The organism is Ruegeria sp. HKCCD7251 (genome assembly GCF_013031165.1).
Lineage (GTDB): Bacteria > Pseudomonadota > Alphaproteobacteria > Rhodobacterales > Rhodobacteraceae > Ruegeria.
Map to the genome: position 1 here is coordinate 115344 of NZ_WPZC01000008.1, position 48249 is coordinate 163592.

Genomic DNA, 48249 nt, shown 5'->3' on the forward strand with positions numbered 1-48249 from the left:
CTGAATCTGCCGACGGCAGAGCATGAACCAAGACATCCATAGCCAGGTGAAACCCCTCGACAGATGTAACGACATCTCGCTGGTGCAAACCTTTCTTTGGGGCAAGAGCAACGATAGGACGAGTGTTTCCAACTGCCCAGATTGTTGGCTGATCGTTAGCAATACCGGCAACCAGCGATTTCGCTCCTTCAAAACGGAACACGGTCGATTCTCTCGCATCTTTCTGCGGTGCAGCATAGCCTGTTTTGATGTTTACCACAAACTTTCCACGGCGATATGAAACTTTGACGAAATCGCGCGCCCTTGTTGGGTGATCGGGAAAGGAGATTGGGCCTAGGCAATGAAGAAACCCGCGAAACAGCAGCAAATAGGGACTTTTTGAAATATTCAAAAATCTGATTACTATGCCGGCACAAAACATATAACGAGGGCACAATGAACTCACTTACCAGAATAACTCGGGGAATTGGCGTCGCATTCAAAGATGGCAGAGTGAAGGGTATATTGGCCTTCACGGTTGGCATGATCCTTTGGGCTTCGGTTTTTTATCACTTCGTCGAAGGCTGGAGCTGGCTTGATTCCATCTACTTCTCGGTCGTGACCATCTCGACCGTTGGGTTTGGGGATTTTTCGCCGGAAACAGCCGCCGGAAAAATATTCACGATGGCGTATATCATCGTCGGCTTGGGTGTATTCGTTACCGCAGCGACCACAGTGGCAGACACAATTCTTTCACAGGACGACGACGAAAAAGACGGGTAGACAGCCGGAATCCTCTTCATTGAATTCAACGCAATCTCAGCCCGGGCGCCACTCGCGACCCAAATTTTTGAGTTTTCAATCAAGCCGATACAGCACCTCCAGAACTAAAAAAGTGTGCATATCCAATTTTTTGAGTCTAATATTCAGATAAAAAATATTTGGGAGGGATGGAATGGAAAAGACTCAAGACGCCAAGATCGTCGATCTGGCAATTCGCCTGCTGTTCTTAGGACTGTTTCTATATAGCGCGCTGATAATGGTAGCCCCGCTTGCAAGCGTTGTGATCTGGGCGGCAATTCTGTGCGTTGCGCTCTATCCTGTTTTCGACTGGCTCCAAGGCAAATTGGGCGGAAGAAAGTCGCTAGCGGCTACAATCTTGGTTCTGTTGGGTCTGTTGTTGACCCTGGGGCCTGTCGCCACCGCCGTTTCAGGGGCGGCTGAACTTGGCTCCGACTTCGCTGAACAAGCAGACCGCGGAGAACTTAAAATTCCACCTGCTCCCGAAGGCATCAAGGAATTGCCCTTGATCGGAAACAAGCTTGGCGAAGTCTGGACCATGTTTGAGCGAAACCTGGATGGCGCACTTGCCAAATACGGTGCTCAAATCCTTGAAGTCACAAAGTCCCTGTTTGGAAAGGTTCTGGGTATCGGCATTGGCCTTCTGGGACTTGCACTTTCAGTCATCATCATGGGGGCGCTATTCAAGCCGGGGCCGCAAATGGTTGAGGGGCTTCAACGGTTCGCCAACCGTGTCTTTGCCCCACGTGGTGGTGAGTTTGTCACCCTGGCGGGGGCAACGATCCGAAATGTCACCAAAGGAGTTATCGGAGTCGCCGCGATTCAGGCGATTGTTGTGTGGGTACTTTTGGCTGTCTTCGGGATTTCTTCGGCGGCAACTCTGGCCTTCGTGAGCCTTATCCTGTCGATCATTCAGATCGGCCCGGGCCTGGTTCTACTGCCCGTGATCATTTACGCTTGGAGTTCCATGTCAGGCGGCGCTGCATTGATCTTCACCGTTCTCGCCATTCCGGTCAGTATCATGGACAGTTTCCTTCGCCCGGTCTTTATCTCGAAGGGGTTGGAAACCCCGATGCTGGTTATTTTGATCGGCGTTCTGGGTGGCATGATGGCTTATGGCTTGATCGGAATTTTCATGGGGCCCGTCCTGTTTGCGGTTTTCTATGAACTGTTCAAGGTCTGGATCGATGCGTCGCCAGGAACCTCGGATTCGACCGAAGGTGCGGCGGAATGAGGAAAACGATTTGGACAACGCTTGCGGTTATTCTTCTGTTTCTGGTCTGGTATCTGGTCGCTGATCGCCAAACTCCGTTTACCGGCAATGCCAGGGTCAAGGCCGTTGCAACCCAGATTGTTCCTCAGGTCACCGGAACGGTGACCGAGGTTCTGGTGGAAAACGGTCAGGTCGTTTCAGCCGGGGACGTTCTGGTACGCATTGATCGCAGGCCGTATGAAATCGAACGGGCCAAGGCCGAAGCCGATCTGGAAGCGGCCACTCAGGAAGTGGGCGCATCGTCGGCTGAAGTCAGCGCGGCACAGGCAAAATTGGCGCGGGCCCAGAGCGACCTTGATACGATGCGCATTCAGACCGAGCGCGTCTTTGCCTTGGAAAAGAAAGGGCTGATTGCTGTCTCGCGCGCCGACGATGCGCGCGGGCAATTGGCCGAATCCGAAGCCAATCTGGAAAATGCCAAGGCTGATCTGGAAAAAGCAAAGCAACGCCTTGGGGATGAGGGGCTGGAGAACCCTAAAATTCAACGTGCACTTGCTGCTTTGGCCGATGCAGAGCTGAATCTGGAATGGACAGAATTGCGCGCACCTGCAACGGGCGTGATTTCGAACTTGCTTATTGCCCCCGGGACATATGCCCGCTCGGGTCAGGATCTTTTGACGTTCCTTGATGCAACCGATGTCTGGATCGAAGCCTATTTCACCGAAAACAACCTTGGCCGCGCCGTTGTCGGTTCTCCTGTCGAGGTTGTTCTGGACATGCATCCCGGTCAGATCGTGTCAGGCAAGGTCGAAAGCTTTAGCGCGGCTGTTTCCCTAAGCGGCGCTGATGAACCCGGCCAGCTTGCTAGCCCACCCAGTACCAAGGGATTCCTGCGCGAACCCGAACGGTTCCCGGTTCGGATCGTGTTGCCGGGCTATGAGGCCGGAAACGCCGAAGATGACCTTCGGTTCCAGCTCAACGGGCAAGCGGATGTGATCATGTACCTCAGCGACAATGCGCCTCTGAACTTGGTGGGTCGTACTTATATCCGCTTGGTTTCGATCCTGTCTTATGCGTATTGAAGACAAACACGCAGTACTCCGTCTGGCGCTTGGGGTAACGGGCGTTTTCGCCCTAGGTTTGTTTCTTGGATGGCCGCTGGCGGTTGTCGGCGCGGTGTTCACAGCTCTGTTCCTGCAAGCACCCGCAGCTTTGCCATTGGCCGCGTTTGGGAAGCTCTTCGTGTTTTCCATTGGACTGATGTTCATCTCGTTTTCGCTGTCGTCAGTCTTTGCGCCTTATCCGGTTGTTTTCTTGGTCTTAATGGCGATCGGAATCATACTGTCCTTTACGTGGTCTGTTTCCGGGGCCGGGGTATTGCCGGGTGTCATCGCGCTAATGGGAGCGTTGATGATCCCAAATCTTGTTCTTCAATCGCAGGATCTGGCGCTGGTATTGGTGTTCTGGATTCCTATGAACCTGTTCTTTGCGGGTTTTGTATCCACTCTGATGTTCGTACTTATCCCAGCCACCCCACCCGCCGAGGCGCAAAAGAAAGCTGTTGCTGATCAGGATTTTGATCCAAACCGGCGCATTTTCAGAATGTCTCTGGTGACAGTGCCGTTTGCGATTGCTTTCTTCCTTTACGGAGCGTCAGCGCTGCTTGTTCTGTTCTTTGTCGCGCTTCTCAGCCAACAGCTTGCAGCGATGCCTGCGGCCGGGAAAACCGTTGCCAAGGCGATGCTGTCCGCGAACTTGCTGGGCGCGGCAGTTTCAATCATCTGCTATGAGATCAACGTCGTCGCGCCTGTTATTCTGACACCCGTACTGCTGTGCTTTTTCTTCTGCATTGTTCTTGGGGCTCTTGGAAAATCGCAAACTCCATTGGCGGCAGCAGCAGGATCGGCGATCACAACTGCTTTGATCGTCTACGGTGGATCAGTCGCCCCATTTTCGGATGAAGCGGATGTCAAAAGCATCACGCGCGTGCTGCAGGTCGCAAGTGCCGCATTCTTTGTTATCACAGCGTATGTGGTGGTGGATGAATTCTGGCCCGAACGAAAACAGCGCAACGCGCTTGGTTAGAACGGCTGCACGATATCGGGGCAGCATTTTAACGTGCCTTAGCGTTACGACGGTTTAAACAGGCTCCAGATTACCAAGCAATATAGATGTCATATCCGTCACGAAACCGCCGCCATCAATCGTGACACCCACGCCTGTCTCGTAGTCGACATTCGATCTGGTAATACCCGAAAGGTCCGCGTCATCATCCAGAAACACCCATTGAGGCTTGTGCTGGGACGTTTGACCAACGGCTGTTTGCAAAATGGCCAGGGCATCTAGCGCATTGACTGTTCCATCCCATGTTATGTCGGCAGCAATGATGTTTTCCGGTGCTGGAGCTCCCCATGTCGGGTTCAACCCGACGGACATTCGCAAGACCTGCAATGCGTCCAACGCATCAATATCTGAACTCGCCGTGGAATAGGTCTTTACGATATCCAAATCGCCCGAGAACACTCCAGGCGGCAAACCCAAATCAAACCGTCCATCCTCATCCGTGCGCACACTGACCGTGCCGCCGCCATCCAGAGAAAACCTGACTTCAGCCTGTCCCAATGCGGGGTTTTCGGTTTGGGAATTAATGGTGACGGGCCCCAGAACACCGTCCGAGCTTCCGGGGTCTAGACCGCCGAAATCTCCGAAATCGACTGGTATGTGGTCAGGCCCGCCAAAGCCCGCACCAAAGACTTGATCCGCTGACAATCCGCCCCCCGACGCAGAGATCAACTCGACCTTTTCGTTAAGGTAACCGATCCTGGCGCCATGTTGCGTAGAAGTGAACGTCAGTTGTCCCGCTTATGTACCCCCAAAAGACATCGCATTTCTATACGCCGGGCAACCCGTAAAGGTTGAGATTACCGCTTATGATTTCGTTCGATACGGCGCTTTGGACGGAAACATAACCAGGATCGGCGCCAGCACTATTTCCCGGTCTGAACGGGATGACGAAGAAGTCTTCGTTGTTGAAATTAAAACGCGGCAGTCGTTTTTGGATGCAAACGGAGTGTCGATTGAGATCATTCCCGGTATGATTGCAGAAGTTGACATCCTTTCAGGGAAAAAGACCGTTTGGGAATATATTGTTCAGCCCGTGATCAAGATCAGGAATCAGGCTCTGCGCGAGTGAGCAATCCCAAACCAGGCCGATTTTGCGGTGACATACGCAGCAAGACGATTGGTCTTTCTGCGAGTTTCAAGACCATCGCCCGCCGCGCTACAGCCAATCCACATCCCCAAGGAATATGTAGCCGGCACCATAGATTGTCTTGATCAGGCGAGGGTTTTTTGGGTCTTCACCCAACTTTGTACGCAAACGGGAAATTCTGACATCCATCGCCCTGTCAAAACTTTCACCCGCCGCTCCGCCTAACGCTTCTTGCATTTGGGCGCGGCTTATCAGCCTTTTTGGGCTTTCCAGAAACAGCCGCAAAACCTCACCCTCGGCGTGACTGAACGGTGTCTCTTGCCCGGCCTTATTCTCAAGGATGTAGCGGTCGAAATAAGCTGTCCATCCGTTAAACCGTGCTGCGTCCGACTGTGTGATTTGGGACCGTGGCGACCGCAGCCTTGCCCGGACGCGTGCAACGACTTCTGCCGGATCAAAGGGCTTGGTGATATAGTCATCCGCGCCAAGCTCCAGCCCTGTTACTCGGTCCTGCACTTGCGCCCGGCCGGAAATGATTATCACCGCCGCACCCTGTTCCAGCGCAAGCCTGTGAACCAACGCAAGGCCATCGGTATCGGGCAAGGACAAATCCACAAGACAGACATCCGGCGTGACACGCTTCAGCGAAGCCTCAAATTCGCGGGCCCGTGAAAAACTTTGTGTCTTGAACCCCGCATCTTCGAGCGCATCAGTTAAAATCCGGCGGATTTCAGGTTCGTCATCGACGATGGTTACCAAAGGTTGAGTCATCACGCAGCCTCCGCGCGGATCAGGGCGGACAATTGAGCCCTCGTAAAGGGTTTACGCAGAACCGGCGCAAGCGTCAGCGCCTTTCGATGCAAGGGGTCGGAGTAAGGTAAGGACGTCATCAGGATACATGGCAACTTGGCCTTTAACCGATCCAGCAAATCCAACCCGGTGCCTTCCCCTTCAAGACGGATATCAGAAAGCACCAGCACGATATCCTCGATATCTGACGCAAGCGCCAGAGCTTCATCCACCGATGTCGCCTCGATCACCGAAAAACCAAGATCAACCAGCATGTCACGGAACTGACTGCGCAGGTCGTCACTGTCTTCGACCAAAAGAACCATACCTTCCTGAACAGGTGGCGCCGGTCGATAGGGCAATCGCAAAACAACCGAAGCCCCCGACGGAGTATTGCGCAAGTTCAGATCACCACCGGCCAGTTTCACCGTGTCATACACCATCGGCAAACCCAGACCTGACCCTTCGCTGCCCTTGGTGGTAAAAAACGGGTTCAATGCTTTCTTCAAGGCATCGGCAGAGAACCCCGGACCAGTGTCCGACACTGTGACTTCGACCCAAATCGAACCCACTGTATGGGCGCTGATCGTAATCTGACCCGTTTCGCCACACGCATCTCTAGCATTGAGAACAAGATTCAGTAGCGCATCCTGCAGCATTCCGGGATCCAGCATCAAAGCTTCGTCCGGAAGAGTGTTTACCACCGACAAACCGACCCCTCGCGGCAAAGAGGGTGACGCCAGAATGCGCAGGTCTTCCAGCAAACCACGCATATCGGTCGCCTTTGGCTGAGGTGTCCGGCTACCCGTCATATCGGCGATACGGTTGAGCAGTTGCCCACCCCGCCGGGCAGTCTGTTGTGTCGCTGCCACCAATTCGCGCGCAGGTTCCGGCAGATCCATCTTGTCCAACCGGGATTGCATGCCAAGGATGATTGTCAACAGGTTGGAAAAGTCATGCGCCAGCCCGCTTGTCATTTGTGCCGCCATGGCCCGTCTGCGTGTCTGCTGCAGAGCAACCCGCGCCTGTGTCTCTTCGGTAATGTCGACTGACATGACATAGACGCCGCCCACACTGTCTGGCGTAAAGGACACGCGGATACGTCTGGATCCCTGATCTTCGGTGAATTCAAAAACCGAGGTTTCACCCTCATAGGCTTTTTTCAGGTGCGGCTGGACACGCGCGTAAGAGGCCGCGCCCAATGCCCGTTCGATATGCATTCCCAAAATCTCGGATGGGCGTCCGGGCATGACGGAATTAAGCCGTCGGTTGGAATAATCGTACCGCCCCTCGGCATCCAAATGCGCGATATGAGCTGGCATCATCTCGGTCGTCATGCGCGTGCGGGCTTCGATCTCGGTCAACTGACGCTTGGCCTCTTCCAAAGCTGCGTTTGTCGCCGCCAGTTTTCGATTGGTTGCGGACAGCTCTTCAGCGCGGTCCAGAAGCTGACTGGACAGCTCAACCGATCGAGCACGCAGCAATGCCTCAGCCTGTTTAGTATTGGTTATGTCTGTATAAACGGCCACCCAGCCGCCATTTGGCAATGGGGCGCCTTCAACGGAAATAACCTGACCGTTAGAACGTACCCGCTCCAGGTAATGCGGCTCGAATGTCAGGGCCTGAGCGACGCGCGTTTCGACAACTTCCACGACACTGGCGTCATCTCCATACTCGCCGTTTTCAGCAAGGTATTGGATTGTATCGCGAAACAGCGAACCGGGTTCGACAAGGTGATCAGGCAGGTTAAACATGGCCTGGAACGGGCGATTGCTGACAACCAGCCGTAACTGATTGTCATATATAGACAAACCCTGCCCAATCAGGTTAAGGCCCGCGGTTGTCATAGTCTTGATCTGTTCTTCAGTAATGTTCAAATCCGCCCTCCGCACCCCTCATGCGTAACACCGGAATTATCGCAGGTGTAGGGGGGTTCGGCGTGACAGGTTGGGTGAACTTCAAAACCGGTCTTTCGACATAGGCCCATCTGGCGTGATCGAGTGAAGGGACAAAGTATGGTCCATATTTCGCATCCGATGGCGCAACATAAGGCGCGTCAGGCGTGCAAGTTCAGTCCCGTATTCTGGCTTTTCAGCGACGTTCTCCATCTCTCCCTGAGCAGCGTGATCAAACAGCATGGGCGCCACGTCCGCGGCGAATTCAACCAGTGTAAACCGGGCGTCGCGCAGTATTCCAAGGCATGAGTCGCTGTGGCCGGTTCCCAGTTCTCTCTGCCAGATGGTTGGTCTTTCTGGTTGGGAAAAATCCAATTCGCTGAACGTATAGCTGCGCCAATCATCCGGGACCTGCCCGTGCAGGACCGGCATAAGGGATCGCCCGTCCATCGAGTTTGGGATCGTTTGTCCAACCCATTCCAGAATGGTTGGGGTGATATCTATGGACTCGGTTGGTTCTGATACAACCGCGCCTGCCCGAGCCTGATTTCCAGGTAAGCGGATCATCAGAGGCGTGTGGTAGGCCGCATCATAGACAGTCATTTTGCCCCAACTATGTCGGTCCCCCAGCATCTCACCGTGATCGGCGGTGATGACTACCAAAGTGTCGTCGTACTGGCCGCTGTCCTTGAGAAACCGGAGAACACGACCCACGTGATGATCTACCTCGGTGGCCAGCCCCAGGTACACGGCTCTTAGCGTCTGGATGTTCTCGGGTGTCGGGTCGACCTGGTCGAAACCCAAAACAAAATCGGCAGGAGTCTGTTTGGCCATCGTCGGCCCAAAGAAAGGATGCAAAGCACGCTCGCTGTCTGCGTCGGCAAAGCCAACAGGCCGGGGCAAAGCCGTCGGATCATACATGTTGTTATAAGGCGCGGGGGCCACCAGCGGCGGATGTGGTCGGATATAGGTCAAGTGTGCGAACCAACCCTCACCTACGCGCGACGCCATGCTGTTCAGGAATACGTCTGTCAGGAACGCGGTATCACTGTCTTGCGCCGCGTACATGGCTGGGTCATTAAGGCGAGCTTTGCTTGCGTCTGGGGCTACGGGTTTATGGACGTCCCAGTAATCGTCGAATTCATAACCCTTTTGCAAAAGATGGGATCGCCAAGGGTAAGATTCCTCCAACCGCATTTCGACAACTTCTTCGAACCCGGACATCGGGTTTTCATAGGATCGCAAGATCGGGTCATTGGGGTCGTGAACCCTTGGGTCTGCCGTAGTGTCGGTATAGCCGAACAGCAACGGCACGTACCCAGCCTTTCGCACCTCGGTGGCAATGTTTGGTGTGTCATGCCGCAAAGGCGTTCCATTGCGCACTGAACGATGGTTCATCGCGTATTGGCCTGTCAAAATCGACGCTCTGGACGGTCCGCACGGATTCGTCACGGAATAATGGCGGTCAAATGTAACGGCATCCGTCATGAACTCCCGCAGGTTCGGCAAGTCGACATGCGCGGCCAACGCTCCGTTCAGACAATCGGCCCGCAATTGATCTATGATGATGAACAGGACATTTCCCGCGCGCCGCATTCCATTCTCCATGATTCCGTAGACGTGGGTCCGGGCAAACTCTGTCTTGGTTCGCGGTCGCGGGCAACAAGATTGTCGCGCGGAGATCCAAACGCCCCTTGCCCGGCCCTAAGCAAGTTCATGGCCCTGACAAACAAGGCCAAAGGAACCGACGCGAACGCGCTGTTGTTAAGCCACATTCCCCGGATGGCCTGCAAAAATGCATTGCAGCGCAACGCGGTTTCACATCACATACGCCCATGACACAACCAGCGATTCAATCTGACTGGAACGCCGACGGCGTTTACCTCAAGGTATCAGGTGAATTGGTGACGCAGTCACTCAGCAGCGTTGAAAACGCTTTTTCTTCTTTCAAACCTGACGGGACCTCGGTCGTACTGGATTTAACGAATGTGCAGGCCCTGGACACCGGCGGCGCCTGGCTTGTCGCCGACCTTGCGCGCCGTGTTCAGGCAACGGGGGCAGATGTTCAGTTTCAGGGTGTGACACCTGCATATTCCGACCTGATTGACACGGTTTCCAAAAACATCCCCGACGAACCGGGTGCCGCAGCACATCATCGCACCTTTGCCGACTGGGTTGAGAGTATTGGCAAACGCACTGTTGGAGGCTGGAACGACAGCCTGTCGATTCTGGGGTTTCTGGGCCTGACCTTACATCGGCTGTTCAGAACTGTCCTGATGCCGCGCCGGCTGCGCCGTGCCGCATTGGTGTCGCAGATGGAGGAGGTCGGATTCAAGGCGATCCCGATTGTGGCCTTGATGGGTTTTCTGATCGGCGTTGTTCTGGCTTTTCAAGGCGCAACGCAACTCAAGCAGTTTGGCGCCGAAATTTTTGTCGTCGAACTGATCTCAATTTCAGTCCTGCGGGAATTGGGCATTCTGCTGACGGCCATTATTGTGGCGGGTCGGTCTGGATCGGCATTCACGGCCTCGATAGGTTCGATGAAAGTGCAGGAAGAGATTGACGCGATGCGAACCTTGGGGTTGGATCCCATCGAAGTACTGGTGATCCCTCGCGTTGTCGCCCTGCTGATCATGCTGCCGATACTGGGCTTCATAGCTGACATGGCCGCCCTGTTTGGCGGAGGGTTGATGAGCTGGATCGACCTTGATGTCAGCCCGGGCATGTTTGCGACCCGGCTGAAGGAGAACACCGGCATCTGGCACTTTGCCATTGGGATGATCAAAGCGCCATTCTTTGCACTGGTCATCGGAGTCGTCGCCTGTTGGCAGGCAATGCAGGTCAAAGGCTCGGCCCAGAGCGTTGGGCAGCGCACGACCGCTTCGGTCGTTCAATCCATCTTCATGGTCATTGCGCTGGACGCCCTGTTTTCAATCTTTTTCTCTGTCATGGGGGTCTGAAATGGACGGGACACCCCTTGAGAATACCGCAAAGACCGACACAAAACGCGAGGCCGTAATTCGCGTTCGCAATCTGACCAATCAATTCGGCCCGCAAGTTGTACATCAGGATCTAAACCTAGATGTCTGGCGCGGCGAGGTTCTGGGCATCGTCGGAGGCTCTGGCACGGGCAAATCGGTTCTGTTGCGTACAATCGTCGGGCTGAACAAACCGGCAGCCGGCAGCATCGACGTGCTGGGGGTCGACGTTTTGAACGGCCCCGAACAGGAACGACAGCGTATCGAACAACGTTGGGGGGTGGCGTTTCAGGACGGCGCGCTCTTTTCGTCGCTGACTGTCCTTCAAAACGTGATGGCCCCGATGCGAGAACATACAGGGCTGAGCGAAAGCCTGATGACCGCGCTTGGTGGGCTAAAAATCAGTCTGGTAGGGCTGCCGCAATTGAGCTGCGGCAAATTTCCGTCCGAACTGTCGGGGGGGATGCGTAAACGCGCTGCACTTGCGCGGGCGCTCGCGCTGGACCCGGAAATCGTTTTTCTTGATGAACCGACAGCCGGTCTGGATCCGATTGGTGCCGCGGCCTATGACGAGTTGATCGGCGAATTGCAACACGCTCTCGGCTTAACGGTCTTTATGGTCACACATGATCTGGACAGCCTCTATGCCATTTGCGATCGCGTCGCAGTTCTTGCAGAAAAACGCGTGCTTGTTGAAGGCCCGATTGAAGAAATGACCAAAGTCGATCATCCTTGGGTTCAGGAATACTTTACGGGCCCCCGCGCGCGTGCTGCGCAAGAGAAGGGGCAAGACAGGTAGACGTTATGGAAACCCGAGCGAACTATATCCTGATCGGCGCATTTACCCTTGCGGGTATTCTCGGAGCGTTTGGGTTCTTCCTGTGGCTGGCAAAATTCGAAGTGTCGCGCCAATACGCCTACTACGACGTGCTATTCGACAACGTATCGGGCCTGTCGGCGGCCGGCGGGGTCAGTTTCAATGGTCTTCCCGTGGGTCAGGTGATCTCGTTGGATCTGGATGAAGAAGACCCATCCAAAGTGCGGGTCCGCATTGAAATTGACGCAGAAATCCCTGTCACGAACGAAACAATTGCGCAACTTCAGTCGCTGGGAGTCACAGGAGTCAGTTACGTGGAACTAACGGGGGGCTCTCCGACTGCAGAACGTCTTCCGCAAGACAGCCTGATCAAAAGCAAGCGAAGTGCGATTCAATCCTTGTTCGAAGGCGCGCCGCTGCTGCTGGAAAAAGCGATCACACTGCTTGAGGACGTCAACAAGATCGTGGATGAGAAAAACCGCGCGGCCGTATCGGATATTCTGGAAAACGTGGCACAGGCAACGGGCCAGTTGGACAAGACACTTTCAGACTTTGAATCACTTTCCTCGGACCTTGGTGGCGCCGCCAAAGAAATTTCGGCATTCTCGAAACGTCTGGATGAACTCGCCGATACTGCGGAAACCACTCTGACGACGGGAACGGATACGCTCAACAGCGTGAAAACCGCGTCTGAATCGGCAACTGAGACCCTGCAAAGCGCGAAAAACACCATCGAGTCCGCTGACCGGGTCATTCAACAGGACCTCAAACCGTTTCTTGACCGGGCGTCGACCCTGGCTGAAAATCTGACCGGTCTTTCTAACGAAGGCTCTGTGGCGCTGGCGACGGCGACGGAAACATTCCTCAACGCGAACGAGACACTGGGCTCCGTTACGGGTGCGATGGATACCGCTCAGAAAACTCTGACCTCGGCGGAACGCGCATTTGACTCGGCCAATCGCATAATTGACGAGGATGTCGGTCAGGTGATGGCAGATATCCGAAATGCGGCCAATCAGGTGGCTTCGACCGTTACCAACGTCACCGAGCGTTTGGACGAAATCTCAGACGATATCTTAAGTGCGTCACAATCCGCCTCGGAACTTTTAGGAACCATCGACGGAATCGTGCAGGACAACCGGCGTCAACTGTCCGACTTTTTGCGAGTTGGCTTGCCCCAATTCACGCGCTTCATCGAAGAGTCTCAGCGTTTGGTCGTCAGCTTGGATCGGTTGGTGGACAGGGTCGAACGGGACCCCGCTCGCTTCTTACTGGGGACCCAAGCATCGGAGTTTCGCCAATGATCAGGTCATTTCTTACCGCTCTGGCGATCGTTTCGTTGGCCGGTTGCACCGGGCTGGGCACGCTTCAGCAGGCATCCAAGCCAAACGATCTTTATCTTTTGACACCAAAAAGCACCTTTTCCTCGTCCCTGCCGCGCGTCCAAAGGCAGATCGTTGTCGAAGAGCCTTCGGCGACTGCCGCAGTCAACACGGATCAGATCGCAATTCAGCCCACCCCCTTGCAGGTGCAGTACTTATCTAGGGCCCGATGGGTAGATCGCGCGCCGCTGATCGTTCAAACTTTGTTGGTTGAGAGTTTTGAAAACAGCGGCAAAGTGGCCGCCGTCGGCAGATCAACTGTTGGCCTAAGAGCAGACTATGTTGTTGTTCCCGACCTGCGCGAATTCCAAGGTATAGTCGTAAGCGAGACCGACAATTCCTCGACCGTGCGGGTCGAGGTTCGGATGAACATCAAGATCATCGATGAGTTTGAGGACAAGATCATCGCATCTAGCTCGTTCCAGGAAAACGTCGTTGCCGCCAGTGATCAAACTGAAGACTTGGTCACAGCTTTCGATGTCGCCCTGGGCAAGACCATGCGCGACGCGGTCGAGTGGAGTATCCGTAAGATACACACCCACGCCGCAAACAATCCAAGGTCGTTCTAGACGCGATCGAAAATGGGCGCTGTCCGACAGCGCCCGTCCCAGTTCACCGACCCAATGATTGTGCAAGGCGCATCAGCGTAACGGCTTCGGCTCTGTAGCCAAAAGGGTCTTCGCCGCGCGCAGTATTGGCCAGGCGGATTGCATCATCAAAGGTCCAACCCCCAAGATACGCCCCAGCCCTCAGCAATTGTCCAAAGCCAGCAATTGCGTATGAGAACCGCACATCGTCCGTGATCTCTCCCTGCTCAGAAAGAATGGGCTGTTCGATCAAACGGCTTTGTTGCGCACCGGGTTCCTTGTAGCGCATCTTGAAGAACCCAATTTCTTCTGACCCGTTGGAAACAGCTTGCTCGCCATACCGCAACGGGCCGTTCCGGATCGCGTCAGAGCCCACCGGGGTGACTTCGTAGATTGCGGTCACGCTGTGGCCTGCGCCAATATCACCGGCATCTACCTTGTCATTCGAAAAATCCTCACGCCGCAAAGCGCGGGTTTCATACCCGATCAGGCGGTATTCGGCGATTTGCGCGGGGTTGAATTCAACCTGAATTTTCACGTCATTTGCGATCGGGAATAATGCGCCGGTCAACTGATCAACCAGAACCTTCCGCGCCTCACCCAATGTATCTATGTAAACCGCCTGCCCGTTGCCGTTTTGCGCCAATGCCTGCATCGTTGCATCATCCAGATTTCCTCTGCCAAAACCCAAAACGCTGAGATATGTGCCGCTGTCGCGCTTGCGGGCAATAAAATCCTTCAGTGCTTCGGGATCGGACAAACCGACATTGAAATCGCCATCCGTGGCCAAAAGAACGCGCGTAACCTCGCCCTCTGAACCCATGGTTTCAGCAACTTGGTAAGCCTGCTGTAATCCTGCCTGCCCCGCGGTTGATCCACCTGCCTGAAGCTTGTCCAACGCGTTCAGAATTTTAGATTTCTTTGTTGCGCTGGTCGGCGCAAGAACCTGCCCCGCACTGCCTGCATAAGTGACGATCGAGACCTGGTCTTCGGGCCGCAATTCCGCCAGCAACAGACGGAACGATTGCTTCAGCAAAGGCAGCTTGTTTGGATCCTGCATCGAACCCGATGTGTCGATCAGAAAGACCAAATTCAGAGGGGGACGATCAGCAATTTCGGGCAATGCCCCTTGGATACCGATATGAACCAATTGCGTCGCCTCGTTCCAAGGTGTCGGGCTGACGGTAATGGACGGACGAAATGGGGCGTCCCCTTTGGGCACAGGATAGCTATACGGGAAATAATTCACCATTTCTTCGACCCGAACGGCTTCAGGCGGCGGCAGGTGACCATTCAGAAGCGACGAGCGCACAATCGAATAGGAGGCCGTATCGACGTCGATCGAAAACGTGGAAACAGGATCTTCCAACGTAACCTTAAGTGGATTTGTCTCCCCGTTCGAAAACGCTTCGGTGTTCTGTTCAATCCGGGTACTGAGCGAGCGCTCTGCCGGCACAGCGACGATTGCTGGCGCTTCCATCACCGCACCCCTACCGATCCTGATGGTCGACTGGTCTGCTTGCGACAAAGCAGTTTCCTGTCGTTTGCTTGTCGCGACAGGTTCGGATGCTTCATCTAACAAGACTTCTGGTGATTGCGACGGAGCGACTTCTTCGCGATCCAATTCGGCGACAGGTTGCGGTAGGTGGTCTTCAACCCGAAAACTGGGCTGGACGACAGTGTCCCGCGTCTGGGGCAGGATGACGACCAATGCGACAGCGGCGATGGCCGTTGTCGCCGTTAGAACTCCACGGTGAGACAGGGCATTCAACATCAACTTAGCTCCTTCTGACAGGCGGACCAACGGGCCTCGCTTGACAGTGGGACGTTTCGTGGCGCCCGTTCCTTGGGCTGCCACGAAGTTTTCCTGAGCCAAAGCCACATTTGCGGCCCGCCGATTGGCGTCGGGCGTTGGGGTGGCCGCATCCATCATGGATATCAGCTTGTCCAAATCATCTGTCATCGGCCAGCTCCTCATCTCGCATGGCGCGGAGACGTCTTCGGATTTCAGACATCCGCCAGGACACAGTGCTTTCAGAGACACCCAGCACATCAGCGGCCTGAGCATGGGTCAGTTCGTCTTCCAGCGTTAACGCCAAAGTGTCTTGTAACTCCGTCGGCAACGCCCGCATTGCGCGCTGCAACCAGTCGACGGCCTCTGCGGTCTCGGCTGCCTCGGCCCGTCGCATCTGTTCGACATCCCCCCAGCCATCTGCAGCGCGGCTACGGCTGGCACGCTTTCGCCTCGCGTCTTCAGCAGCGTTTACGACCACTCGATAGAGCCAAGTCGTAAATCGCGCATCCCCGCGAAACCCCGTGATCTTGGCTGGTAGTGTCAGGCAGATGTCCTGCGTCAAATCCTCGGCTTGGTCGGCGCGTCCGGACAGGCGAAACGCCAGCCGGAATATCCGGTCGTAATGGCGCTCTAACAGGGCGGCAAACGCGTTCGCGTCACCGTTGGCGGCGGCCATTGCCAGATCCTCATCCGAAGTACTCATGCGCATCACGAATGGTAAGACGGATCACAAAGGTCAATCCTTGGCGGTTCTTGAAAAAATCAGAACCGGGATGCATGTGCCAAGTCCCAATCAGCCTTGAACTCGGCAGGGATCGACTCCGTCAGCAGCGCCCCCTCCTCCAGAAATGTGTAGAGTTCCCCATACGAATGCTCTCGCTCATCTGCGGTTCGGCGTCGAATGTCCGACGGGCGCAATTCTGACACCGTGCTTTTGCCCATGGCGCCCAACAGCTCACGGAAGCTCTCGAGCGTGGCGTCATGATACCTGTACACGCGTTGGCGTTTCTGAGGAACATTCACCGCACGCCCCCGCACCGGATCCTGCGTTGCCACACCGGACGGGCAGCGATTGGTATTACAGTGCAGGGCCTGAATGCATCCGACTGCAAACATCATTGCACGGGCGGCGTTGCACATGTCTGCTCCGAGAGCGAATTTTTCCACCATATCATACCCGGTGGCCACTTTGCCCGAGCAGATAATCCGTATTTTATCTCGCAATCCGACGCCGCGCAGGCAGTTGTTCACGAAGATCAGCGCTTCGTTCAACGGCATCCCCAACCTGTTGGTAAACTCAACAGGGGCTGCGCCCGTACCCCCCTCGGACCCGTCAATCGTGATAAAATCCGGCAGGATTTCAGTTTCCAGCATCGCCTTGCAAATCGCCATGAATTCTGAAGGGCGACCAATGCATAGCTTGAACCCGATAGGCTTGCCATCCGACATGTCCCGCAGGTGCTGAACAAACTCCAACAGCCCGGTCGGTCCGTCAAAGGCAGAATGAATGGGCGGAGAGATTACGTCCTGATGCAGCGGAACGCCGCGAATATCAGCGATTTCCTGATCTACTTTTGCCGCAGGCAATACGCCGCCGTGCGACGGCTTCGCCCCCTGAGACAGCTTGATCTCAATCGCTTTGACAACGGGATTTCGGGCCTTTTCAGCGAATTTGTCTTTGTCGAAAGCACCCTCATGAGTCCGGCACCCAAAATAGCCAGTACCGATCTGCCAGATGATGTCTCCACCTTCGGCCAAGTGATGCGGCGACAACCCCCCTTCACCCGTGTTATGAGCGAACCCACCGTCCTTGGCACCGCCATTCAGTGCCCGAATTGCATTCGCACTAAGCGCCCCGAAACTCATGGCCGAGACATTCAAGCGGGACGCACTATAAGGTTGTTTGCATTGCGGACCGCCCAATGTAACGCGCTCTTCGCTTTCCGGTACGTCTTTGGGGGCCAGAGAATGATTTGCCCGGTGATAACCGACGGTCATGATGTCATATTGGGTGCCGAAGGCCTGAGTATCGACCTGACCTTTCGCCCGTGAATACACCAGACCCCGGATAATTCGGTTGAAGGGTCGACCGCTTTCATTGGTCTCAACAAAATACTGGCGGATTTCAGGGCTTACAAATTCCAACATGTAACGGAAGTGGCCCAGAACAGGGTAATTGTTCAGGACGTTGTGCTTGGTAGTCAGCATGTCGTAAAGCCCGATCACCGCATAAGGCACCAGTATCACCAGCAACCAATAGGCAGGCGGCCAGAAGTAACCCCAGAGCAGAGTTAACGGCAAGCAAACATAGCTGAGGATGTAATAGAGTCTGCGTACAATCATCTTGCTCTCCGATACCGCCATAGTCTTACCCAATCGTTGAGCAGATCCACGTTTGCTTGCAAGAGTTTACGCCGCACTTCACAAAAAAGGGCTTCATTGTGAAGTCGGGTCTTCTGTTGATCAGGTTGTTTGCTGTCTGTATCTGGAAAGACAGGTAAATTTGGGCGGGATCATTGGCTGTAAAAAAGACGCGACCAGCGTTTCGGACTTGGGCCCTTATGTTTTTGGCCGTATTTGTCGGCGGGGCCGCTGGTTCGCTGTTGCGAGAAAGCCTTTCAACGACGATCCCGGGTGCCCCGGTTTTTACCGCGACCTTCGGGATCAATGTCGCGGCGTGTTTCGTTCTGGGTTGGCTTTATTCGATCCGACATCGCGTTCATGCTCATGTCCTGCATTTTGGCGCCGTCGGGTTCTGCGGCGGGTTGTCCACCTTCTCGTCTTTTGTCCAAGAGCTCGAGCGTCTGGCGGAAACCAGCGTCGCGAACGCAGCAACCGCCGCCGGGCTAGAAGTCGTCATCGGTATCACAGCGGCCATCCTTGGCGAATGGATCGGACGGCACACCCTTGACCAGAGGTCAGGTGAATGAGCGACCTGTTCCTTCACGCGATGTTTGGTCTGGGCGGAGGGTTGGGTGCTGTTTTGCGCCATGCAATCGCATTGATAATCCGGCACGATCTTCCAGTTTCAACGCTGATCGTCAATGTGCTGGGAAGCCTAATTTTGGGTTTGTGGATCGGCTATCTTGGGGGTCCCGCCGATATGGGCGAACACGAAAGGCGATTGGTCTTTGGCTTTTGTGGCGGGTTCACGACGTTTTCCAGTTTCGCCTATCAATCACTGGAACTGAGACGAGAGCGCACGATTGCACTGGCCGCAGGCAACATCTTCCTAAGCATCATACTGTGTTGGTCAGCCCTTTGGCTGGGGCTTGTCATCACCCGCTAATGGGCGTGCACAGCGGCCTGCGCCCCCGGCTTGGGAGCCCTGCAGAACAACAGCAATGGTATCGTCGCCAACGCCAACAAACCCAAATTGTTGAATACGGTCAGATAAGAAATCAACTCGGCCTGCCGAGAAACCTCCTGACCGAGAATTGCCGCGCCCTCTGCGCTGTCCGGCGTCAAACCAAGCGGTTCCAGATAGTTTTGCGCAGCAGTACTGTACGGCGTTACGTTTTGGCCCAGCACCGATGTATTGGTCTGCAATCCGCGAACGACCCATGTTCCAACCAAAGAAATTCCAACCGATGATCCAAGCTGTCGTGTGACATTGAACAGACCCGAAGCCTCGTCTTGGCGCGCTTGCGAAATGCTCTCAAACGCCAGAATAGACATGGGGACAAACACAAGACCCATGCCCAACCCGCTTACCGCGCCTGGCCAGGCCAACTGCCAGAACCCCGCGTCCAGATTAAGCGCACCAAGCATGAAATTCCCAATAGCGGTCAAGAGCATACCAAGCCCGGCCAGAACACGTGGATCGAACCGGGATGACAAAACAGCGCCCGTCAAAACCATTGAAGCGCCCGCCGCAATGCCTCGGGGGATGAACAGATGGCCGGACTCGATAACCGGATAGTCCAACAAGTTCTGTACAAAGGTTGGCAATATGGCAATGCCACCAAACAGCGAGATAGCAAATCCTGCGATTACCAGATTGCAAAGGGCAAAGTTTCGGTCTGCAAAAAGGCGAAGGTCGACAACCGGCGTTTTCGAGGACAGGCCGTGAACAAGGAACCCAAGCGCGCCCAGAACCGAAGCAATCAGTGCAATCTGAATGACGCGCGAGGACAGCCAGTCCTTGGTTTCCCCTTGATCCAGAACAAATTGCAAGCCACCGATCCCAATCGCCAACAACGCAAGACCTTTCCAATCGATCCGCACATCTTCGGTTTCGTCGTCAGGCAATTCTCCGGCCAATAGCAACAACGCCATCGCCGCAACCGGCAGATTTACGAAAAACACCATTCGCCACGAGAAATACTCGGTCAATATCGCGCCAATCGTTGGACCAAGTACCGGTGCAACGACAACCCCAAGCCCAAAGACGGCCATGGCCTGTCCTCGTTTCTCGCGCGGGAAGGCATCGAACAAGATGGACTGCGACAAGGGAATTAGGAAAGCCCCGAACATGCCTTGTGCCAACCGGAAGGCCACAATCGTTTCCAAGCTCCAGGACAGCCCACACATGACCGACATGGAGGCAAAACCGATCACAGCCGACAGTATCAATCGCCGCCGTCCTACCCTGCGGGCTACGAACCCAGTCAGGGGCATGACAATAACGGCCGAGACAATATAGCTGGTCAGAATCCACGTTGCCTGATCGGTGGTTGCGCCGAAAGCTGCTTGAATATGAGGCAGCGCGACATTGACGATCGTGCTGTCCAACACCTCGAGAATGGCGCTCAGCACCACGGCGACGACGATCACCCGATTGACGTGGCCTGCGGTCGAAGGTGTCATTCCTCGACCTGATCCGAAGTCGTATCTACCGTGACCTTTGTGCTGCCTCCTGCGCGCAAGGGGGCCTCTGTTGGATCAAGTTTGACCCGCACTGGAAAGCGGCGCGTGACCTTGACCCAGTTACCAGTGGCATTCTCGGAAGGCAGTAATGAAAACGTATCTCCAGATCCGCGGCCAATGGATTCAACTGTCCCGCTAAGTGTCACCCCCGGGAGCATGTCGATTTGAATTGTTACAGGCTGTCCGGACTTGATACGTGACAGAGACGTTTCCTTGAAATTTGCGTCCACCCACCATTCTGAGGATTCAACAATCGAAAACTGAGGCGCGTTTGCGGGCACGGCGGAGCCGGGGCGCAATGTCAGGTTCGCGATCCATCCATCCGCAGTTGCAAAAACTTTGGTCCAGGCAAGATTGGCCTCGTCAATCTCCAACTGTGCCCGAGCGGACAGAACATCGTCCTGTTTGGCCTGCAAACCGCTTTGCAATGCCAACAGACTTGATTGACTGGTTGTCAGCCGGGCAGAGACTTGCGCGAAATCCGATGTCGCCTGATCCAAGGACGCCTGCGCCAGATCGCCGGTCGCAAAAAGGGCCTTGGAACGTTCAAGATTTTTCTTGGATGTTTCCAAGGCCGACTGTGCAGACGCAACCAAAGCTTCGGCTGCAACGATCTGAGTGGCGTAGGATTCCGCCTGTTGTTCGGCGCTGCCAAGATTTGCCCTGGATTGATCCACCGACGCGCTGAACTGGGTGTCGTCAATTGTAAACAGCAAGTCGCCGACCTTGACTGCTTGATTTTCTACGACCGCAACCTCGTCCACCCGCCCCGTGACCTGAGCGGCCACATTCACGATATTGGCCCCCACATAGGCATCCTTGGTTGACGGGTACCGTTCTTGATGGCGCCAGAACAGTAGCAGGCCAACGCCCACTGCAATCAGCATTGCCACCGCCGCGACGGCTTTAAAGGATTTCATTTTGACGGTCTCCGTTTTTGATCGCGGTTTGGTCACATTGGAATGGTATGCATACGGACCGCCAGGTTGCCCATGATCCAGACTGTTCCAACGATGATGATCAGAAGGACCAGCGTTGAAAACAGCACCAGGTCAAGGTCTTCGCGGCTACTGCGCCGACGGTCGATATGAAGAAAATAAACCAGTTGAACGACAAGTTGCGCCAGCCCAAGAAGGCCGATTGCCAGATAGACCCCTTTTGTTTCGATCCCAAAAACATAGGCGATAGAAAAGACGGCTATCGTCAGAAAAAGGGAACCGCCGTAACCAATGACGTAACGCCGCCGCTCGCGCCTGTGCATTTCGCTGCGTCTATCCATAGGTCAGACCTCCGAAATAAACGATCGTAATGATCCCGATCCAGATCAGATCAAGGAAATGCCAAAACAGCGCCAGCCGAACTACGCGCGACATCAGCAAATCTGTCAGTCCCATCAGTCGCAATTGGATGCCCAAAACAATCAGCCACAGACACCCGGCGGCGACGTGCAGACCGTGCAGCGGTACAAGACCATAAAACGCGGACAGAAACCCGCTGCGCTGCGGGATGCCGCCTTTTTCCGCCATGGCGACAAAGTCCCGGATTTCCAGCACCAGAAAGCCGAGCCCCAGAGCCAAGGTCACGCCAAACCACAGCACGATACGCGAACGCGGCAGGTTGTATTTCAGGGCCAACATCGCCAGCCCGACCGTCAGGCTGCTTGTCAGAAGGATCAGGGTTTGCGCAAAGATGCTTCTTAGATCAAACAGCTCATGCGGTCCCGGCCCGCCTGCCTGAGCGTCGATCATGGTGATATATATGGCGAACATCAGCCCGAAATAGACTAGATCGCTCATCAGGAAGACCCAAAAGCCGAAGGTGACAACTTCGCTGGCCTTGTCAGCACCCGGATGCCGACGACCAAGGTTCAGGCCGGGATAACTGTGTGTCGGTGCGCGCTTCATGTGGCGACCTCCAGGTCCGGACCAGCACGCCCCCGATTTTCCGAAGAGATTTCAAAGTCACGATTGATGGGGGCAGAGGCGTGGACAAGATCCAGCCAGGCCTCATGCTCCTGTTGAACCTGCGCGGCTGGAATAACCATTTCGATGTCCGTTTTGAACGTCCACGCAACGAAAGACAACAACATCAGAATGGTGACCAACGCCGCCAACCACCAGATCCACCAAACCAAGGCAAACATCCAAACGCCGCTGAGAACGCAGAGTATGAATCCGATCCGCGTATTACGTGGAAGGGTGATGTCCTCATAGGCTTCGGGAGCCGGGTAAGCCTCGCCCCTTTCCTTTGCGGCGGCAAAGTCATCGCGGTCGGTGACATGCGGAATAATGGCAAAGTTGTAAGGCGGAGGGGGTGCGGGAATTGACCATTCCAGCGTGCTGGCATCCCACGGGTCGCCAACTGGGACGCGGGTTTTCTCGCGGTCCCGAATGCTGACCCACAATTGAACCACCACAGCAAGCAGGGCGGACAAAATAACCAGAGACCCCAAAACGGCCACGATCATATATGGGTGAAAACTCGGGTCTTCCCAACTGAAAGACCGGCGCGGCATTCCCATCAGGCCGACAAAGTACAGGGGCAGGAATGTCAGCATGAAGCCAACTGTCCACAGGACAACCGTGATACGACCCCAGGTTTCGTTCAGGCGGAACCCGAAGGCTTTGGGGAACCAGTAATTGTACCCTGCCAGCAGGCCAAACAGAACCCCGGGCAGCAGGACGTTGTGGAAATGGGCAACCAGAAACAGGGTGTTGTGAACCTGATAATCCACGGTCGGGTTTGCAAGGATCACGCCTGAAAGCCCCCCGATGACAAAGAGCATAAGGAACGCCAAACCATAGAGCATCGGCACCGAAAACCGAATACGGCCCCGGAACAGGGTCGCCATCCAGTCATACACTTTTACCCCGGTGGGGATAGCGATCAGCATGGTCGCAATACCAAAGACCGCATTGATCAGCGCACTTTGACCCATTGTGAAAAAGTGGTGTAGCCAGACGGTGAAGGACAGCACCGCAATGGACATCGTCGCGATGACCAAGGAATTGTAGCCGTAAAGCCGCTTGGCCGAGAATGTCGCGAATACCTCGGAATAAATTCCGTATGCGGGAAGAACCAGCAAATAAACCTCGGGGTGCCCGAACAGCCAGAACAGGTTGGCATAGTTCATCATGTTGCCGCCAAGGTCATTGGTGAAGAAATGAAAATCCAGATACCGGTCGGCGGCCAGCATCAAGGCCGCGACACCCAGCGGCGGCATCGCAAAAACGATCAGGATCGAGCTGCAGATAATCGTCCAGCAATACATCGGCAAACGCATGAATTTCATGCCCGGCGCACGCAGTTTGTAAATCGTCACCGCGAAATTGATCCCGGTCAGCGTCGTCCCGATCCCGGAAACAACGATTGCCCAAATCCAGTAGTCCGGCCCAACTCCGGGATTGAAAGCGGCACCCGTATAGGGCGGGTAAGCCGTCCAGCCCCCGGTCGAGAATTCACCGACAAGCAAAGAAACCATCAGCATCATCCCGGCCGAGACCGTCAGGCCAAGACTGATCTGGTTCATTACAGGAAATGCGACGTCACGCGCACCAATCATCAGGGGAACCAGAAAGTTCGCCAATCCAAAGACAAAGGGCACCGCCACGAAAAAGATCATGATGGTGCCATGCGTGCTGAACAATTCGGCAAAGTGTTCGGCTTCAAGAAACCCGTCGCCGGGACCCGCTGCTTGTTGCGCGCGCATGACCACGCCTTCAAGGACCCCGCGCGCCAGCATCACGATCGCGAAGACAATATACATGATGCCGATTTTCTTGTGGTCTGCGCTTGTCAGCCAATCGCGCCAAAGCGGTCCCCAAAGGCGGAACCATGTCAGGGCGCCGACAACAACCAGAATACCGACGATCACAACACCCGCAGCGGCATTGGCGACGATTTCGTTCGCGTTCGGAGTCTGAATAAGGCCCGCCAGAGGGAACGACTCCCAGCTTAGCCGGCCAAAGAAACCCGTATCCGCAGAACTCATTGCTGCGCCTCCTGCCCGTATTCTGCCGTTCCCGGCTGTTGATCTGCGGGCAACGGTTCTTCGTGGTGGTATCGGTGCAGGATTGTCTGAAACAAATCCGCGCCTTCTGTGGTGAAATACAGCGCATTATCCGGCATATCAGATGTACCCAAAGCGGCCTGCACCTCATCCCGGTCCGTGCGCATGGCCAATGTTCGGTATGTGTCTGCGTTCAGGGGAATCCCGTTGGCCCGAACGGTGTCCACCCAATCGGAGAATGCGTCTGGCTGCATGGCCAGGGTCTGAAACTTCTGCTTGGTGAAGCCCCGGCCATTATATTGTGTATTTTCACCCTGCATGGTCGCCGGGGCGTCAGCCACAACATGCAGTTTGGTTGTCATTCCCGGCATGGCATAGATCTGGCCTGCCAGAGCGGGAATCATGAAAGATTGCATCACGGTGTCCGTGGTCAACGTCATCGCAATCTGCTGTTTGACGGGTATCCCCATCTCGCCGACGCTGGCGATGCCTAGGTCCGGGTAGATAAACAGCCATTTCCAATCCAATCCCACGACCTGCACATTTAAGGCAGGTGTTTCACCAAAGGGCGCGGTGTACGGATCCAAGCGATGGGTGGCTTTCCAAAGATAGAAGGACAATAAGGCCACGATCAGAACCGGAATACCCCACATGACGAATTCAAGAGGGGACGAGAAGTCCCAGTTTGGCCGATACGCGGCGGCACCTTCTTTGCGTCGCCGGTAACGCACGGCAATCAAGGGTACCAGAACCAGAACAGGCAAAACCGCCAGCATGATCAGGACCGTCGCGCGCAGCAGGTGAAGCCTCTGAACCTCGGCGATTGGGCCACGTGGATTCAGGAAACTGTCACTCGCCCAGGCTGCGTGCGAGCAAAGAGCGAAAACTGTGATCGCAATCCCAAGTGTCTGCCACACGTTTGTGAACCTGATAGTGGCCACTCCTGTCTGTCCTTTCCTGCCTTTGTTTACAGGCAACTATCGGCAGACTTCCGAGTTTTCTCAAGGTTTTTCGTAACCGGGGATTGTCCTGCACCCGGTATGATCAACCGCGGAATTACGCGCAGACAATTGCCGTCAGACGTCAGTGTTGACTTGCCGCAATCCTCGGGCGACACCTTATGCACATGCGTTGGCTTATCGTGATATTTGGCCTCTGGTGTCTTCCTACAAACGCAACCGCACTGGACCGCGGAGCGGTCGAGCAGCAATTCCAGACGTGGTTATGGGAAACCGTTTGGCCGCAAGCCAAAGCCAAAGGTGTTTCCCGACGCACAATGGAGCGCGCCTTTAACGGCGTCACTCTTAATTGGAAACTGCCGGATCTGGTCCCTCCGGGTGGGACACAAAAAGTACCTAAACAGCAGAAACAGGCCGAATTCGGCTCACCTGCACGGTATTTCAAGGCCAACACGGTGCAGGGCGCAACATCCGTTGGCCGAAAGATGGCACAGCGCCACTCGACAACCCTCGCCCAGATTGAGGTCAGAACCGGCGTTCCATCACACATCATTCTGGCCATCTGGGGGCGGGAAAGCGGATATGGTCAGGTCCCGATCCGGCACAATGTCTTTGAAGTGCTAGGAACAAAGGGGTTCATGAGTACCAGGTCAGAATACTTCGCGGGCGAGCTCATCTCGGCATTGCAAATCGCCGAAGTAGGGCATGCGCCGCCGGGTGAAATGAAAAGCAGTTGGGCCGGTGCGCTGGGGCAACCACAGTTCATGCCGTCAAGCTTTTTGACCTTTGCGGCGGACGGCAATGGCGACGGACGATCCGATATTTGGACATCGCCCGAGGATACGATGGCATCTATTGCGAACTATCTGGCGCAACATGGCTGGGTGTCCGGTCGCGACTGGGGATTCGAGGTTTCTGTGCCAAAGTCCATATCCTGCGCCCTTGAAGGGCCGGATCAGGGACGCCCAATACAGGACTGGGCAGAGATGGGGGTTTCCAGAGTTTCGGGCAAACCTTTCCCGCAACATGAGCTTTCTGACGAAGGATTCCTGATGATGCCCGCAGGACGAAGTGGCCCGGCCTTTCTGGTGACGCCGAATTTCTATGTTCTGAAGGAATACAACAAAAGCGATCTTTATGCCCTTTTCGTCGGCCATGTCGGGGACCGGATTGAATACGGTGTCGGCAACTTCCATGGTCAGTGGGGCAAAGTGGGTGATCTCTATCGTTCGGACATCGCAGCTATGCAGCGCGCCCTTGAACATAAGGGGCATGACGTTGGCGGTGCGGACGGCCTTGCGGGATTCAAAACCCGTCGTTCGATCGGGCGCTGGCAGGAAGCGACCGGTCAGGTGCCCACCTGTTTCCCTGCTGCACATATGAAAACAACCCTAAGCCGTTAGCGATTCGCGATTTGAGAGGCTGTTTGCTAAAAGGCTTACGCTGCGTCAAGCGTCACCCTGCGCTGCCACCGTTCACGAAAATGTTAAGAACGCATCTAGTTTCATCATAATATTTCCGGCGCCACGCCGTTTCCTTCACAATTCGCATACAACTGCCTAATTTGCGGGCAGAGGCTTTAACCTTTTTTTAAATAATGCCAACGTCGGCTTCAGTGAAAGGCGACTTTTGCAACCACGTTCCCGACTGAAAACCGAAAGACTGCGGCGCAGCCCATTTTGCGAACCAATTCAGCAATTTTCGGACTTGTACCACATGCTTTCGCAGTCGGACAAACAAGGCGGCTCTCTGCCATCTTGTTGGGATGGCCAACAATGCCGCCAAAAAACGGGAGTAAAAATATGAACAAACATATTCGGACAACGCTGGCGGGGCTGCTGACCTCGACCATGATCACCGGCGCGGCACTGGCCGCCGGAACGCACCCTGAAACCGGCGAAGCATTGGCGGATGATCAGACATTCACCTATCGTATTCTGGACGAACACAGCTCGGTCGACCCGCAGGTCGTCGAGGACGTATCGGGTGCCGAGATTGTGCGCGACCTGTTTGAAGGGCTGATGAACCAGGACGAAGACGGTAATCTGGTTCCTGGCGTCGCCACCGAATTCACCACCAACGATACCAAAGACGTCTATACGTTTACCCTTCGCGATGACGCCAAGTGGTCCAACGGCGACCCGGTAACCGCTGGCGACTTTGTCTTCGCATGGAAACGCGCCGTCGATCCAGCGCTGTCGTCGCCCTACGCCTGGTTCATGGAACTGATGTCGATTGAAAACGCGGCTGAAATCATTGCAGGCGATAAACCTGTGGATGAGCTGGGCGTCACCGCCATTGACGACCACACGCTTGAGGTCAAACTGAGCGCCCCTCTGCCTTATTTCGCGCAGATGACCACGCATTCCACGACCTTCCCTGCCCCGCAGAAAGTCATCGAAGAGTTTGGCGACGCGTGGACCAAGCCTGAAAACATCGTCTCGAACGGGGCTTATGTTCTGACCGAACACCTGCCGCAAGAACGCTCGGTTCGTGAGCGTAACGAGATGTACTGGGACAACGACAACACCATCGTCGACAAGGTTGTCGCATTGGTCATCAACGACGAAAACGTCGCCCTGACCCGTTATCTGGCTGGTGAACTGGACCGCACCGAGGTTCCCGCAGGTCAGTTCCCACGCCTGCAGAAAGAGCACCCGGAAGAGGCCATCAGCTTCCCGCGCCTGTGCAACTATTACTACACGTTCAACCTATCCGACGGCGGCCCCGAAGCGTTCAAAGACCCGAATGTCCGCCAAGCGCTGTCGCTGGCGGTAGATCGCAAGATCATCACGGAAAACATCATGGCAGGTGGCCAGCCGCAGGCTTACACCTTTGCCCCTGAGGCGACCGCCGGGTTCACGGTTCCCGAAGTAGAAATGGCCTCGATGTCTCAGCAGGAACGCGACGAATTGGCCAAGGAATTGCTGGCTGCCGCAGGTTACGGTCCTGACAATCCACTGAGCTTTGAGATGGTCTACAACACCTCGGAAGCTCATAAGAAGGTCGCGGTGGCGCTGAGCCAGATGTGGAAGCAGAAGCTGGGTGTAAACGCCGAACTCGCCAACATGGAATGGAAGATCTTCCTGGAAGAGCGCGGCAACCAGAACTTCGATCTGGCCCGTGGCGCTTGGTGTGGCGACTATAACGAAGCCTCAACCTTCCTGGACCTGCTGCAATCGGACTCTGGCTACAACGACGGCAAGTATAACAATGCCAAAGTTGACGAGCTTTTGGCCCAAGCCAAAACGTCGGACGATGCCGCGCCTCTGTATACCGAGGTCGAGCGGATCATCGCACAAGAGACCCCTGTAATCCCGATCTATCACTATGCTGGCGTCTACATGATGGACAGCGACGTCGGGAACTGGCCGGTCAATAACGTAGAGCAGAACTGGTACTCCAAGAACCTCTACAAAATCGCTGAATAATCATCTGTTGATCACGCTTTGCCCCGGAGAGTTCTTTGGGGCAAAGCCAATAATTGGGGGCATGAAATGCTTGCCTATATCGTCCGGCGGTTGCTGATCGCCGTCCCAACGATCCTATTGCTGATCGTTGCAAGTTTCTTTTTGATGCACTTCGCACCCGGTGGACCCTTCACGTCAGAGCGGCCACTGCCGCCGGCGGTTCTGGCCAATATCGAGGCGCGGTACGGGCTGGACCAGCCATTGTGGAAACAGCTTTGGGACTATCTGTACAACATCGTCGTACATTTCGATTTCGGCCCGTCCTTCAAGTTCAAGGACCGCGACGTGAATGACATCATCGCTCAGGGCTTTCCGATTTCGTTGACCTATGGCTCGCTGTCTTTCCTTGTCGCGACGTCCGTGGGTGTCAGCCTTGGGATCGCTGCTGCGATCAAACACAACAGTTGGATCGACTATTTCGCAGTTGGTCTGGGGATAGCGGCACAGGCGCTGCCGAACTTCATCATGGGGCCGATCCTGATACTGACATTCACCCTTTGGCTGGGTTGGTTGCCCGGGGGCGGATGGAACGGCGGGCAATGGCCTTACCTGATCATGCCGGTGATCGCTCTGGCGACCTCTTACATGGGGTCGATCGCCCGGATCACCCGGTCTTCGATGCTGGAAGTTCTGAACTCGAACTTTATCCGCACCGCGCGCGCCAAGGGCTTGCCGACAAGAACCGTCATTTGGCGGCACGCTCTGAAACCCACGCTTCTACCGGTCGTATCCTATCTTGGGCCAGTTTTTGTTTACGTTCTGACCGGTTCGGTCTTTGTCGACATCTACTTTTCAACCGGTGGGTTGGGACAAGCCTATGTGGGGTCCGCCCTATCACGAGACTATGCCGTGCTTCTGGGCGTCACGATCCTGTATGGCGTTCTGACCGTGCTGGTGAACCTGCTGACCGACCTGGCCTATGCCTGGTTCGATCCGAAAATTCGTTACTGAGGGGCCGGCAATGCTTGGAAAATCACAAAAAGCCGCGCATCTGGCCGAGGATATCACCGACTATACGGTCATTCAGGGCCGCTCGCTCTGGCAGGACGCGCGTATGCGGTTTGTCCGGAACAAGGCTGCAATGGCCAGTCTGTTCATTCTGGGTCTGATCGTTCTGTTCACTCTTATCGGGCCTTATTTTGCTGTGTGGAACAACGAAGAAATCGACTGGAATGTCATGGGTGACGTCCGGGGCATGGGGATGCCTTCGGTCGAGACCGGGCATTTCTTTGGCGTCGATGATCTGGGGCGCGACCTGTACAGCCGTGTCATTCAGGCGACCACCACATCGCTTTTGGTGGGGCTGATCGGGGCCGCGACCGCGCTGATCGTAGGAACCTGCTATGGGATTGCGGCTGGGTATATCGGTGGCCGCACCGACGGCATCATGATGCGCTTCGTTGACATCTTGCTGGCGATCCCGGCCACGCTTGTCATCATCCTGCTTCTGGTTGTGGCGGGCCGGTCGTTCTTTATGCTGTTCATCGCCCTAGGCGCGGTGGGGTGGTTGACAATGGCGCGGATCGTTCGCGGGCAGACACTAACCCTGAAAAACCGCGAATTCATTGAGGCCGCACGCGCCGCTGGCGTTAGTGAGTTCACCATCATGTATCGCCACATCCTGCCGAACCTGTTGGGTGTTGTGATTGTCTACGCCTCGTTGCTGGTGCCCGAGATGATCCTGACCGAAAGCTTTATCTCGTTCCTGGGTTTGGGAATTTCGGAACCCTATACCTCACTCGGCCGTCTGATCGCCGAGGGTGCTGGTACTATGGGCTATGGAACCCTCTGGCAATTGATGTTCCCCCTGACATTCTACGTCGCCATCATCATCACGATGTTCTTCATCGGCGATGGCCTGCGTGACGCCTTGGACCCGAAGGATCGCTGATATGAGTCTGTTTTCTGTAAAGGACCTGAGCGTGCAATTCGATACACCGGATGGTGTTGTCGAAGCCGTCAAGGGCATCAGCTTTGACATCAATCCAGGCGAGTGTTTGGGCATCGTTGGCGAAAGCGGATCGGGTAAAAGCCAGACGTTTATGGCTGCGATGGGGCTGCTGCCTCCGGCCGGGCGCGCCAGCGGGTCGGCTTTGCTGAATGGCAAGGAAATCCTGAACCTGCCCGTGAACAAGCTGAACCAGATTCGGGGCGACGACGTTGGCATGATCTTTCAGGATCCGCTGACCGCATTGACTCCGCATTTGCGGATCGGCCAGCAAATGCGCGAAGTGCTACAGGTTCACGAAGGCTTGCAAGGAAACGCAGCCCGTGCCCGGTGTCTTGAATGGCTGGATCGTGTTCGCATCCCCGAGGCAAAGCGACGTCTGGACCAATACCCGCATGAACTGTCGGGCGGCATGCGTCAGCGTGTCATGATCGCAATGTCGATGCTGTGTAGTCCCAAACTGCTGATCGCGGATGAACCGACAACGGCACTGGATGTAACGGTTCAGGCGGACATTTTGGACCTGATGGTCCGCCTGCAGAAGGACGAAGGCACGGCCATCGCCCTGATCACGCATGATATGGGTGTTGTTGCGCGTATGTGCGACCGTATTCAGGTGATGCGTCTGGGACAGTTTGTCGAAGCTGGCGACACGCGTGAAATCTTTCGCGCACCGCAGCACGAATACACACGTACCCTGCTGGAAGCGATGCCGCGCATTGATGCTGGGGACGCACCCAAGGCGCTTGGTAAAACCGAAGAACCTTTGCTTAAGGTCGATGACGTCAAGGTGCACTTCCCAATCCATGTCTCTGGCGGCCTGTTCGGACGCAAGGTACCTTTGAAAGCCGTTGATGGTGTGACCTTCGACATCCGCAAGGGCGAAACCTTGGGAGTCGTAGGTGAGTCGGGCTGCGGCAAGTCGACATTGGCGCGCGCCGTACTACAGCTTATAGAACCCAGCGGCGGTAATGTCAGTTGGCTGGGTCATCCCATCGTTGGACTAAAGCGGGCGGAACTGAACAAATACCGCAAGGATTTGCAGATCGTGTTCCAAGACCCGCTGGCCAGTCTGGATCCCAGAATGACAATCTCAGCTTCGATCGCTGAACCACTTAAGACCTATCGCCCCGACCTGACAGAGCGGGAGCGTAAGAAGATGGTTGCCGAGATGATGGAGAGGGTTGGCCTGAAAGCAAACATGATCAACCGCTATCCGCATGAACTATCCGGCGGCCAAAACCAAAGGGTCGGTATCGCGCGGGCGATGATCAACAAGCCCAAGCTGATCATTTGTGATGAGGCCGTATCCGCGCTGGACGTTTCGATTCAGGCCCAGATTGTCGAATTGTTGCGCGAACTCCAGCAGGAGTTTGGCCTGTCGATGATCTTCATCAGCCACGACTTGTCCGTGGTTCGTGCCGTATCAAACCGGATCATGGTTCTGTATCTCGGCCGGATCGTCGAATTGGGTGATGGTGAGGCCATTTGTTCCGAACCTATTCACCCGTACACCAAGTCCTTGATCTCGGCGGTGCCAATCCCGGACCCGGATGTCGAGCGTAGCCGCCAGAGGCTTAAACTGCCGGGTGAACTTCCTTCACCAATGGATCCGAAAGCGGCGTTGAGGTTCCTGCCCAGCCGTTTGTCTGCAGGGCAGACAGACTATGTGCCTCAATTAAACGAGGTGAAGCCCGATCATTTCGTGGCCGAACACGATCCACTTGAGGCAATCATGGCCAACGCGTAAGCAAAGACGCCCGACACCTGTCTACAGGCTTCGGGCGTTTTTCAATTCCGCCTAGGGATTGAACAAATCAATCAGATAGTAGGCAAACAATATTCCACTATTTGATATTATTGTTTCCTTTTTGGCATAAATACTCAGCTTTCCCGCTGCATGTTGCCGCAGTTCATTTTGACTCCCAATCTTCGTGATGGCACCATTTCCCATGACGCAGCATCCTGCATCAAACGGCGTTGATCATTCTGCGCGCACAGCCTAAGACGAAGCCACGAGAGCAAAGCGATTTTCGGGCAAATTTTTTTTAACTTGAGAGGTAACATGGCACGCAAGGTCACCAAGGCGATTTTTCCAGTTGCGGGTCTGGGTACACGCTTTTTGCCAGCAACTAAATCCGTCCCCAAAGAGATCATGACGCTGGTCGACCGGCCACTGGTTCAATATGCGATCGACGAGGCGCGTGCGGCCGGTATCACCGAGTTTATTTTCGTAACTTCGCGGGGAAAATCCGCGCTAGAAGACTATTTCGACCACAACCACATCCTTGAGCAAGAACTAAAGGCCAAAGGCAAGACAGACCTTCTTGAAACACTCAATGCCACCAACATGGAAAGCGGAGCGATTGCCTATATCCGCCAGCACAAGGCGCTGGGTCTTGGGCACGCCGTGTGGTGCGCGCGCCGCCTGATCGGGGACGAGCCTTTTGCCGTTATGCTGCCAGACGACGTGATCGCCGCCGACAAGCCCTGTTTGCAGCAGATGGTCGAAGCCTACCAAGAAACCGGCGGCAATATGGTTGCGGCCATGGAAGTTCCGCATGAAAAAACCCAATCTTATGGTGTGCTGGATGTTGGTGAGAATATCGGATCCGTCGTGCGCACCCGGGGCATGGTGGAAAAACCCAAACCAGAGGACGCGCCGTCCAACCTGGCCGTGATCGGGCGCTATATCCTGGGACCATCGGTTCTGTATAACCTGAACCAGAAGAAAAAAGGCAGCGGTGGCGAAATCCAGCTTACCGATGCGATCGCCGAAGATATCGGAAACGGTGTTCCGGTTTTTGGCTACAAGTTCGAAGGTCAGCGTTTTGACTGCGGCTCAAAGTCCGGCTTCCTGCAGGCAACGGTCGCATATGCACTGTCTCGCGAAGATCTGCGTGACGACCTGCGTGAATACATTCACGAAGTGATCTCTTCGGACAAGGCGGCTCAGTAACGGCCGCCTAACGTACACGGTTACCTATGTCCAAGCGCCGGGCTGGTGGCAGAAACTGAAACCTGCCCCGTGCCGACCGGGTCCAATCCCCAAGAATTAACGATTCTTTTCTGATGCGTTCGTGCAAGTCGGGAAGGATTCACATCTCTGCACTCACTGTGGCCCGCATTGCGTATGTCATTTCGACAGCCACAGGAGGACCCCGTGTCACAAAACTCACCCCGACTGGACTTGCCATTTATTCAACAGTCGCAAGCGCAGAAACACGTCACGCATAATGAAGCACTCAGGAAACTGGACGTCATCGTACAGTTGAGCGTCGCCTCGGCAGGCGCAATCAATCCTCCGCCCGCACCGGATCAGCGAGAAGTTCACGCTCTGGGGGCGGCGCCTACGGGTGACTGGGCAGGGCAAGCTGGCAAACTGGCCGCGTGGCTGGACAATGCGTGGCATTTCGTAAGCCCCGTATCAGGATGGCGCGCATGGGATGAAAGCCAATCCCGGCTGATCGTCTGGGACGGGTCAGATTGGGTGGATGCCCCTATTGCAACCCAAAACCTGAAAGGGATTGGTATTTCCGCGACATATGACGAGACAAACCGGCTGCCGTTCGGTCTGCCGCGTCGTTGCTCAGCCATGATGGGCTAGGTCATCAGTTGAAGATCAACAAGGCCAACGCGGCCGAAACTGCATCTTTGCTGTTTCAATCGAATTGGACAGGGCACGCAGAAATGGGGCTGTCCGGCAGCACAGGATTTTCCATCAAGGTCTCACCAGACGGAAGCAACTGGACCGACGCACTCAGCTTTGACCCGGCCTCTGCCATTGCAAGCGGTGCAGCCGTTCAAAACAGTTCAGATGATACAACGCCGGGTCGCCTGATGCGCGCAGACTTCGGCTACGGCCCCGGCAACCTGTTGGGCACAGTATCTTCAAATGGCGACGTACCGACCGGAGCGGTCATTGAACGCGGAACAACACCTGACGGGGACTATTTTCGGTTTGCAGACGGCACGCAAATCTGCACCGCGACACTGAACCCGACTTCCTGCACAGCGTCAGACGGTTCTCTGTTTGCCAACGGGACCGACGTCTGGTCGTTTCCGATTGCATTTGCAGCGGGCTCCACTCCAGTTATCAGCGGTAGTGGCAGCACCACCACCCTGTAGGTGCGCTCATAACGCTGCGCTCCTGCTATTGATTTCGTTCATCAATTTCAAGTGTGCTTGCCCATAACTTTGCGCCGTATTTGCGCACAATTTTGCACGATTTGCCCAAAAGTTTGCACGCCCCCATTTCGGTGTCGAATTACATCCTTCCGAAAGTCTTTTTGAGTTCTGCGACTTGTGCTGCATCCAACATCCGGGTTGGCATGTCCCGCAATGCCACGAGCAGCTTGGCTGTTTCTTCTAACTCTTCTGCTGCACAGACCGCCGAGAAGAGGTCCTTTCCCGATACGACTGGTCCGTGATTGGCCAACAGAACAGCACTAAATTTGCCGCCCAGTTTACGGATCAGATCACCTGATTTCGGATCACCCGGCTTGACGTATGGAACCAGTTTGACCCTGCCGACGCGCATCACCACGTATGGCGTAAGCGGTGGAATACAGTCGTCTGGATCGGTGTCTTCCAGACACGACAGTGCGGTGGCCCAGGTCGAATGCAGATGAACCACGGCGCCCGCTTCTGGTCTTGTCTCATAGAAAGCTTGATGCAGAAAGACTTCCTTGGTCGGCTTGTCTCCCGAGACGTGGTTGCCATCCAAATCAATCTTGGCGATGCGCTCGGGGTCGATATCGCCCAAGGTGGAATTTGTTGGCGTCATGAGGATCCCGTCATGTAAACGCGCGGAGACATTGCCCGCAGTGCCAACGGAAAAGCCACGTGCAAACAGTGAGGCACACAGCTCCGACATTTGCTGTCGTAATGCCTTTTCTTCAGGACTCATTTGCCGGCCTCCATCATTCTGAGAGCCTTCGCGAAAAAGTCCGGAGCGCCAAAGTTTCCAGATTTTAGAGCCAGCGCAATGGGTTCAGTTTTTCCGACGCTCAGGACAGGTACGCCCGGGTCGATCTCTGGACCAATTGACATGGCCAGAGACCCCAGTGCCTCAGAGACAGCCTTGGCGACAGCTCCCGACGTCTCTCCTCCCGCCACCACCAATCGCTTGTAGCTCTTCTGAACAAGTTCTCGTGCTGTATCCGCAAAGAGATTGTCCAGCTTTTCCGCCACAGCGTCCTGACCGAATTTGTTTTGGATCGCGCGCACATCATCCGGGCTTCCTGATGAATACGCGAGCGGCGCCTGACCCGGATGCGTTTCAAAGAAATCCAGAAGCGTTTGCGTGGTTACATCCCCGGACATGACACCTGGAACATCAATGACGAACGTCGGATTGGATTCCGCATGAACATCGATCTGCCCGCGTGTCGCACCTGAACAAGACCCTGCAAGGATAGCGGCGGGCCCTGCGATACCAGTGAACGCAATGCCAACACTTTTGGATGAAGCCTCTCTCAGGAAGTTTCTTGGTAGACCCAGCGCTATACCCGATCCCCCAGTAATGAGCTTGGCATCCTTTAGAGCTTCGCCCCAGGCCAACAAATCTTCATCCGAAATCGCATCACCGATCACAAAGCGCCCGTCTGCGTTCCGCAATGCATCAGAAATCGCCTCTGGTCCCTGCTTCACGGTGTCAACTGGCACCGACCCAACCGCTTCTTCGGTCTGATGCTGCAACCAACGCCTAATGTTGGCATCCGTCATCGGAGTAAGGGGGTGATTTTCCATCCCGGACTCGTTCAACAGCCTGCCGAGCACAAAAAGATGACCGTGATAGACCGTGCGTCCCGTTGTAGGAAAGGCCGGGCAGAAAATCACTTTTTGCGCGCCCAGTTCGTTGGCCAGCGCTTCCGCAACGGGGGCGATATTTCCTTCCATCGTGGAATCGAATGTCGAGCAATATTTGAAGATGAACTGCTGGCATCCTTGGTCCACGAGCCACCTCAAGGCACTCAGACTGTCTGCAACCGCTTCCTCGACCGGTGCCGTGCGGCTCTTGAGCGAGATCACACCCGCTTCGATCTCTTCGCTGGCCGGGGTCATCGGAATACCCGGGAACTGAGCCGTTCGTAACCCACCTTCTGGCTCAACGCCCTTCGCCAAGGTGTTCGCAATGTCGCTCGCACCAGTGAAGTCGTCCGCTATGACACCGATTTTCATAGTTCAATGTCCCGCGTCGGCCCTGGATCCAGCCTATGGATATGCGGTGCCGCGCCTACGGGAAATACCTCACGCACAAGTGGATCATGGCCGGGCACGATAAGCCTAGGACGCGAGGCCAACCTCTCGAGTGTCTTGAAGCCGTCCATCATGTCTTGCAAATCGACGACGATAGGAAAAGCTTTGCGCGCCATGAAATTCTCATAATAATGCGAGGCATCAGAGGCGAGTACCATCCACCCGGCTGCCGTTCTTACGCGAACGCATTGCAACCCGCGCGAATGCCCACCGATGCAGTGCACCGTGACCCCATCTGCAATCTCGGCTTCTCCGTCGTAGAACACGACTTTGCCCGAATAGAGACGCTTTACGACCTCGCAGACATGGTCAGCCGTGAAAGGAGCACGCAGGTGATCGTGGCACATGCAGGGACCTGTAGCGAAGGCCATTTCCGCCGACTGCATGTGCAACTTCGCGTTAGGGAACATATGCAGCCCCCCTGCGTGGTCATAATGAAGGTGGGTCACGATGACCTCAGTCACCGCTTCCGGCGCGATGCCTAGTGGCCGCAGAGCTTCGCGAGGGTCCATCGCGATGGGACGACCACGAGCGGCGGCCTCATCGGAGTCGTAGCCAGTATCGACCAGAATGACTTTGTTGCCGCGTTTGAGCACCCAAACGAAATAGTCCATCGCATGGGGAGCATCGTGATTATCATCGATGATGAAACTATCAGCTCGCGTCCGGGCGTTGCGATCCGCGTATTTCACGGCGTGAATTTCCCAATCGTTCATCGGATAACCTCGGAATAATGCTGAACCACCTTGGTGGCGATCATATCAGCCACTGCCGTATCAAAGGACTGAAAATGCGCGCTTTCTAGGTGGGCAGAGAACGCCACGCTGTCATCATAAACCTCATAGAGAAAAACTGTCTCATGATCGTCGCCGAGACATACGTCAAACTGCCGGCATCCGATTTCTTCACGCAAAGAAGTTGAAGCGTTTTCGACCATAAGCGGCAAGAAGATATCTCTGTTACCGGGCTTGAGAGTGAAGGTGACAGTAACCGCAAACATCAGACTGAAATTCCTTTTAGGCGTGAGAACGCGCGTTTCGCGACGGGCAGTTGGCTGAGGATCAGACCAATGTTGAGCACCAGCAGAATGGCCGCACCAGGCCGAGAAAAGAAGACCGAAGGATCCCCATCCGACAGGAACAGCGACCGACGGAAGGTTTCGTCAAACAGGCTGCCCAGAATAACGCCTATCACCAACGGCGCGATTGGGTACTTCATGAGGCTCATGAAATAGGCAACAGCGCCGACGCCAAGCATCAGGTAAAGATCATTGATGCCGCCGCCGACGCTGAAAGACCCGATGGTTGTCAGAACCATAACGACGGGCAAGAAGATGGTCTGCGGGATGGCGAGTATTTTGATAAAGACCCGAGCAGTGAACAGGCCCATTAAGAACATTGTCAGGGAGGCCAGCACTAAAATTGCAACCACGCGCAGAATGATCTCGGGGTCTATCGTCGGACCTGGGATCACGTTGTTGATCTTGAAAGCCCCCATCAAAGCCGCGGCGGGTGGTGAACCGGGAATGCCCAAAACCAAAAGCGGGATCAGCGCCCCCCCAATGCAGGCGTTATTTGCTGTTTCAGAGCACAGCAGACCTTCCAATGACCCTTTTCCAAACTTGTCGCCCTCGGCAGATACGGTCTTGCCGACACCGTAGCTGACCCAACCGGCGACATCTTCACCCACGCCAGGAAGCGCTCCTACCCCGGTCCCGATCACCCCAGACCGGCCAATGGTCGGTAGATAGCGTAGGATGGAGCGTAGGTTCGGAAGGATGCGACCTTTCAGGGCCAGAACTTTCCCGGCCTCAACGTGCCTCAAACCGTCAATGATTTGGGGAATGGCAAAGGCCCCCATCAAAACTGGGACGACCTGAAACCCGCTCATCAGATAGGACCAGCCGAAAGTATAGCGCGGCTCAGACAACAGAGGGTCGAGCCCCACCATGGACATCGCAAGCCCGATCAAACCGGCGATCCATCCCTTAATCACCAGGTCTTCGCTCATTAAAGTGCCAGAAAGCAGAATGCCGAACAGGGCCAGCAATGCTTTCTCCGGGCTTGCGATGTTCTTTGAAACCAAGAGCAGAGCCCACACGAAAATCAAAAGCGTGATGGTCCCGATAACTGTGCCAATGAAGCTGGCCGTCGTGGTCAGCCCTAGTGCTTCGCCCCCTCGACCCGCTTTGGCCAGTGGGTAGCCATCCATGGCCGTCGCCGCGCTGGCTGCCGTGCCCGGAATGTTCAGCAAAATAGACGGGTAAGAGCCGCCGTAAATCGCGCCGACATAGGCCCCGAGCAAAGCGATGAGCGAATAGTCGAGCGGGATTTTGTTGCCGAAGAAACCCGTCAGGATCGTCACAGCCAGGGTTGCCGTAAGGCCGGGCAGTGCGCCGAACGTGATGCCCAGGAACACGGAAGCGATCAGATACAGATAGGTCAGCGGGTCTACTGCCAGGCCCACGAATGCGGTCCCAAACCCAGCCAGTTGCGAAAGGATAAAGTCCATCCGGTCAGTCTTTCCATAGCGGACGAAGCGTCACGTAGTAGTGGTATTCGATTTGCTTGAAGATCAGCCCGCCGCGCGCGGGCACGTTCTGCCGGAAAACAAAGGCCATCGCACAAACGAGGATGAGCGGGGCAAGTATTGCCACCAATGGAACGAACCGCAAAACGCGCTCTGAAGCCGCTTTGGTCAATACCACTAGTGTTAACGCCACCCACAAGGCCAGTGTGAACCAATCATCAGCGTGTGCATTCCAATCCGCCTGAGCAGGAAACACGGCGAACGCAAACAAACCGGCGACGACAACTGCTATACAAGCCACCAAAGCACGCCGCGCATGACCCCCGTAGTAACCGTAAGTCAAAGCCGTGATCAGCAACCCAGAGCACAGAATGAAGTCCACTCTGGGAACCAGCCCGACGACATATGCAAGAAGAATCAGGCCTATGGTTGAAGCTCGATAGGCTTCCGACTTATCCCATCCGACCCCTAAAGCACTGAGCGCGTGTTGGGCTCCTCCTGAACGGATCGAAATCGCCAGCAACACGAAGGACAAGACAAGCAATCCACCGAAGATGAACAGCGGTACAATTGCTGCCGAGTTGTACCAATCAGACCCATTTACACCTGCGCGGTTTCCACCCCAAAGCGGGATGTCCGACGTCTTCCAAAGGAAAAAAGTGGAAATTGCTATCAGACCAATCGATGCCCAGAAATCGCGCGCCCGCATGATCAGTGTATCGTCAGGTTTGTCCATTGCCTGCCTCTTGTCAGAAAGGGCGCGATCAGGCGCGCCCTTGAAAAAGTGATAGGATTATGGCTTCTCGATACCCAGCGATGCCGGATCTACGGTCGCTGCGCCCAGATCTTGCAAGGTATATGCAAAGGTAGCTTCGAGGTTCGCAAACAGCTCTTGAGCTTCTTCGCCGTGTTGACCACCGACATCATAATTGTTTGCAGTGGCCCATTCAGCGACGGTGTCGGAGGCAATCGCTTGCTCGAAGGCATTACCAAGCGCGGCCTTTACGTCGTCCCCGGCTGAACTGTGAACTGCAAACCCGATGGCCTGCTTGAGCGGCAAATACTGATCGAGACCGTCATAAATGCCAAAGGCAGAAGGCACTGTTGCCCCTGCAATCTGCGCATCTTCGGGCGTCAACATCGCAAGCGGTTTAAGTTGACCGCCTTCGATCAACGCGGCCTGTTCAGCTAGAGAAGTCACAACCAACGCAACTTCACCTGCTATCGCTGCTTCCTGCCCTGGCGCTGAGCCTTTGTATGGAACAAACTTGAATTCTGCACCGGATCCTTTTTCGATGGCCAGAAGGTTCAAGTGGTGGATCGAACCTGCGCCGGAAGCCGCAGCCGGAATAGTCCCAGGAGCAGCTTTCGCAGCGTCGACCAGTTCTTCCAGAGTATTGTAAGGGCTGTCTGCCGGAACCGAGATCAGATCAGGTGATCCGCCAACGATGAACGGATACCAAAAATCAAATTTCTTATCCCAACCACCCTGCACGGCAGCGGTGACGTTAGACTCTGACAGACCAACCAATGTGTAGCCATCGTCCGGTTGGTTCATGACGTAGACCATGCCGTTGGAGCCCGCGACCCCACCTGTTTGATTGATCACATTGATCGAAACCGGAAGGTGTTTTTCCATCTCGGCCATGATCATACGGTTGATTGTGTCCGTCCCGCCACCGGCCCCCCAGACCACAGCTGTGGTGATATCACGATAGGGGTAATCCTGCGCAGACGCCGTCCCTGTAATACCGGTCGCCAACACCGCCGCGGCCACCAACCGCCCTAGTTTTCGTTTCATTTCCAAGTCCTCCCAAACAACTTTGCGTTTATTATTGCATTTATTTGCGTATACATTAAAGAATGCGCTGTCAACGGACTGTAGTGGAAGCTGCTATCGCGCTATTAATGCGAAACGGGAAGGAAGCGGGCCAAAATGAAAAAGACTTACGATGTCGCAGTGTTCCACGGGGATGGGATCGGCCCTGAAATTATGGGCCCTACGCTTGAAATTCTGCACCACCTCTCGCTCGGCAACCGCACCTACGAACTGGCGTTTACAGACGCGCCGGCAGGTGCAGGCCACTACGCCAAAACTGGAGAATCGTTTCCGGCTGGATCACTCGAAACTGCAAGCAACGCTGACGCGATTCTGCTGTCTGCAATGGGCTTACCAGATGTTCGATACCCTGACGGAACCGAGATTTCACCGCAAATCGATCTGCGAAAGCAACTGGGACTTTTCGCTGGTGTACGACCAGTAAAGGTAAGCAGTGGACAAATGACCCCCTTGGCGCTGCCTCCCGGAAAAGAGATCGACTTTGTCTTGATACGCGAAAGCACAGAAGGACTGTTCTTCACCCAAGGCGCTGGCGAAGTTACCGAAGACGAAGCACGTGAAACTCTGTTGATCACTCGTGAGGTGTCCGAAAAGCTGTTCCGTTTCGCGTTTGAACTCGCCCAGAACCGCAAAAGAACCGGGCGCGGTCAGGGTCGAGTTACATGTGTCGACAAAGCCAATGTATTCCGCGCCTTTGCATTCTTCAGATCGATGTTTGATGCAGAAGCCGCCCACCATCCCGATTTGCAGGCAGACCATGCTTATGTTGATGCCACCGCACTGTGGATGGTCCAAAAACCTTGGGAGTTCGATGTCATGGTGACCGAGAACATGTTCGGAGACATCCTCTCCGACCTTGGTGCAGGTCTCATGGGCGGTCTTGGACTGGCTCCGTCAGCGGATATCGGATTGAATCACGCTGTGTTCCAACCCTGCCATGGTTCCGCTCCAGACATTGCAGGACAGGGTATTGCCAACCCCTTTGCGATGATCCTGTCCGCAGCAATGATGCTTGAATGGTTGGGGTTGACCCATGATCACCCAGGCCTGTCCAACGACGGCGAACGGTTGCGTGAAGCCGTGGAAAAGGTGACTGCGAACGGACAGAACCTGACGCGTGACCTAGGTGGCACCGCCGGAACGCAGGACGCAGCCTCATCGGTATTGGAAGCATTGCGGGCATGAATACTCAACAAGCCATCAGGGTCGCGTGTGTGGGTGCGGGGTATTTCAGTAGGTTCCACTACGAAAGTTGGTCCCGAATGCCCAGAGCGGATCTGATTGCATCCTGCAACCGTGATATCAACAAGGCGAAGAAAACAGGACTGGCCGCTTACGATGATCTGTCAAAAATGCTGGAGGCGGAAAAACCAGATCTCGTGGACATCATTCTTCCACCTGTGGCGCAGGCCGACGCCATTCGAACTGCGCTGCATTCGGGCATAAAATGGCTGATCTGCCAAAAACCTTTCTGCATGTCTCTGGATGAAGCGGAGAAGATCGTTTCAGAGGCTGAAGCGGTAGGTGCAACCATTGTCGTACATGAGAATTTTCGCTTTCAGCCTTGGTATCGTGCAATCAAGGTGGCGATGACCGAGGGTCGAATTGGAACACCTCTACAAGCGACTTTCCGGCTTCGGCCCGGCGACGGACAGGGACCGCGAGCCTACCTGGACCGGCAGCCGTACTTTCAAAAAATGCCACGTTTCCTAGTTCATGAGACAGCGGTTCACTGGGTAGACACATTCCGATTTTTGTTCGATGCGCCCAGCGCAGTTTATGCGGACTTGCGCCAAGTTAACCCCGTTATCTCGGGCGAGGATGCAGGTTACATCCTGTTTGACCACCCCAAAGGTTTGAAAGCTCTGTTCGATGGCAACAGATGCCTTGACCATAGCGCCAAAAACCCGCGTCAGACCATGGGCGAAGCTCTCATCGAAGGAACGGAAGGATCACTAGTTCTTTACGGCGACGGTTCCGTTGACCTCCGCGCGTTTGGAAAACAGGAGAGACAGCAGATTCTACCTCCAAGCGATCATGATGGATTTGGAGGAGACTGCGTTCACGCCTTGCAAAGTCACGTCATTTCGGGCCTTCTACTGGGCACGCCTTTGGAAAACACGGCCCGAGACTATTTGGATGTGATCCGCATTGAAGAGAATATCTACCTCTCAGCTGCGGAAGGACGAAAAATCAACCTGGAGACACCGTGAAGGATCAGGACGCAAAAACTCTTTCCAATACACAACGCGCTGTTAGGGATTTGCGGCGGATGATCCTGTCTGGCGAACTTGCGGCCGGAACTGACCATCTGGAGTCGGAACTCGCCGAGACCCTTGGCATGTCCCGCACCCCGATACGGGAAGCTGCGCTGATGTTGGAAAGTAAGGGGTTGCTGGAAATGCGACCCCGAAAGGGCGTTCGGATACTGCCTGTTTCATCAGATGATATGCGTGAAATCTACGACATCCTTACGGAACTTGAGAGTCTCGCGGCACAGCGCGCTGCCGAAGCGGGTTATTCAGAAGATGAACTGGCGGTACTCGCTGGATCAATTGCGAAGATGGACCAAGCCATCGAAGCCGAAGACCTTGAAGCGTGGGCAGAGGCAGACGAGTTGTTTCATCAAGAGCTCGTTCGGTTGGGCGGCAACCAACGAGTCGAAGCGATTGTTGCCATGATGAGCGACCAAGTCCGCCGCGCGCGTGCAACGACGTTGTTCATCAGGCCCCTGCCCGTTAAATCCAACGAAGATCACCGGGTTGTTTTTCAAGCGATTAGTGAAGGTCGTCCAGATGCCGCCCGTGAACGCCATCGAGAACACAGGCTGCAAGCACAGGCTATGCTTTGCGGGATACTCGAAAAGCATCGGCTTAACAGCCTCTGATTTTCTCGCATCCGGTCGTTAATCAACTAGAATAGCTGCTTTTTTAGGCACAAAAGACTCTCCGAACACCTGTCTAACACGGCAGTCTATCGTAGAGGCCGGCTGTTCTGATTTACTTTTTTCAGGTCACTCAACCAACCACTGCATCAATGGAGTTGAAATAGTACGATTTCGGATTATATTAGTTCGATATCGTACTACTGGAGACTCAAGATGCCAAATCGAAGACGTTTTCTCAAGATTCTAGGCGGAGGCACAATACTGGCGGCAACGGGCGCGGTTGGGTTCCTAGCGACACGCACACCGCATGACGCGCTGGCTCCGTGGACGCCACAACCATATGACGACCCCCGCAAAGCCGCTTTGTCCTACGCGATTCTCGCCCCTAACCCGCACAACTTGCAACCTTGGCTGGTCGAGTTGGTTGGGCAAGACAAGGTGCGCATCCACCGTGATACAGATCGCGAGCTTCCGGAAACCGATCCTTACCACCGCCAGCTCTATATTGGCCTCGGCGCATTTGTTGAGACGATGGTCCTGGCGGCAGGTGCACAGGGATTTGATACCGAGGTCAAGTTACTGCCTGATGGGGATGACGGACCAATCGCAGAAGCAGTGTTTGTTTCTGGCGGAGCACCCGATCCACTATCAGATCAAATCCTCAAACGGCATTCCAACAAAGAACCGTACACTGAACAGCGGCTGTCCGAGACGGAAGTGTCGGTCCTTGAAAACTATGCCACTTTAATTTCCGATGAGGATCTAGTGGCCCGTGTTCGAGACCTCACGAAACGCGCATTTGAAATCGAAATGCGAACGCCGCAGACCCTGAAAGAATCCGTCGACCGCATGCGGATCGGGAAAGCAGAAATCAACGCCAACCCGGACGGGATTGAGTTACGCGATCCCATGCTGGAAACGCTGCGACTTACTGGCCTATTGGACAATGAGACCCTTATGAATGTTGACCACCCAGGCACTCAGTCTCACATGCGAGGCTACTTCGCTATGCTAGACGCGACGGCGCAATACGCAGTCCTCACGACAGCTACAAACACGCGAAGCGATCAACTCGAAGCCGGACGTCAATTGATGCGTTTCTACCTGAAGACAACCGAAATGGGTCTGGGCGTGCATCCGGTCAGTCAGGCCCTTCAGGAATATCCCGAGATGGCCGATGAATACGATCTTGCGCATGAGCTTCTTGCGTCACCAGGCCACACGGTGCAAATGTTGTTGCGTTTGGGGTATGGGCCTGAACCAATTGCCACGCCCCGTTGGCCTCTGGAGACACGAATTCTGAATGAAGCCTGAAGATGAGACCAACGAAGTCTACCGGTTCTTCACCGAGGTCGGGATCATCAACCAGCTGATCTCGACCAAGCTTGAAGCGTTCTTACCTGGCAGAATGACCGCTACCCAGTTTGGCATATTGGGCCACCTGGTCCGGCGCCCCGAGGGGGAAACGCCACTACAGCTGTCGAACGCTTTTCAAGTGCCCAAGACGTCGATGACGCACATGCTCGCGAGCCTAGAAAATCATGCCCTGATTACCCTTGAAACCAACCCCGATGACAAGCGTTCGAAAATTGCCCGGTCCACGCCGCAAGGCGCGGAGTTTTTGAAAGCTTCTATGGAACGGATGTCTGAAGCCCTGGCTCCAGTTTTGTCCGAACTCGGGCCCGAACCGTTCCATAGGTCTTTACCCAATTTGACGCTCATACGTGAAACGCTAGACAACGAGCGCGACTAGCCGTAACCTGCATCGCCCCAAGCAAGCAGCCAAATTCTCAAAAGATCATACAATCCGCGCCCGGAGGCAGAGGCGGCGATCCTTCAGGCAAGGTGGGTGTGTAGTCAAATGTCACAATCTTCGCGCCACCGTCGAACGCCACGAACAGTTGGTTAGATCCCGGCCTAATGGCGATGCCTTCCGGGTCAGTTCCGAATTCCAACAGGCTTTGCTGGGCGAGCAGTTGGCCATCTGCCGTGAACTCATACAGGCTGTTTGACCCTTCCCAGTCATCAACGATCAACATGTGACCGGTTCGTGGGTCAATTGCGATGCCCTGTGCCTCGCTTAAGGGGGGAGAGAGCTTCATGGTATCCAACCTTGCCGTAAGGACGCCTTCTGAAGTGAACCAGGACAACCGTTCCGGATCATCTTCTACGGTCACGATCTGCCCCTTTGCATTGATCGCGATCCCTTCGGTATCCGCAAATCCACCTTCAAGTTCAAAGGGTGCTCCTAAAGTGACTCCTTCCTTCGTGACATGTTGGAGGCTGCCAAGACCGTCGCCTACCAACAAGTGATCTCCTTCGATAGCAATTGCCTTGATACGGAAGAGATCGCTGGATATGCGGCGCAACTCATCACCTTGCAATGTAACGAGAATGGCCTCGGGCCCCTCGTTGGCAATCCACAAGCCACAAAACGTTGGATCGTAGTCAAGGCTTGCCGGTTGGTTGAGCTCGTAGCGCCCAGTTTCGCGAAGCTCCAATGCCGTGGACGGAGAAGCCCCAGCGCAGATCAGTAAGGCAATGGTTCTTGCAAACACTCAGAATGCTCCCGGAAAGGTATGTTGTTTAAAAAAATACCTGATTATTGCGCCCCTTCAGTGAGAAAGAACAGCTCAATGGGCTGAGCAAGGCCACGTATTTCGTGATCCCCACAGCTAACGAACATGTTCGGTGAAGCACTTGCAACGGCTAACGTCGCCAACACTCTCTGACCAATTGATTTTGTTAAGTTTTCAATTCGGCTTGCGACGTTCACCGCACCACCCAAAACCGTAAAATCAAGCCTGCCGGGGCTGCCGATGTTACCGTAGCTGACCTGCCCAACGTTGATCCCAATTCCAATGTCCAAGGGCGGTTTTTGGAACTCGTCTCGTCTAGTGTTGAGAGCGTTCAAACCACTCAGCACACTCTGCGCTGCAAGAGCCGCCATTCTGCAACGGTCGGCATGGTTTTTTTGAGCTTCGATAGTGAAGATCGACAGGATGCCATCACCCATAAACTTGAGGACGTCTCCACCGTGGTCTTCCACGGCGTTGACCACCAGATCAAAATAGTCGCTGAGCGTGTCGAAGACTTCTTCTTCCGTAGAGGTTTCGGAAAATGCCGTAAAACCTCGCAGATCAGAGAACATAACCACGGCATCCAGAGTTGTTCGCTCACCGCGCTTGATGTTTCCGCTCCAGACTGCCTCGGAAGGCCCATCTCCTAAATAAGTTCGAAGTAGACCTTTAGACGATTTTCGCATCGTCACAGGTTCCAAGGCGCAAGAAAGGGCCGGTAAGACCGCTTCAATCAGCCTTAGATGTTCCGTCGAGAATCCATCCGGCGCCTGTGTAATGAACGTGCAACCATGCAGCGATCCATCACCATAATAAAGCAAAGTAGCGTAGTAGTCGGTGCCGCCTTGCTCTGCAAACTCCAAATAGGATGAATGCTCTGTTTCTGAGTCCAGTTGCTGAAGACTTTTGTGAAGCGGCTTTCTATTCGCCAGAATATACTCAAATGAGCTCCCAACATAACCATCCGTCAACGTCGTCTCATGGGTGACATCGTAGCTGTCGGTGCCGTTGGGCGTCCAAACCACGCCCCAAGCAATAAGCAATGGATTGGCAAAGCGTTGGCCAATGTTTACTCGCCACAGCGGAACTCCGGCTTCGACCAAGGAGGAACAAAAGTGTGACACCACTTTTACAGGATCGCCGGAGCTACGACCTTCTGTAATCATCCATTCGGTTAGTCGGGTGACTTCTTCCATGTACCCAAGTTAGTCGCTTGCAAAGGATGAGCAAAGGCTATTGGATTTGCATTGTCGCATGCTTTTTTGAGTCGCCTGATCTGGCTGGTTCAACGAAGATTGGAGCGTTGCACCCGGGCGACCTTCAGTAGAAACCAATCTCGCTGACATCTACGCTGGCCTCATGATCGTGCCCGAAGGCTACAACCCCAAATGAGGTTATTGCATCCGCATCGGGAATAGCGCGCAACATGGCACCTGAAGCCTTGAAGCCTG

Annotated in this window: 47 protein-coding genes (1 of these 47 cut by a window edge); 24 read left to right on the top strand and 23 right to left on the bottom strand. The window is 54.9% G+C overall.

Going from position 1 to position 48249, the window contains the following annotated elements:
• Positions 1-259 carry the 5' portion of a hypothetical protein gene (locus GOX75_RS17210; protein ID WP_171125143.1) on the bottom strand. Its footprint begins 68 nt before the window's first position, so 259 of the gene's 327 nt are visible here — the first part of the coding sequence; its start codon is at positions 257-259; the stop codon falls past the left edge of the window.
• Between the two features lie 233 nt (positions 260-492).
• On the opposite strand from GOX75_RS17210, the gene GOX75_RS17215 reads away from it, so the two are divergent.
• The 4 genes from GOX75_RS17215 (at position 493) to GOX75_RS17230 (ending at position 4078) form a co-directional block, all read left to right on the top strand.
• Complete coding sequence (locus tag GOX75_RS17215) at positions 493-762, top strand: potassium channel family protein (protein WP_371808189.1); 270 nt, start codon at positions 493-495, stop codon at positions 760-762.
• A gap of 172 nt (positions 763-934) precedes the next feature.
• Positions 935-2014, top strand: a complete 1080-nt coding sequence (locus tag GOX75_RS17220) for an AI-2E family transporter (RefSeq protein WP_171125145.1) — start codon at positions 935-937, stop codon at positions 2012-2014.
• Complete coding sequence (locus GOX75_RS17225; RefSeq protein ID WP_171123361.1) at positions 2011-3075, top strand: HlyD family secretion protein; 1065 nt, start codon at positions 2011-2013, stop codon at positions 3073-3075. The genes GOX75_RS17220 and GOX75_RS17225 overlap by 4 nt, the downstream gene beginning before the upstream one ends.
• Positions 3065-4078 carry a DUF2955 domain-containing protein gene (locus GOX75_RS17230; RefSeq protein WP_171125147.1) on the top strand — a complete coding sequence of 338 codons (1014 nt, stop codon included), beginning with the start codon at positions 3065-3067 and terminating at the stop codon, positions 4076-4078. Before GOX75_RS17225 ends, GOX75_RS17230 begins: the two co-directional genes overlap by 11 nt.
• A gap of 54 nt (positions 4079-4132) precedes the next feature.
• On the opposite strand, the gene GOX75_RS17235 is transcribed toward GOX75_RS17230, so the two are convergent.
• Positions 4133-4762: a dockerin type I domain-containing protein gene (locus tag GOX75_RS17235; RefSeq protein WP_171125149.1), complete on the bottom strand. Its 630-nt coding sequence runs from the start codon at positions 4760-4762 to the stop codon at positions 4133-4135.
• Between the two features lie 73 nt (positions 4763-4835).
• Here GOX75_RS17235 and GOX75_RS17240 point away from each other — a divergent pair, with 73 nt between their 5' ends.
• Entirely contained in the window at positions 4836-5186 is a 351-nt protein-coding gene (locus GOX75_RS17240; RefSeq protein ID WP_171125151.1) for a hypothetical protein, read from the top strand.
• An 87-nt stretch (positions 5187-5273) separates the two neighbouring features.
• Here the strand turns inward: GOX75_RS17240 and GOX75_RS17245 are convergent, their stop codons facing one another.
• The 3 genes from GOX75_RS17245 to GOX75_RS17255 all read right to left on the bottom strand — a co-directional run bounded on the left by GOX75_RS17245 (position 5274) and on the right by GOX75_RS17255 (position 9484).
• Entirely contained in the window at positions 5274-5975 is a 702-nt protein-coding gene (locus GOX75_RS17245; protein WP_171125153.1) for a response regulator transcription factor, read from the bottom strand.
• Positions 5975-7840 (bottom strand): PAS-domain containing protein, encoded by a 1866-nt coding sequence (locus tag GOX75_RS17250; RefSeq protein ID WP_371808192.1) that lies wholly within the window; start codon positions 7838-7840, stop codon positions 5975-5977. Before GOX75_RS17250 ends, GOX75_RS17245 begins: the two co-directional genes overlap by 1 nt.
• A gap of 111 nt (positions 7841-7951) precedes the next feature.
• Positions 7952-9484, bottom strand: a complete 1533-nt coding sequence (locus GOX75_RS17255) for a sulfatase-like hydrolase/transferase (RefSeq protein ID WP_171125157.1) — start codon at positions 9482-9484, stop codon at positions 7952-7954.
• A gap of 239 nt (positions 9485-9723) precedes the next feature.
• Between GOX75_RS17255 and GOX75_RS17260 the strand changes: the two genes are divergently transcribed.
• Genes GOX75_RS17260 through GOX75_RS17275 form a run of 4 tightly spaced genes read left to right on the top strand, consistent with a single transcriptional unit; the run spans position 9724 to position 13634 of the window.
• Positions 9724-10848, top strand: a complete 1125-nt coding sequence (locus tag GOX75_RS17260) for an ABC transporter permease (protein ID WP_171125159.1) — start codon at positions 9724-9726, stop codon at positions 10846-10848.
• Between the two features lies 1 nt (position 10849).
• Entirely contained in the window at positions 10850-11665 is an 816-nt protein-coding gene (locus tag GOX75_RS17265; protein ID WP_171123405.1) for an ABC transporter ATP-binding protein, read from the top strand.
• 5 nt (positions 11666-11670) lie between these two features.
• Positions 11671-12987 (top strand): MlaD family protein, encoded by a 1317-nt coding sequence (locus GOX75_RS17270; protein ID WP_171125162.1) that lies wholly within the window; start codon positions 11671-11673, stop codon positions 12985-12987.
• Positions 12984-13634 (top strand): ABC-type transport auxiliary lipoprotein family protein, encoded by a 651-nt coding sequence (locus tag GOX75_RS17275; RefSeq protein ID WP_171123408.1) that lies wholly within the window; start codon positions 12984-12986, stop codon positions 13632-13634. The genes GOX75_RS17270 and GOX75_RS17275 overlap by 4 nt, the downstream gene beginning before the upstream one ends.
• A 43-nt stretch (positions 13635-13677) precedes the next feature.
• On the opposite strand, the gene GOX75_RS17280 is transcribed toward GOX75_RS17275, so the two are convergent.
• Genes GOX75_RS17280 through GOX75_RS17290 form a run of 3 tightly spaced genes read right to left on the bottom strand, consistent with a single transcriptional unit; the run spans position 13678 to position 17790 of the window.
• Positions 13678-15615: a VWA domain-containing protein gene (locus GOX75_RS17280; protein ID WP_171125164.1), complete on the bottom strand. Its 1938-nt coding sequence runs from the start codon at positions 15613-15615 to the stop codon at positions 13678-13680.
• On the bottom strand, positions 15605-16150 hold the full coding sequence (locus GOX75_RS17285; RefSeq protein WP_171125166.1) for an RNA polymerase sigma factor: 546 nt from the start codon (positions 16148-16150) through the stop codon (positions 15605-15607). The genes GOX75_RS17280 and GOX75_RS17285 overlap by 11 nt, the downstream gene beginning before the upstream one ends.
• Positions 16151-16209: 59 nt before the next feature.
• Complete coding sequence (locus GOX75_RS17290; protein ID WP_171125168.1) at positions 16210-17790, bottom strand: FMN-binding glutamate synthase family protein; 1581 nt, start codon at positions 17788-17790, stop codon at positions 16210-16212.
• Positions 17791-18008: 218 nt separating this feature from the next.
• Here GOX75_RS17290 and GOX75_RS17295 point away from each other — a divergent pair, with 218 nt between their 5' ends.
• Both GOX75_RS17295 and GOX75_RS17300 read left to right on the top strand, forming a co-directional pair.
• Positions 18009-18377, top strand: a complete 369-nt coding sequence (locus tag GOX75_RS17295) for a CrcB family protein (RefSeq protein WP_171125170.1) — start codon at positions 18009-18011, stop codon at positions 18375-18377.
• Positions 18374-18736: a CrcB family protein gene (locus GOX75_RS17300; RefSeq protein WP_171125172.1), complete on the top strand. Its 363-nt coding sequence runs from the start codon at positions 18374-18376 to the stop codon at positions 18734-18736. The genes GOX75_RS17295 and GOX75_RS17300 overlap by 4 nt, the downstream gene beginning before the upstream one ends.
• On the opposite strand, the gene GOX75_RS17305 is transcribed toward GOX75_RS17300, so the two are convergent.
• Genes GOX75_RS17305 through GOX75_RS17330 form a run of 6 tightly spaced genes read right to left on the bottom strand, consistent with a single transcriptional unit; the run spans position 18733 to position 25266 of the window.
• Positions 18733-20256 (bottom strand): DHA2 family efflux MFS transporter permease subunit, encoded by a 1524-nt coding sequence (locus GOX75_RS17305; RefSeq protein ID WP_171125173.1) that lies wholly within the window; start codon positions 20254-20256, stop codon positions 18733-18735. The genes GOX75_RS17300 and GOX75_RS17305 overlap by 4 nt on opposite strands.
• Positions 20253-21236, bottom strand: a complete 984-nt coding sequence (locus GOX75_RS17310) for an HlyD family secretion protein (protein WP_171125175.1) — start codon at positions 21234-21236, stop codon at positions 20253-20255. The genes GOX75_RS17305 and GOX75_RS17310 overlap by 4 nt, the downstream gene beginning before the upstream one ends.
• A 32-nt stretch (positions 21237-21268) precedes the next feature.
• Complete coding sequence (locus tag GOX75_RS17315) at positions 21269-21595, bottom strand: cytochrome o ubiquinol/quinol oxidase subunit IV (protein ID WP_171125178.1); 327 nt, start codon at positions 21593-21595, stop codon at positions 21269-21271.
• Complete coding sequence (locus GOX75_RS17320; RefSeq protein WP_171125180.1) at positions 21588-22220, bottom strand: cytochrome c oxidase subunit 3; 633 nt, start codon at positions 22218-22220, stop codon at positions 21588-21590. Before GOX75_RS17320 ends, GOX75_RS17315 begins: the two co-directional genes overlap by 8 nt.
• Positions 22217-24307, bottom strand: a complete 2091-nt coding sequence (locus GOX75_RS17325; RefSeq protein WP_171125182.1) for a cbb3-type cytochrome c oxidase subunit I — start codon at positions 24305-24307, stop codon at positions 22217-22219. Before GOX75_RS17325 ends, GOX75_RS17320 begins: the two co-directional genes overlap by 4 nt.
• Positions 24304-25266 carry a cytochrome ubiquinol oxidase subunit II gene (locus tag GOX75_RS17330; protein WP_254428835.1) on the bottom strand — a complete coding sequence of 321 codons (963 nt, stop codon included), beginning with the start codon at positions 25264-25266 and terminating at the stop codon, positions 24304-24306. The genes GOX75_RS17325 and GOX75_RS17330 overlap by 4 nt, the downstream gene beginning before the upstream one ends.
• 185 nt (positions 25267-25451) lie before the next feature.
• Between GOX75_RS17330 and GOX75_RS17335 the strand changes: the two genes are divergently transcribed.
• The 8 genes from GOX75_RS17335 (at position 25452) to GOX75_RS20410 (ending at position 34830) form a co-directional block, all read left to right on the top strand.
• Positions 25452-26687, top strand: a complete 1236-nt coding sequence (locus GOX75_RS17335; protein ID WP_254428836.1) for a lytic murein transglycosylase — start codon at positions 25452-25454, stop codon at positions 26685-26687.
• Positions 26688-27086: 399 nt separating this feature from the next.
• Positions 27087-28715: a peptide ABC transporter substrate-binding protein gene (locus GOX75_RS17340; protein ID WP_171123430.1), complete on the top strand. Its 1629-nt coding sequence runs from the start codon at positions 27087-27089 to the stop codon at positions 28713-28715.
• Between the two features lie 66 nt (positions 28716-28781).
• Positions 28782-29705: an oligopeptide ABC transporter permease OppB gene (gene oppB / locus GOX75_RS17345; RefSeq protein ID WP_171123432.1), complete on the top strand. Its 924-nt coding sequence runs from the start codon at positions 28782-28784 to the stop codon at positions 29703-29705.
• Between the two features lie 10 nt (positions 29706-29715).
• On the top strand, positions 29716-30645 hold the full coding sequence (locus GOX75_RS17350) for an ABC transporter permease subunit (RefSeq protein WP_170389022.1): 930 nt from the start codon (positions 29716-29718) through the stop codon (positions 30643-30645).
• A gap of 1 nt (position 30646) precedes the next feature.
• Positions 30647-32452, top strand: a complete 1806-nt coding sequence (locus tag GOX75_RS17355; protein ID WP_171125186.1) for an ABC transporter ATP-binding protein — start codon at positions 30647-30649, stop codon at positions 32450-32452.
• A 315-nt stretch (positions 32453-32767) separates the two neighbouring features.
• Positions 32768-33661 carry a UTP--glucose-1-phosphate uridylyltransferase GalU gene (galU, locus tag GOX75_RS17360; protein WP_171125188.1) on the top strand — a complete coding sequence of 298 codons (894 nt, stop codon included), beginning with the start codon at positions 32768-32770 and terminating at the stop codon, positions 33659-33661.
• Between the two features lie 204 nt (positions 33662-33865).
• A complete protein-coding gene (locus tag GOX75_RS20405; RefSeq protein WP_371808190.1) occupies positions 33866-34309 on the top strand; it encodes a DUF2793 domain-containing protein in 444 nt (147 codons plus the stop codon).
• Positions 34310-34317: 8 nt separating this feature from the next.
• Positions 34318-34830, top strand: a complete 513-nt coding sequence (locus GOX75_RS20410) for a hypothetical protein (protein ID WP_254428838.1) — start codon at positions 34318-34320, stop codon at positions 34828-34830.
• A 139-nt stretch (positions 34831-34969) separates the two neighbouring features.
• Here GOX75_RS20410 and otnC read toward each other — a convergent pair whose 3' ends face one another.
• The 7 genes from otnC to GOX75_RS17400 are packed head-to-tail and all read right to left on the bottom strand — an operon-like array spanning position 34970 to position 41293.
• Positions 34970-35611 carry a 3-oxo-tetronate 4-phosphate decarboxylase gene (gene otnC, locus GOX75_RS17370; protein WP_171125190.1) on the bottom strand — a complete coding sequence of 214 codons (642 nt, stop codon included), beginning with the start codon at positions 35609-35611 and terminating at the stop codon, positions 34970-34972.
• Positions 35608-36885: a 3-oxo-tetronate kinase gene (gene otnK, locus GOX75_RS17375; protein WP_171125192.1), complete on the bottom strand. Its 1278-nt coding sequence runs from the start codon at positions 36883-36885 to the stop codon at positions 35608-35610. Before otnK ends, otnC begins: the two co-directional genes overlap by 4 nt.
• Positions 36882-37679 carry an N-acyl homoserine lactonase family protein gene (locus GOX75_RS17380; protein ID WP_171123441.1) on the bottom strand — a complete coding sequence of 266 codons (798 nt, stop codon included), beginning with the start codon at positions 37677-37679 and terminating at the stop codon, positions 36882-36884. The genes otnK and GOX75_RS17380 overlap by 4 nt, the downstream gene beginning before the upstream one ends.
• Entirely contained in the window at positions 37676-37963 is a 288-nt protein-coding gene (locus GOX75_RS17385; RefSeq protein WP_171125194.1) for a putative quinol monooxygenase, read from the bottom strand. Before GOX75_RS17385 ends, GOX75_RS17380 begins: the two co-directional genes overlap by 4 nt.
• The gene (locus tag GOX75_RS17390) at positions 37963-39474 is read right to left on the bottom strand and encodes a tripartite tricarboxylate transporter permease (RefSeq protein ID WP_171125196.1); all 1512 of its coding nucleotides are present in this window, start codon (positions 39472-39474) and stop codon (positions 37963-37965) included. The genes GOX75_RS17385 and GOX75_RS17390 overlap by 1 nt, the downstream gene beginning before the upstream one ends.
• A gap of 4 nt (positions 39475-39478) precedes the next feature.
• Positions 39479-40228 carry a hypothetical protein gene (locus GOX75_RS17395; RefSeq protein WP_171125198.1) on the bottom strand — a complete coding sequence of 250 codons (750 nt, stop codon included), beginning with the start codon at positions 40226-40228 and terminating at the stop codon, positions 39479-39481.
• Between the two features lie 57 nt (positions 40229-40285).
• Positions 40286-41293 (bottom strand): tripartite tricarboxylate transporter substrate binding protein, encoded by a 1008-nt coding sequence (locus GOX75_RS17400; protein ID WP_170353706.1) that lies wholly within the window; start codon positions 41291-41293, stop codon positions 40286-40288.
• Positions 41294-41428: 135 nt separating this feature from the next.
• On the opposite strand from GOX75_RS17400, the gene GOX75_RS17405 reads away from it, so the two are divergent.
• The 5 genes from GOX75_RS17405 to GOX75_RS17425 all read left to right on the top strand — a co-directional run bounded on the left by GOX75_RS17405 (position 41429) and on the right by GOX75_RS17425 (position 45972).
• Entirely contained in the window at positions 41429-42517 is a 1089-nt protein-coding gene (locus GOX75_RS17405) for an isocitrate/isopropylmalate dehydrogenase family protein (RefSeq protein WP_171123449.1), read from the top strand.
• Entirely contained in the window at positions 42514-43545 is a 1032-nt protein-coding gene (locus GOX75_RS17410; protein ID WP_171125200.1) for a Gfo/Idh/MocA family protein, read from the top strand. Before GOX75_RS17405 ends, GOX75_RS17410 begins: the two co-directional genes overlap by 4 nt.
• Positions 43542-44219: a GntR family transcriptional regulator gene (locus GOX75_RS20625; protein ID WP_171123453.1), complete on the top strand. Its 678-nt coding sequence runs from the start codon at positions 43542-43544 to the stop codon at positions 44217-44219. Before GOX75_RS17410 ends, GOX75_RS20625 begins: the two co-directional genes overlap by 4 nt.
• 213 nt (positions 44220-44432) lie before the next feature.
• A complete protein-coding gene (locus tag GOX75_RS17420; protein WP_171125202.1) occupies positions 44433-45533 on the top strand; it encodes a nitroreductase family protein in 1101 nt (366 codons plus the stop codon).
• Positions 45523-45972, top strand: coding sequence for a MarR family winged helix-turn-helix transcriptional regulator (locus GOX75_RS17425; RefSeq protein WP_171123457.1), 450 nt, complete (start codon positions 45523-45525; stop codon positions 45970-45972). Before GOX75_RS17420 ends, GOX75_RS17425 begins: the two co-directional genes overlap by 11 nt.
• Before the next feature lie 37 nt (positions 45973-46009).
• On the opposite strand, the gene GOX75_RS17430 is transcribed toward GOX75_RS17425, so the two are convergent.
• Both GOX75_RS17430 and GOX75_RS17435 read right to left on the bottom strand, forming a co-directional pair.
• Entirely contained in the window at positions 46010-46777 is a 768-nt protein-coding gene (locus GOX75_RS17430) for a hypothetical protein (RefSeq protein ID WP_371808191.1), read from the bottom strand.
• A gap of 44 nt (positions 46778-46821) precedes the next feature.
• Positions 46822-47994, bottom strand: coding sequence for an adenylate/guanylate cyclase domain-containing protein (locus GOX75_RS17435; RefSeq protein ID WP_171125204.1), 1173 nt, complete (start codon positions 47992-47994; stop codon positions 46822-46824).
• Between the last annotated feature and the right edge of the window lie 255 nt (positions 47995-48249).

What these genes read in the sequence shown, in the direction of transcription:
- GOX75_RS17220 (WP_171125145.1), top strand. Translation starts at nt 935, where the DNA reads ATGGAAAAGACTCAAGACGCCAAGATCGTCGATCTGGCAATTCGCCTG.
- GOX75_RS17225 (WP_171123361.1), top strand. Translation starts at nt 2,011, where the DNA reads ATGAGGAAAACGATTTGGACAACGCTTGCGGTTATTCTTCTGTTTCTG.
- GOX75_RS17230 (WP_171125147.1), top strand. Translation starts at nt 3,065, where the DNA reads ATGCGTATTGAAGACAAACACGCAGTACTCCGTCTGGCGCTTGGGGTA.
- GOX75_RS17245 (WP_171125153.1), bottom strand. Translation starts at nt 5,975, where the DNA reads ATGACTCAACCTTTGGTAACCATCGTCGATGACGAACCTGAAATCCGC.
- GOX75_RS17250 (WP_371808192.1), bottom strand. Translation starts at nt 7,840, where the DNA reads ATGACAACCGCGGGCCTTAACCTGATTGGGCAGGGTTTGTCTATATAT.
- GOX75_RS17255 (WP_171125157.1), bottom strand. Translation starts at nt 9,484, where the DNA reads ATGCGGCGCGCGGGAAATGTCCTGTTCATCATCATAGATCAATTGCGG.
- GOX75_RS17260 (WP_171125159.1), top strand. Translation starts at nt 9,724, where the DNA reads ATGACACAACCAGCGATTCAATCTGACTGGAACGCCGACGGCGTTTAC.
- GOX75_RS17265 (WP_171123405.1), top strand. Translation starts at nt 10,850, where the DNA reads ATGGACGGGACACCCCTTGAGAATACCGCAAAGACCGACACAAAACGC.
- GOX75_RS17270 (WP_171125162.1), top strand. Translation starts at nt 11,671, where the DNA reads ATGGAAACCCGAGCGAACTATATCCTGATCGGCGCATTTACCCTTGCG.
- GOX75_RS17275 (WP_171123408.1), top strand. Translation starts at nt 12,984, where the DNA reads ATGATCAGGTCATTTCTTACCGCTCTGGCGATCGTTTCGTTGGCCGGT.
- GOX75_RS17280 (WP_171125164.1), bottom strand. Translation starts at nt 15,615, where the DNA reads ATGACAGATGATTTGGACAAGCTGATATCCATGATGGATGCGGCCACC.
- GOX75_RS17285 (WP_171125166.1), bottom strand. Translation starts at nt 16,150, where the DNA reads ATGAGTACTTCGGATGAGGATCTGGCAATGGCCGCCGCCAACGGTGAC.
- GOX75_RS17290 (WP_171125168.1), bottom strand. Translation starts at nt 17,790, where the DNA reads ATGATTGTACGCAGACTCTATTACATCCTCAGCTATGTTTGCTTGCCG.
- GOX75_RS17295 (WP_171125170.1), top strand. Translation starts at nt 18,009, where the DNA reads ATGTTTTTGGCCGTATTTGTCGGCGGGGCCGCTGGTTCGCTGTTGCGA.
- GOX75_RS17300 (WP_171125172.1), top strand. Translation starts at nt 18,374, where the DNA reads ATGAGCGACCTGTTCCTTCACGCGATGTTTGGTCTGGGCGGAGGGTTG.
- GOX75_RS17305 (WP_171125173.1), bottom strand. Translation starts at nt 20,256, where the DNA reads ATGACACCTTCGACCGCAGGCCACGTCAATCGGGTGATCGTCGTCGCC.
- GOX75_RS17310 (WP_171125175.1), bottom strand. Translation starts at nt 21,236, where the DNA reads ATGAAATCCTTTAAAGCCGTCGCGGCGGTGGCAATGCTGATTGCAGTG.
- GOX75_RS17315 (WP_171125178.1), bottom strand. Translation starts at nt 21,595, where the DNA reads ATGGATAGACGCAGCGAAATGCACAGGCGCGAGCGGCGGCGTTACGTC.
- GOX75_RS17320 (WP_171125180.1), bottom strand. Translation starts at nt 22,220, where the DNA reads ATGAAGCGCGCACCGACACACAGTTATCCCGGCCTGAACCTTGGTCGT.
- GOX75_RS17325 (WP_171125182.1), bottom strand. Translation starts at nt 24,307, where the DNA reads ATGAGTTCTGCGGATACGGGTTTCTTTGGCCGGCTAAGCTGGGAGTCG.
- GOX75_RS17335 (WP_254428836.1), top strand. Translation starts at nt 25,452, where the DNA reads ATGCGTTGGCTTATCGTGATATTTGGCCTCTGGTGTCTTCCTACAAAC.
- GOX75_RS17340 (WP_171123430.1), top strand. Translation starts at nt 27,087, where the DNA reads ATGAACAAACATATTCGGACAACGCTGGCGGGGCTGCTGACCTCGACC.
- oppB (WP_171123432.1), top strand. Translation starts at nt 28,782, where the DNA reads ATGCTTGCCTATATCGTCCGGCGGTTGCTGATCGCCGTCCCAACGATC.
- GOX75_RS17350 (WP_170389022.1), top strand. Translation starts at nt 29,716, where the DNA reads ATGCTTGGAAAATCACAAAAAGCCGCGCATCTGGCCGAGGATATCACC.
- GOX75_RS17355 (WP_171125186.1), top strand. Translation starts at nt 30,647, where the DNA reads ATGAGTCTGTTTTCTGTAAAGGACCTGAGCGTGCAATTCGATACACCG.
- galU (WP_171125188.1), top strand. Translation starts at nt 32,768, where the DNA reads ATGGCACGCAAGGTCACCAAGGCGATTTTTCCAGTTGCGGGTCTGGGT.
- otnC (WP_171125190.1), bottom strand. Translation starts at nt 35,611, where the DNA reads ATGAGTCCTGAAGAAAAGGCATTACGACAGCAAATGTCGGAGCTGTGT.
- otnK (WP_171125192.1), bottom strand. Translation starts at nt 36,885, where the DNA reads ATGAAAATCGGTGTCATAGCGGACGACTTCACTGGTGCGAGCGACATT.
- GOX75_RS17380 (WP_171123441.1), bottom strand. Translation starts at nt 37,679, where the DNA reads ATGAACGATTGGGAAATTCACGCCGTGAAATACGCGGATCGCAACGCC.
- GOX75_RS17385 (WP_171125194.1), bottom strand. Translation starts at nt 37,963, where the DNA reads ATGTTTGCGGTTACTGTCACCTTCACTCTCAAGCCCGGTAACAGAGAT.
- GOX75_RS17390 (WP_171125196.1), bottom strand. Translation starts at nt 39,474, where the DNA reads ATGGACTTTATCCTTTCGCAACTGGCTGGGTTTGGGACCGCATTCGTG.
- GOX75_RS17395 (WP_171125198.1), bottom strand. Translation starts at nt 40,228, where the DNA reads ATGGACAAACCTGACGATACACTGATCATGCGGGCGCGCGATTTCTGG.
- GOX75_RS17400 (WP_170353706.1), bottom strand. Translation starts at nt 41,293, where the DNA reads ATGAAACGAAAACTAGGGCGGTTGGTGGCCGCGGCGGTGTTGGCGACC.
- GOX75_RS17405 (WP_171123449.1), top strand. Translation starts at nt 41,429, where the DNA reads ATGAAAAAGACTTACGATGTCGCAGTGTTCCACGGGGATGGGATCGGC.
- GOX75_RS17410 (WP_171125200.1), top strand. Translation starts at nt 42,514, where the DNA reads ATGAATACTCAACAAGCCATCAGGGTCGCGTGTGTGGGTGCGGGGTAT.
- GOX75_RS17420 (WP_171125202.1), top strand. Translation starts at nt 44,433, where the DNA reads ATGCCAAATCGAAGACGTTTTCTCAAGATTCTAGGCGGAGGCACAATA.
- GOX75_RS17425 (WP_171123457.1), top strand. Translation starts at nt 45,523, where the DNA reads ATGAAGCCTGAAGATGAGACCAACGAAGTCTACCGGTTCTTCACCGAG.
- GOX75_RS17435 (WP_171125204.1), bottom strand. Translation starts at nt 47,994, where the DNA reads ATGGAAGAAGTCACCCGACTAACCGAATGGATGATTACAGAAGGTCGT.